This is a genomic window from Pseudomonas sp. LF-5, from assembly GCF_037626295.1.
Taxonomy (GTDB): Bacteria; Pseudomonadota; Gammaproteobacteria; order Pseudomonadales; family Pseudomonadaceae; genus Aquipseudomonas; species Aquipseudomonas monsensis.
On record NZ_JARKMT010000001.1, the window covers coordinates 1194610 to 1251156 of the forward strand.

Below are 56547 nucleotides of genomic sequence, written 5' to 3' on the forward strand. Positions count from 1 at the left end.
TCAAACGCGCAGATTCTCAACGAATTGATCGGGCACTATTCAGAAGACGGTTTTCCGGCCCCGCGACCGAACCGCTGAAACACTTTTCTTTCCAGTTTCGCTGCACAAAAGCCCAACGCGGCTTTGATTTCCTTCTCGACCATGCGCGTGGAAATGCCAAAACGCTGGGAAATCTCCAGGTGCGGCGCCTCTTCCAGCCGCGCAGCGATGAAAATTCTGCGACGGCGTGCGGGCAGCTCGTAAAGGGCACTGAGCAGGGACTGGATTTCCTTTTGCCCGCCCACCACCCGCGCCGGATCGAGGGCTTCGTCACCGATTTGCAGCAGTTCCTCGACTTCCTCGCCAGTGAGCAGGCGTGCATCGGCCTGGCGGCGGTCGGCAGCGATGTTCAGGGCCATGCGATAGAGGTAGGCGTTGGGTCGCAAGACGTTCGGCGGCGTCTCCATGCGGTCGACCCGCAGGTAGGTTTCGTGCAGCACGTCGTTGGCCAGGTCTTCCGAACCGAGACGCCTGCGCAGGCGCACCCGAAAGTCCTCGTAGGACGTCAGGAACAGTTGGACCATCGAACCTTGTCCGGTGTCTTTCATCCCCCGGAAACTCCTTCCCATGTGGTGCATTCCATGCGTTTCCCTGACGACTCCGGTAACAACAGCAACGTGACCGGCTGACGCAAGGCGCTGGGCGTCGGCCGGTCGATCCTGAGATTGCGAAAGCTCTCTACCAGCGCATTGTCGCGCCGTACATCGCCGGTCGAGGTGACCAACCGGTTGTGCTGCACCACGCCGTCACGCCCGACCCACACCTGCAACACCGCGCGATAACTGCCCGGGCGGGTCAGCGGCGAACGGCACAGGTTGCGCTCGATGGCCGCTTGCACGGCCGTGGCGTAACTGCGATTGACGGCAACGCTTTCGGGCGTCTGTTTTTGTGGCGGCGCCGGCACGTCTTCGACCTGCGCCACTTGCAACGTAAACGCATCGTCCCGGGCATAACGCGCCATCAAACCACTGCCGCCGAGCAATCGACGCAAGGCATCGGCGGCGGTGTACTCACCGTCCACTGCCAGCGAGCGACGACCGCGACTCAACTGACTGTCGACCAGCACCGCTACGCCGGTGGCGTGGCTGTACTGGTCCAGCGCGTGCGCCAGATCCTGTGCCGGAATGTGCAGCGTCATGCGCAAGTCCGCCGGCACCGCGTCGGCCATGGCGTGGCCCGCCGCACAGCCAAGCAGCCACCCCAGACACATCCGGCGCACAAGTCTCGTTGAACGCTGAAAACCGTCCCTGGAACTGCCTCGCTGCACGGCTGACGAATCCTTGGAAATCGTCATCCTGAGGGCTGTTTATGAATCTGGTGTGACGGACGGTGCAAAAAAACCATCACGGGATTTGCGCAAGGCTTGCACTAGACTCAAGCCATAGCGCGGCCCCTCCGGGCCGGCCAGGAGGCGAGCATGAACACACTGTGGCGATTCAGCCTTGGCGGGCTGTTGTTGACGGCGCTGTCGAGCGCTTTTGCCGAAGAACCCTTGGGCTGTGTCGAGGTGACGGTCGGCGGGTACAAGGCGCCGAACTACGATTGCCTGAGCCAGCAGATGGGCAACAACCCGCAAGGCGCAGCGGCTGCGGAGAAAAATCAGCAAGCGCTGAATGTGCCCGTCAACAAGCGGCCACCGAATCAGGTGGGCCTCGCGACCCCGGCCGCGACCAGTACGCGAATGGGCAATACCTTCGGCACCTCGGTAAAACCGCAACGCCCACCAGCCAATGCCGGCACCTCTCCACTCATCAATAAATGACACATCCACCTGGGGGCAAGGAACTCACACGTCTGTAAGGAGCGAACTCACACACCTGCAGGGAGGCTCACTAACCTGTAGGGCGGTTCTCCAACCAACCTGTAGGGAGGCTCCCAAACCTGTAGGGAGGCTCCCAACCTGTGGCGAGGGGATTTATCCCCGTTCGGCTGCGCAGCAGTCGTAAACCCGCTGCGCAGGGTGAGCCTGATGTACCCAGTTGTAAGGTTCGGGAGCTGCTTAGCAACCCAACGGGGATAAATCCCCTCACCACAGGTGAATGTGTACGTCAGTCACTGGGGGTTTGGCGGAAGCTGACGGCCAGGCGATTCCAACTGTTGATCGTGGTCACGGCGATTGTCAGGTCCACCAGTTCCGCTTCGCTCATCTGCGCCTTGGCCTGCTGGTACACCTCATCGGGCACATGACTTTCAGCCAACAACGTCACCGCTTCGGTCCAGGCCAGCGCCGCACGCTCACGCGGGTTGAAGAAGCCGCTGTCACGCCACACCGCGATCGCATACAAACGCCGATCACTCTCCCCCGCGCGCCGCGCATCCACCGAGTGCATGTCAGTACAGAACGCGCAGCCATTGAGCTGCGAGGCGCGGATCCTGATCAGTTGCAGCAACGGCTGTTCGATGCTCAGGTGGCTGGTCAGCGCCTCCATCGCGATCATCGCTTTCATCGCCTTGGGCGACGCATTGTAGTAATCCAGGCGCGGGCTCATGGGCAGGTCTCGGCAGACGGAATAATGACTTCACCGTAAACGCCGACACCTGCGCGTTACAGCCCCAATTGCACGGAAAACCGCTACACCACTGACAGGAAAAATACGATTTCTTGCGGGCACTGCAAAACACTGTGGGAGCGGGCTTGCCCGCGATGACGTCGGCACATCCAAAGAATATTTCGCCTGATACAACGCTATCGCGAGCAGGCTCACTCCTACAGGGGATTGGGGCCAATTTCGGGTTTTTGTGGTGCGCAACTATTGCCGACCACGCAACAGCGGTAATCTGGCGGGCAAACCAATAGCCCCCCGGAGCCTCGTCGGTATGGAACTTCACGTGGTGATCAACGGCCGCAAGGATCTCGCCGGCCAGTTGTACCAACAGCTGCGCGGGGCCATCGAATCCGGGCGTCTCGCGGCGGGTACGCAGTTGCCGCCCAGCCGCCTGTTGGCCGAACAACTGGGCATCTCGCGCAAGACCATTTCCGACACCTACGCCCAGTTGACCTACGAAAACTTCCTCACCGGGGTGATCGGCAAAGGCACCTACGTCAATGCGCGCCCGGCGCAGATTCAGCGCAAGCAAAGCCACACTGAACTGGCCAGCGCCGAGGTGATCGAGCGCTGGCGCACCCTGCCGATGTTCCTGCAGCACCCGACGCTGCAAGGCTCGTTGCGCTACGACTTCATCGGCGGCGCCACCAGCAAAGGCCAGTTTCCCCATGACGACTGGCGCCGCTGCGTCTCGCACGCCATGCGCCAGATGGCCGCCTCCAAGGGTTTCTACAGCGTGCCCGAAGGCCTTCCGGCGCTGCGCCACGCGATTGCCGGGCACATCGCGTTCTCACGCGGGATCAACTGCCAGGACGAAGACATCGTGGTGTGCAACGGTGCACAACAGGCGCTGGACTTGATCTCCCGCGTGCTGATCAGCCCCGGCAGCCGGGTGGCAATGGAAGACCCGGGCTACCCGCCAGCGCGTCTGCTGTTCGGCACCCACGGTGCGCAAGTGGTCGGTGTGCCGGTGGATGCCGAAGGCATTGTGGCCGAGCAGATTCCCGAGGGCACGCGGCTGATTTACGTCACCCCGTCACACCAGTTCCCGCTGGGCATGTCGATGAGCCAGGCGCGCCGTGAAGCCTTGCTGGCCCGGGCCTATGAGCTGGGGGCGATCATCATCGAGGACGACTATGACAGCGAATTCCGCTACGAAGGTCGCCCCACTGACTCACTGCACGACCTCGATCAGCGCGGCATCGTCGCCTACGTCGGCACGTTCTCCAAAACCCTGCTGCCAGAGCTGCGCCTGGGCTACGCGATCCTGCCGCCGGCGATCCTCGAAGCGGTGATTCGCGCCAAAAAACTCACCGACCAGCATACCCCGACCCTGCCGCAATGGGCGCTGGCCAAGTTCATCGCCGAGGGTTGTCTGCTCAAGCACATCCGCCGCTGCCACGCGATTTACGCCCAGCGCCGTGAACGGATTCTGGCGCGCATGGCGACCGATCTGTCGCCCTGGCTCGACGCGGTGCCAGCCAGTGCGGGCTTTCATATGGCGGTGCTCTGCAAGGTGCCGATCGATCTGCCGCTGGTGATCGAACTGGCGAAAAGGGTCGAGGTCGGCCTGTACTCCATCGACATTTTCTATGACCAGCAACCGGCGAAAAACGGCTTGTACTTCGGTTTCGGCGCCATTGAAACGCTGGACATTGATATCGCTCTGGATCGCCTGCGCGACATCCTGCAACAAGTTGCGTGAATGATTGGACTGGGTGATTAACCGCCGATTGGTTATTGGTGATCCGGGGGTGCAGGCCTATTCTGCATCAGCGTTATCCCTCAATGAGCAGGACTCGTCCGGCCTGATTAAGGAGTGTGAGCAATGTCCAACGAAGTGATCAACACCGTTCAGGTGCAGGCCGCCGCCGGCCGCTCGGAGGAGCTGGGCAGGCAACTGCAGAGGATCGTCGACACCTTGCGCGAGACACCCGGCTGCGATTCCTACCTGGTCGACCGCTGCCCCGAGGACAGCCACCGCTGGACGGTCAGCGCCCATTGGCAGTCGGAGGCGGCGATGCAGGCGCATTTCAACCGGCCCGAGGCGCAGGGGTTTATTGACCTGATTGATAGCCGGCTGGCCAATAGCGTCGATTTCAACTCGTTTCCTATCGTTTGACCTTATTGACGCCATCGCTGGCAAGCCAGCTCCCACAGTTTTTTGTGTCGTACATTAATTTTCGAACGACGCTGAATCCTGTGGGAGCTGGCTTGCCAGCGATGGCTTATTTGCAAGCGCTGAGAATCCACAGATTGGTCACCCGATCTTCCCGAATATTGGCCGTTTGCATGCCCCGCCCTGCGGACTACCGTGATCAGCACCACTCCGATCACCACAGGTAACCCGCCATGAAAGCCCTGCCCCTCTTCGCTGCCGCCCTTTTCCTGAGCCTTTGCACCACGGCTGCCTTTGCTCACGAGCCGTCAGAAAAAGTCACCGTGCTGCAAGACCAGATGCTGAAAAACGCTCCCGGCAAAAAAGCCATGATGATCGAAGTGGACTACAAACCCGGCCAGTCCTCTATCGCCCACAGGCACGACGGCACGGCGATGGCTTACGTGCTGGAAGGTGAGGTAATTTCCCAGGTCAAGGGTGAATCACCGATCACTTACAAGAAGGGCCAGTTCTGGTACGAACCCGCCGGCTCCGAGCATCTGGTGTCGAAAAATGCCAGCCAGAGCAAACCGGCGAAGTTGCTGGTGTTCATGGTGCTGGCCCCGGATGAGCAAGTGTTGATCCCGCTGAAAAACTGATGGCTGTTTAACCAGCCATAAATAATCAGGCGCAAATCGCGGATTGGCGCCTTTTTATTTCCCGGCGTCATTAACCGCTGCGAGTTACAGCAAATGAAACTATTCAACGGCGGTTCGCTCAGCAAATTGTCAGGTTGGCGGGTTTAGTCTGAGTTAACGGTCGTGATTAACGACTTTTAAACTGTCCGACTGATGTTGTTTCACGGGAGAAACACCATGAAACTTGCTTTTGCCAGTACCTTGGCGATATCGGTTCTAGCCTTGTCCGCCTGTTCAGTGCCCACCGCGCCGAAAGCCGTCTCGTCCCTCGACACCCTCTTCACCCAACCGGTCGGCCGCAGCAGCGCGGCGCAGGTGAAAAGCGGCCCCGGCGTGTCGCTCGGCGTGGTCTACAGCCCAGGCACCCAGACCAACCGCGAATACCTGCGTGACTATCAAGCCAACGCCGGCACCGGTTTCGGCCAGAGTTTGCTGGTGCAACCGATCCATGACGCCTATGTTGCCAGCTCCAAACCGGACATGGCGGTGGACTGGGTCAAGGCATCGCTGCAACGCCAGTTCGGCTCGGTGACGGTGTATCCGGACCTGCACAGCCTGCGCGCAGCCAGACCGGATGTGGTGGCGATTGTCGACACCCACAGCCAGTTGATCACTTCGCGCAGTTCCGACATCAAGGCAGACGTGAGCGCGGACTTCTATGATGCGCAGTTGAATTACATCGGTACGGCGAAAGGCTCCGAGGCGAGAGAATTGACGCCCGTGTGGGCGGACTTCAAACGCTCGGAGGAGATTGTTGCGGATATTAATCAGCAGCAGGATGTGCAAGTTCGGGCGCTGCAGAAGTTTGACCAGTCGCTCAACAATTTAGTCGCTAGACCTGCGGACAAAGTGTCGATGCTTGATAGCAAACAGTCATCTAAGTTGTATTGATGACAAGGGCCCCTTCGCGAGCAAGCTCGCTCCCACAGGGGGAATGCATTTCAAATGTGGGAGCGAGCTTGCTCGCGAAGGGGCCAGACTAGACAACACAAAATCCTCAGGCATAAAAAAGCCCCTGCATCTCACAATGCAGGGGCTTTTTCATTCAACCACTACTTACGCCAGTTCAAGCTCGGCATTCGCAGCAGCCGGGGCCACCACGGCTTGCCCGCTCAAGGCGAGGTCCAGCAGTTCACGGTTGGCCACCGCATACATGGCGTAGTCCGTGCCGCTCGCTGCACGGATTTCCACCAGCATGGCGCGCCAGCGCGAGATCATGCTTTCGTGCTGCTCCATCCACAGCGCCAGGCGTGCTTCCACGTCCTGAGTGCCGTCGCCCTGTTGCAGGACGGAGATGGTGATCGCACGTTGCTGCCAGTCGACATCGTCACGGAACGCTTCACGGGCCAGGGCCTGCCAGTTGTTTTCAACCGGCAGTGCGCTGATCTGTTGCAGGTACCAGGTGATGTCCAGCGCACTGCCCACGGCGAAGTACGCCTTGGCCACTTCGGCCGGGTTCTGGCCAGTCACGTCGGACGCTTCGATGATCGGCAGCAGCGTGTACAGGTGCGAGGTGCCCGCGACCATACGCGCCAGCAACTCCGGCACACCGGCTTCGACGTAAGCCTGATAACGCGCCTGCCAGTTTTCGCGGATTTCGCCGCTCAGCAGTTCGTCGAGCTTCAGACCCAGTTCTTTCAGGTGCGGACCGAAGTGCGCGACGTCACGGGCAGCGTTCTGCTCGTTGCGACGGGCACGCAGGAACCAGCGGGTAGCGCGGCGGCCCAGACGCATCAGCTCGTCCATCAGCTCCAGCTGCACGTCAGCGGAAACCTGATAGTCCAGCGCCTCGATCTGACGGAACCAGTGCGGGAGGTGGAAGATGTCACGCACGATCACGTAAGCACCGGCCACGTTCGCCGGGCTCATGCCGGTCGACTCTTTGAGTCGTTGAACGAAGGTGATGCCCATGTGGTTGACCAGGTCGTTGGCGATCTGGGTGCTGACGATCTCGCGCTTCAGACGGTGACGACGCATGGCCTCGGAGAACTTGCTGACCAGGGTCGGCGGGAACGCCGTTTCCATGTCGCGGGTCAGGTAATCGTCATCCGGCACCAGCGAGTTCAGCAGCTGTTCCTTGAGGTCGATCTTGCTGTACGAGATCAGTACCGACAGCTCAGGACGGGTCAGGCCATGGCCTGCCGCAACGCGCTCATTAATCTGCTCTTCGGTCGGCAGGAACTCGATGGCACGGTCCAGCTTGCCACGGCCTTCCAGATCGCTCATCAGACGCTTGTACTCGGCAATGCGCTCGTAGGCACGACGCGCCGCCAGGGACAGGGCCTGGGTCTGCTTGTAGTTGTTGCCCAGCACCAGACCACCGACTTCGTCGGTCATGCTCGCCAGCAACTGGTTACGTTGCTTGTCGGTCATGTCGCCAGCCTGAACCACTTCGTTCAGCAGGATCTTGATGTTCACTTCGTGGTCGGAGCAGTCCACGCCACCGGCGTTGTCGATGAAGTCGGTGTTGGAACCGCCGCCATTGAGGCCGAACTCCACACGACCCAGTTGGGTCATGCCGAGGTTACCGCCCTCGCCCACTACTTTGCAGCGCAGTTCGTTGCCGTTCACGCGCAGAGCATCGTTGGCCTTGTCGCCGACATCGGCGTGGCTTTCGGTGCTGGCTTTGACGTAAGTACCGATACCGCCGTTCCACAGCAGATCCACTGGCGCCTTGAGCAAGGCGTTCAGCAGTTCGGTCGGGGTCAGCTTGTCCGCCTTGATGTCGAAGCGTTCCTGCATCTGCGGGGAGATCGCGATGCTCTTCGCGCTGCGCGAGAAGATACCGCCACCTTCGGACATGATGCTGGTGTCGTAGTCGGTCCAGGCCGAACGCGGCAGGTCGAACATGCGCTGACGCTCGGCGAAGCTGGTCGCCGGGTTCGGGTTCGGGTCGATGAAGATGTGCATGTGGTTGAAAGCCGCGACCAATTGCAGCTTGTCGGACATCAACAGGCCGTTACCGAACACGTCACCGGCCATGTCACCCACGCCGACCACGGTGATGCTGTCTTCCTGAACATTGATGCCGCGCTCGCGGAAGTGACGTTGTACGCCAACCCACGCGCCCTTGGCGGTGATGCCCATTTTCTTGTGGTCGTAACCGGCCGAACCACCGGAGGCAAACGCGTCGCCCAGCCAGAAGCCGTAGTCGATGGCGATGCCGTTGGCGATGTCGGAGAAGGTTGCAGTGCCCTTGTCCGCGGCTACTACCAGGTACGGGTCATCGTCGTCATGCCGCACGACGTTGGCCGGCGGTACCAGCGCGCCGTCTTTCAGGTTGTCGGTGATGTCCAGCAGACCCGAAATAAAGATGCGGTAGCAGGCAATGCCCTCGGCCGCGATCTCGTCACGGCTGCCGCCCAGTGGCAGGCGACGCGGCAGGAAGCCGCCCTTCGCACCCACCGGCACGATGACCGAGTTCTTCACTTGCTGGGCTTTTACCAGGCCGAGGACTTCAGTACGGAAGTCTTCTTCACGGTCGGACCAGCGCAGACCACCGCGAGCAACGTTGCCGAAGCGCAGGTGCACGCCTTCGACGCGTGGCGAGTAAACGAAGATTTCGAACTTCGGTACCGGCTTCGGCAGTTCAGGGATCGCGTGCGGGTTGAACTTGAAGCTGAAGTACGACTTGTTCTGGCCGTGGGCGTCGGTCTGGTAGAAGTTGGTGCGCAGGGTGGCTTTGATCAGGTCGAGGTAACGACGCAGGATGCGGTCTTCGTTGAGCACCTGGACATCGTCCAGTGCGGTCAGAATCGCCTGTTCCAGACGCTGCTGCTTGTCTTCCAGATCTTCATCGCTGAGTTTGCGCGCCAGATAGAAGCGCGTCTTGAACAACCGGGTCAGCTCGCGAGCGATGTCGGTGTGGTTGTTCAGGGTGCTGGCGATGTAACCCAGGTCGAAGCCCAGACGAATCTGCTTCAGGTAACGGGCGTAGGCTCGCAGCAGCGCCACGTCACGCCACGGCAGGCCGGCGGTCAGCACCAGACGGTTGAACGCATCGTTCTCGGCATCGCCACGGACGATGTGCACGAACGCGTCCTGCAGGGTGTCGTTGAGTTGCTGGATGTCGAGGTCCAGGCCTTCGGCAGCGGTGAACGCGAAGTCGTGAATCCAGAACTCGCGGCCGTTGGTGTGACGCAGGCGGTACGGGAATTCACCCAGCACGCGCAGGCCGAGGTTTTCCAGAATCGGCAGTACGTCGGACAACGCCAGCGGCGTGTCGGCGTGATACAGCTTGCAATGCAGCTCGCGCTGGCCGGACACCTGGCCCAGCGGCTGATAGAAGCTCATCACCAGCGGACTTTTTTCGTTGAGGCTCAGCAGGTGCTGCATGTCGACCACGGCCGAATGCGCAGCGAAACGCTCGCGGTAGCCGGCCGGGAAGCCTTTCGGGAAGTCGGCCAGCACGTTGGTGCCGTGGGCTTCGCCGAAGCTTTCGACGGTCAGGGCGGCGTAGTCGTCCTGCCAGCTGCGGCAGGCTTGTACGACTTCTTTTTCCAGCAGCACCGGGTCGATGTCGATGCGGTTCTTCGGATCGACACGCAGGATCAGCTGCACGCGGGCCAGCACGGACTCGGAGAAGAACGTCCAGAATTCGCAGTCGGAGGCCTTCAGGCGCTCCATCAGCACTTGCTGGATCTTCTGGCGCACTTCGGTGGAATAGATGTCGCGCGGCACGTAGGCCAGGCAGTAGCAGAAACGACCGTACGGGTCTTTGCGCAGGAACACGCGGATCTTGTTGCGTTCCTGGATCTGCACGATCGACATCACGGTGGTGAACAGTTCGTCGACCGGAGTCTGGAACAGGTCGTCACGCGGCAGCACTTCGAGGACCTGCGCCAGTTCCTTGCCCAGGTGAGCCTTGGACTGGAAGCCGGAACGGCGTTCGATTTCTTCGACCTTGCGGCGGATGAACGGGATGACCCGCACGCTCTCGCCATACACCGACGAGGTGTACAGGCCCATGAAACGGTGTTCCTTGATGACGTTGCCGTCCGCGTCGATTTCACGGATCGACACGTAATCCGGGTACGCCGGACGGTGCACGCGGCTCGGGTGCGCGGCCTTGGCGAACGACAGCAGGGTCGGTTCGCGCAGGTATTTCACTGCGTAGTCTTCGATGCGCAGGTCTTCGTAGGTCAGGCCGGTGCGCAGCAGTTTGGTCAGGCCGAGGAAGGAATTCTGGTCGTATTCGATGTGGCCGCCATCGGCCTGATCGGTAACCACGAACTCTTCGTAGCCGAGGAAGGTGAAGTGGTTGCCCACCAGCCATTCCAGGAAGCTCTTGATTTCGTTCTTTTCGTCGGCATCGACGGCGAAGGCGCTGTGATCGAGCTTGGTGAGGATTTCCTGCACCTTGGCCTTCATCGGCTCGAAATCGGCGACCGCGACGCGGACTTCACCGAGCACCTGTTCCAGCTCTTTGCTCAGCACACTCAGTTCGGCCGCGTTGGCGCAGCGGTCGATTTCCAGGTACATCAGCGACTCGTGCAGCACGCCTTCACCGGTGCTGCCTTTTGGCAGGATTTCCAGCAGCTCGCCCTTGCTGCCACGGCGTACGCTGAGCACGGTGGTTTGCAGGGTGTGAATGCTGTAGCCGCGGCGGTTCAGTTCGGTGCGGACCGAGTCGACCAGGAATGGCAGGTCGTGGTGCAGCACTTCGACCGCGGTGTGGGTCGACTGCCAGCCGTGGCGTTCGTAATCGGGGTTGTAGACGCGCACTTGCGGTTGCGCGTGATCGAAGCGCTCAAGCAGGCGCCACGCGGAAAGAGTACAGCCAGCGAGGTCGGAGAGGCGACGTTGAGTCAGCTCGTCCAGGGAAATGATGCCGAAGAATTGTTCAGCGAACAGCGCCACTTGTGGCAGTGCCTGTTCACTGATGTGCTGCGCCAGTGCCGCTTGCAGTTGGTGCTGGAAGTCGGCTTTGCTGGCTGCGGTGAAGAACGCCATCTGTGGTACTCCGCTTAAGCTTGTTATTGATGGAAAGCGTCGCGTGCAACACCCCTTTCGGGGCCTGTGTCGCCCTGTTCCTGATTCTCGGGCAGAGGAAACAGGGTGACAGGTGGGTGAAGCTGGACGAGACACTCAGGTCACATTCACCTTCCATTGAATGGGCATCTGCAAAAACGACTGTCCGCACTGCCGACAATGCCTTTACAGGTGCTCATCCGTTGCGCAGCTTAATGGGTGCGACAATGTGTCTGCTTGCGGTGCTGCGACATATTCGGTCATTGGCACGTAAACAAAGGATTTGGCACCGATAAACACTAGCAGTCATGGCGGAAAACGGCGGCCTGAATGCCCGCTTTTACGGTACAGGCGTGCCAGAAGTGACCATTGACCTGTGCCGTGCTCGCGACACATCCTCTGACACTCTCACATGCAGAAATTCCCGAGGGCTGGCAGAATCGCGCCCTATTGCGACCGACACGCCCCTCAAGGCAGGAATTGACCATGCAAATGAACACCGCCCTACTGATCGTCAACCCGTGCGACGACGAAGAAGACAACATGGCCATGATTGGCTGCCACACCGACAAGGGCGAGATGTTCGTAATGAGCCGCTATCCGGACGAGGATGAGCTGGAGATCACCCTGGATGGCGAGCCGTCGACGCTGGACGGGGTGAAAGTCACCCTGAGCAAGACGCGGCTGAAGATCGAGATCGCGGCGGCGGATGCCGATGCGTTGAACGGGGATGATGTGCTGGAAATCACCTTCAACCCGGATATGGTTGATCTGGATGAGGTTGTCGAGACTTTGAAGAATATCCTTGATGGGACGGGTACCTTCATCAGCGAGATTTGATGGCGTCTGAACTGGCCCCATCGCTGGCAAGCCAGCTCCCACAGGTATCAGCGATGCGCATGCAATTTGTGCAACACATCGGTCACTGTGGGAGCTGGCTTGCCAGCGATGGGGCCGGAACTGCCACCGCAACACTCTCCCACTACAAAAATCCAACAATTGCCCCAGTCATTTCCCGCACTTTGCGCAAAATGCCGTTAGTCGCCACCCCCCTCGATGGATTAAAGTAACGCCCCCAGCCCCGGCGTTATCCGAACGCCTGTGGCCACCCCTTTCCAGGAACAGTCACCGATGGAACATCGTGAAGCGCTGCTGGCGCTGCGAACCTTTCTTTCAACGCAGATTCTCGGCCAGGAAAAACTCATCGAGCGCTTGCTCATCGCCCTGCTCGCCGACGGTCACATGCTGGTCGAGGGCGCGCCGGGTCTGGCCAAGACCAAAGCGATCAAAGAACTCGCCGAGGGCATCGAAGCCCAGTTCCATCGCATTCAGTTCACCCCGGACCTTTTGCCCGCCGACATCACCGGTACCGAGATCTATCGCCCGGAAACCGGCAGCTTCGTGTTCCAGCAAGGGCCGATCTTCCACAACCTGGTGCTGGCGGACGAAATCAACCGCGCCCCGGCCAAGGTGCAATCGGCGCTGCTCGAAGCCATGGCCGAACGTCAGGTCAGTGTCGGGCGCAGCACCTATGAGCTGTCGCCGCTGTTTCTGGTGATGGCCACGCAGAACCCGATCGAGCAGGAAGGCACCTATCCGCTGCCGGAAGCGCAGCTCGACCGCTTCCTCATGCACGTGAAAATCGGTTTCCCGGATGCCGCCGTCGAACGCCGCATCCTGCAGCAGGCCCGTGGCGAAGCGCTGAACGGCGAAACCAAACCGGAACGCCGCGTCAGCCAGCAGGCGATTTTCGCTGCGCGCAAGGAAATCCTCGGTCTGTACATGGCCGACGCCGTGGAGGAATACCTGGTGCAACTGGTCATGGCCACGCGCAACCCGGCCAAGTTCGACCCGGAAATGGCCGAGTGGATCGCCTACGGTGCGAGCCCGCGTGGCTCGATCGCCCTCGACCGTTGTGCACGCGCCCACGCCTGGCTGGCCGGTCGCGACTTCGTCAGCCCCGAAGACATTCAGGCGGTGCTGTTCGATGTGTTGCGTCATCGCATCATTCTGTCGTTTGAAGCCGAAGCCGCCGGCATTGATCAGGATCGGGTGGTGCAGCGGATTCTCGACGTCGTAGCCGTCGCTTGACCCCCATGAACGCCCCCCTGCCATCCGAACCGGGCATCCGCGTCAGCCTCGCCGAGCTGATCGAGATGCGCCACCGTGTGCGCGAGGTGCAGCTGTTTTCCACGCCGAGTCAGCGCAGCCCGCTGATCGGCCTGCACCACTCGAAATTCCGTGGTCGCGGCGTCGACTTCGATCAGGTGCGGGTCTACCAGGCTGGCGACGACGTGCGCACCATCGACTGGCGCGTGACGGCGCGCACGCAGGAGCCGCACACCAAGCTGTTCCATGAAGAACGCGAACGGCCGATTTTCATCATGGTCGAGCAAAGCACGCGGCTGTTTTTCGGTTCCGGGCTGATGTTCAAGTCGGTGCTCGCGGCGCAAGCGGCGGCGCTGATCGGCTGGGCCGCGCTGGGCCACAACGACCGCGTTGGCGGGCTGGTGTTCGGCGACAACGAGCACTACGAAATCAAACCGCGCCGCAGCAAGCAGAGCCTGCTGCAATTGCTCAACCGCCTGGTGAAGGTCAATCAGTCGCTGCATTCGGAGCGTGAGGCGGATCGTGATGCACTCGGCGTGGCCCTGCGGCGGGCACGGGAAGTGTTGCGTCCGGGCAGTCTGGTGATCGTGATCTGCGACGAGCGCGCGTTGTCCGACAGTGCCGAACAGCAACTGAGCCTGCTGTCGCGCCATTGCGACCTGCTGATGCTGCCGCTGTCCGATCCGCTGGATCACGCCCTGCCCGCTGCCGGCCTGTTACGCTTCGCCGAGCGCGGTGCCCAGCTGGAACTCGACACCCTCAATTTCGACCTGCGCCAGACCTACCGCGCCCAGGCCGAAGCACGCATTGCCCGCTGGGAATTGCTCGCGCAGAAACTGCGGGTGCTGCTGATGCCGCTGAGCACGCAAAGTGAAATGGTCGAGCAGATGCGCGAGTTCCTTAATCCGCAGCGGCCGGGGACCGGGCGATGAACGGCCTCGAACAACTGCAACCGCTGATTTCCCCGCCACCGATTGCCTTCTGGCCGCCGGCGCCGGGCTGGTGGCTGCTGCTGTTGCTGCTGCCATTGCTCGGCTACGGCGCGTGGCGTTTGCGCCGCTTCATCCCGCTCAAGAAGCGCCCGATCGTGCGCGCCGAACAGCCGCTGGACCCGGTGCGCATCGCCGCCCTCGCCGAACTCGCCCAAATGCCCAAGCCCTATGACGGCGCACCGGCGGGGGCCTGGCTGCAACAGCTCAACGGCCTGCTCAAGCGCTTGTGCCGCAACCATTACCCTTACAGCCAGAGCCACACACTCAACGGCCGCAAATGGCTGGCGTTCCTCGATAACCGTTGCCCGGCGGCCGGCCTGACGCGCTGGATGGTCCTGGTCGAAGGCGCCTACAAACCGGAATGCAAACTCGACGACAAAGCCATCGCCGGCCTGACCCAGGCCGTCGACACCTGGATTCGCAAGCATGTTTGAGTTCGCCTGGCCGTGGATCTTTGCCCTGTTGCCGCTGCCGTGGCTGATGCGCCTTGTGCTGCCGGTGGCCGACAGTGGCGAGCCGGCGTTGAAAGTCAGCTTTCTCTCGGACCTTGAAGGCCTCGCCCGCCGTCGCGCCCGGGCCAATCTGCCGGCGTGGCGTCAGCAGGCGCCATTCATGTTGCTGTGGTTATTGCTGTTGACCGCAGCTGCGCGCCCGCAATGGCTCGGCGAGCCGCTGCCGATTGCCGCCAGTGGCCGTGATCTGCTGGTGGCGGTGGACGTATCCGGTTCGATGGACTTCCCCGACATGCAGTGGCAGGACGAAGACGTCAGTCGCTTGTCGCTGGTGCAGCACCTGCTCGGCGACTTTCTGGAAAGCCGCGATGGCGACCGCGTTGGCTTGATCCTGTTCGGCAGTAAGGCCTATTTGCAGGCGCCGCTGACCTTCGACCGTCACACCGTGCGGGTCTGGCTCGACGAAGCGCGGATCGGCATCGCCGGCAAGAACACTGCCATCGGCGACGCCATCGGTCTGGCCCTGAAACGCCTGCGCCTGCGTCCGGCACAAAGCCGTGTGCTGATTCTGGTCACTGACGGCGCCAATAATGGTGGCGAGATTGATCCGCTGACGGCGGCGAAACTGGCGGCCAGCGAAGGCGTGAAAATTTACCCGATCGGCATTGGCGCCAATCCCGAGGACAGCGGCTCGACCGGCCTGCTCGGAGTCAATCCGAGCCTGGACCTCGACGAGCCAGCACTCAGAGCCATCGCCGAGGCCACCGGCGGCCAGTATTTCCGCGCCCATGACGGCAAGGAACTGCAAGCGATCAAGGACACCCTCGATCAGCTCGAGCCGGTGACCCAGCAACCGACCGAGGCGCGCCCGGCGCAAGCCCTGTATCAGTGGCCGCTGGCCCTCGCCCTGTGGCTGAGCCTGTTGCTGGTCGCTCGCGAGTTGTGGCCGGACAATCCGCTGCAACGCCTGTTCACCAAGGAGCTGTATCTGCAAAGTCCGTTGCCTGACTGGCGCGAGCGCCTCAAGCGTCTGCGTCTGCGGAGGCGCCGATGATCGCGCTCTGGCCGCACTGGTTCCGTCCGTGGTGGTTGCTGCTGTTGCCGCTGCTCGGCTGGCTGCTCTGGCAACTCTGGCACCGGCAGAAACGTGCCGGGCGCTGGCAGATGATTCTGCCGCCGGCGTTTCATGCCACCCTGCTCAGCGGCGGTAACGGCCGCGACAGCAAGTTGCCGTGGGTCGCCCTCGGTGCGGCGTGGTTGCTGACCGTTCTGGCGTTGCTCGGGCCGAGTTGGGAGCGGGTCGAACAGACCAGCCAGAAACCCGCCGACCCGCTGGTGGTGATCCTCGAACTGACCCCGGAGATGCTCGCCACCGACTCACCACCGACTCGCCTGGAACAGGCGCGGCGCAAGCTGTTCGACCTGTTGCAGGCGCGCAGCGATGCGCAGACCGCCATCGTCGTCTACGCCGGCAGCGCGCACACGCTGGTGCCGCTGTCGGATGACCTGGCGACCAGTCGCAATCTGCTCGACGCACTCAAGCCGTCGTTGATGCCGGAAAGCGGCCATCGCGCTGATCTGGCCGTGAGTAAAGCGCTGGCCCTGCTGAAACAGGGCGCGCTTGGTCAGGGGCGGATTCTGTTGATCGGCTCGTCGCTGGATGAAGAAGAACGCCAAGGCATTCGCCGGGCACTGAGCGGGCAATCGCCACAATTGCTGATGCTCGGCATCGGCACCGCCGAAGGTGCGCCGATCGCCCAGGAGGACGGCAGTTTCCTTAAGGACGAACAAGGCGCGATCCGCGTCCCGCAACTCGACAGCCCGGGGCTTGCAGCCTTCCTCAACAGCGTTGGCGGCGAATACCACGCCGCGCGTCTGGACGAAAGCGACCTGGGCAGCCTCGGCCTGCTCAACGGCCCGCGCAGCTTGCGTGACGATGGCCAGACCGTGCGTCTCGACACGTGGGCCGATCAGGGTTACTGGCTGCTGTTGCCGCTGTTGTTGCTTGCCGCATGCGCCGGGCGCCGTGGGTGGTTGTTCTGCCTGCCGCTGCTGTTTTGCTTGCCGCAGCCCAGCTACGCTTTTGAATTCGAAGACTTGTGGCTGCGCCCCGACCAACAAGGCCTGCACTTGCTCAAACAGAAGCGCCCGGCCGAAGCCGCACAACATTTCGCAGATCACCAGTGGCAAGGGGTAGCGTTGTACGAGGCCGGCGACTACAGTGGCGCCGCCCAGCGCTTTGCCGAAGGCAGCGATGCCCGCGCCCACTACAATCGTGGCAACGCCCTGGCGAAAAGCGGTGAGCTGGAAGCGGCCATCGACGCCTATGAACAGGCGCTGGAACTGCAACCGGATCTGCGTCCGGCGCAGACCAACAAGGCGCTGGTGGAAAACCTGCTGAAGCAGAAGCGCACCCCGCCGCCGCCCGAGCCGGAAAAATCCCCGGCGCAGCAGAATCTGCCCGGCGACGAACCACCGCCGGCAACCGCGCCGCCCCCGGGGGTGAACAGCGAGACCCAGAGCGAGGCGCATCCCGCCGAGTCGGCCAGCGAACCGCCCGCGACCACACCGCCGCAGCCAGGCCCCAACGAAGTGCCGGGCAGCGATGAGGAAGAACAAACGGACACCGTGCCGACGCTGCGCCCGAGCGAGAACAACCTCGAAGGCGAGCAACGTCAGGCCCTGGAACAATGGCTGGGCAAGATCCCGGACGATCCGGGAGAATTGCTGCGACGCAAATTCTGGTACGAACAGCAACAACATCAGGATCAGGAAAACACTCGATGACCCGCTTCACCGCTCTCTTGCTGCCCCTGCTGATCTGCACGGCCACCGCCCAGGCGGCCGAGCTGACGGCCAGCGTGGATCGCAGTCGCCTGAACTCCGGCGAGACGGTCGAGCTCACCCTCGAAACCAACGATGTCACCCAGTTCGGCAAACCTGACCTGACGCCGCTGGAAGCGCTGTTCGAAGTGCGTGGCACGCGCCAGGTCAACCAGTTGAACACGCTCAATGGCGACAACCGCGCGACCACCCGCTGGATCATTACCCTGCTGCCGAAAGAGAACGGCAGCGTGGTGATTCCGCCGCTGCAACTGGGTGACGTGCAGAGCCAGCCGATCACCGTGCAAGTGGTCGAGAGCGACACCCGCGAAGAGAAAAACAACCTCGACCCGGTGTTCATCGAGGCCAGCCTCGATCAGTCCAGCGTCTATGTGCAGGCCCAGGCGATCCTGACCCTGCGCATCTACCATTCGGTGTCGCTGTACGACGACAGCAGCCTGACACCGCTGCAAATCGCCGATGCGCGAATCGAGCAGCTCGGCGACACCCGCACCTATGAGAAAGACATCAACGGCGTGCGCCATGGCGTGATCGAAATGCGCTATGCGATCTACCCGCAGCACAGCGGCTTGCTGACCATCGCGCCGCAGATTTTCAGCGCCACGCTGGTCGACACGCAGCCCGCGCAGGACACGACCGCACAAGGCCCGAAACCGGGCAAGCTGATGCGCGTCAGCTCTTCTCAAATCCCGCTGACAGTCAAACCCAAACCCCTGACCTACCCGGTCGACGCACCATGGTTACCGGCGCGCAGCCTGAGCCTGAGCGAGAGCTGGAACCCGGAGCCGGAACACACGCAAGTCGGCGATTCCCTGACCCGCAGCCTGACGCTGCGGGTCGAGGGGCTGGCCAGTTCGCAACTGCCGACCCTGCCCGGCACCGAGGTCAACGGCCTGCGCCGCTACCCCGATCAACCGGTATTGAGCAACCAGAGCACTGACCGCGGCCTGGTCGGTAGCCGCGAAGAACGCGAAGCCTTGGTGCCGAGCCGCAACGGTTCGATCGAATTGCCGACCGTGGACGTGGTGTGGTGGAACACCTTCGAAGACCATCTGGAACACAGCAGCCTGCCCGCGCGCACCCTGCAAGTGGCGAATAATCCGAGCCTGCAGGTCGATACGCCGACCGGCAACCTGCAACCGGGCGTCGTCGATAACGATGTGTTGTGGTGGTGGAAACTCAGCACGCTGATTCTGGCCTGCACTACCCTGCTCGGCTTCGGCCTGTGGTGGCGCGCACGCTGGCAACCGGCGGTGCATCGTGCCGCGCAAACCGGGCCGAGCCCGCGCACCTTGATGGACGACATCAAACGGGCGTGCCAGGCCAATGATCCGCAAGCGACGCGGCAGGCGCTGGATGCGTGGGCGCGGCAGCAACCGGAGACGCTTGCCGATATGGCGGCGCGCTTTGTGCCGCTGTCGGATGCACTCGACGGTCTCAACGGAGCGCTGTACAGCGAAACCGGACAGCATTGGCAGGGTGAGGATCTGTGGCGGGCAATCCGCACCATTCCAGCGGCGGAGCGGGTGCAGGATCCGGTCGGTGATAGTGGGTTGCCGCCGCTGTACCCGAAGTAAAATCGGACGTTCTTTTGATTTTAATATTCAACAAATACTTCGAATGCGAACATAGACAGTCCACTTTTTTTAAAACTTTTCATCCATGGCTTGCTCCCTCCTCTTGAAGGCACACGTCACCGCCATGACCTGTTCCGACCTCAACCAGAAAATCTCTTTTTGATAAAAACCGCCCCGGCAATGCCAGGGCATATTACGCAACAGCTTTTGTTACTACTGACACCACCCAAGTCGACGCCTTGACTCAGCGCCCATCCATGCATCTTTTGACGTAATCGTAATTCCTGTAAATCCAGCGAACCGACAAAAATATTGTCAGTGGCATGCCAATCCATTTGAAAACGACAGCAAAATCAGGTTCGGAAAACAAGTACAAAGCGAACATCAACAAAGACACCATCACTAACGAAATAAGGCCGCACACCGAAAGAACCAACACAACGAGGCCAAATAAAATGGTCATTCGAGAAACTACATTATTTCTCATCTTTTACTTCCTTATAAAAATCAAAAGTCTTGTAACCCACACCGCCCATATAAATCCCCAAGGCCGTACCGTAAGGAAAGCTGATACTTGTGAGAGGGACAAATTTATTATTATCAAAGCCCCGCACAGTGACGCCAAACAGAAGGTAAAACGGGGACAGAATACGTTTTTGGAACACTTTCTAAACGTGGTCTGTCCCATTATCCTCCGTCCGAGCGCAGTCTATCTGTACCTGTCAGGTAAACGACAAGAGGCGGCAAGTGCCGCCTGCTGCAATCCCGGGATGCCAGAATGTGGCATCTCGAATCAATACTGGAATTTCGTTTTCACTTGCTCCCCTTCGCGATAAGACATGACAAATGACTTCCATGGTTCTCCACGCTTGTCTGCGTTGGCCTGTAATTCGCCTACAAGACGCAGAATTTTCGCGTCGTTCATATCGGTCTCGACGTTCCAGTCCTCCACTCCGTCCTTCTCAACACCCAGCTCCGTCTCAATGTATCCCTCACCCAACTCGACACCGTAGCTGAATGCATCGTAGCCATGGACGATGCCTGCTTCGACCAATTGGAAAATTTCCTCGACGATCTTTATATCTTCAGTGATCACTCTTAAACCTCGGGGCTGGGCAAAGGCGGAGTTTCATCAGAGCCATTCATATTCCCTCTTTAACCAAATTATTCACGTTACTTGCCGCTGGCAGCCTGTTCACATCTGATCAATCGCTCTAGAACAGCCTGTTGAGCGGGTAACGAAGCGGCAATTTCTTCACTCACCTCTTCGATGCCGTCAGACCACCTGTAGACCTTGAACTGCCCCAGAAAAACTGACACCAAGCGCAGCAACAAACAATGGTCCAGCGCACTCCCGCCCTCGTCCAACTCAATAATCATGAGCGTTTTTTCTGCCAAATCGACAGGCCAAAGAGAGCCGTCTCTATGTAGAAAGTCATCGAGCGCAGCCCCTTTAAGCTTTTCAATTCTTATCCAGGGTTCGCTGTTCTGCTTAGCGCTCCATTCCCTGTTGAGTTCCCATTTATTGACTTTTAAATCGAGAAAACTGCAGTCGTTAAACGCCTCTTGATCCCGGATGTAGGAGACGGGAACGTCGCCCCATGCCCGACTGACCAGAATCTCTCTATCAGGCAAGTCAGATCCTGATTCCACAACAACTACGTATTTATTGGTCAACACAAGCTTCCTTTTTCTTGCGAGTGTGGCAGGCCTTTCTCAGCGTTTTTTGATCAGTTGATTTCTTGCTGACTGACACGAAAGCTGGACAAAAATCGGGAGCAGAACCGCGGACAGACCACGTTTATTTAAACGTGGACTGTCCCCTTTACCCGTTTCCCCATTTACCCGTTTCGTAGAACTCGTCTTTAGAAGGCCGGCGTTTTGGTAGCGTACTGCCAATTTCATCTAATACTTCCACTGCCCCAGCACCTCCCTCCACGCCAGATTCACACCGCCTAAGGCTCTTCGGAAATGATGTCCAACTCGTCCCACAGCATTGAAAGCCCCAGGCTTTTCATGTAAGTACCAAAATCCATAAAAGGTTCAACGCCAACTTTCTCAATTGCAAACCAGATGGCGTCACACTCTGGACATATAAATAGCTCAGTCCCGGTAGCCCTGATACTGGCACCGACAATGTGGTCCTGCTCGCACCTCGGGCAAAGTATCTTCACTGTCCGTATTCTCCGGGCGGAAAGCCTGCCAACCCACTATCAATCATTTCTTCACCTGATAAAACGTAATCACCGGGCCGTAATTTTCATCGGAGTTCAACACCTCGACACTGAATAACTTGTCCGGGAATTTTTCCTTCAGCACCATGCGCCAGGCAAACCCAATGACCTCGCACAGCTGCAGAAATATGCTGACTGATACGCCATCTCCGTATTGACCAAAAACATCTTAGAGCTTCACATAATTCAACAGCCGTTCAGCCTCTGCCATGTCGTGAGAGGCTAGGCTCAAGCAGCGCGCCAACGTTTCTACTGAAAAATTTCGCTCTAGAAAAACGCCCCCTTGAGACACGACGAACGTCGGGAAGAACAACGTCGAAAACACCAGCATCTGTTCCGGGTGGCATTGATCATTGATATACGAATGCATATCCAACCCCTCCTGATTCGACCACTGTTTCTTCCAGGCATCATATTTTTCAGTGTCGGTAACCGGGGGAATAGAGTTGATCAGTTGCACTGCGCTTGCTCCATGCGGTCGAGGCAATATCAATATGATGGCCAGATACTAGATAGCTGCCGTTTGGGCGTCAATGAAGGGATTCGTCGAAATGCCCGGCTACGTCCCGTCCGGACAAGCCCTCCCGCCGCAATAATCTGTAAACTCTCCCCTCTTTCGCCGCCCTTCATTTCCTCGCGGCCATCACCTCTTTAAATGTTGCGGAGTCCACCTTGCGTCTGTTCCACACTTCCGACTGGCACCTTGGGCAAAACCTGCACGGCCAGGAGCGCGATTTCGAACATGCGTGCTTCCTCGAATGGCTGCTGCGTCAATTGCAACTGGCGCAGCCGGACGTGCTGCTGATCGCCGGTGACATCTTCGACACGGTCAACCCGCCGGTCAAAGCCCAGGAACGCCTCTACGATTTCATCGTCAGCGCCCACGAACAGCAGCCGTTGCTGACCATCGTGATGATTGCCGGCAACCACGATTCCGGCTCGCGGATCGAACTGCCCGCGCCGTTGATGCGCCGTTTGCGCACGCATGCGCTGGGTCGGGTGTTGTGGCTGGATGACGGGCAACTGGATGCCGATCGTTTGTTGCTGCCATTGCCGGATAAAACCGGAGAAGTCGCCGCGTGGTGCCTGGCGCTGCCGTTCCTGCGTCCGGCGGAGGTGACTGGCGCGCATCTGGGCGACAACTATTTGCGTGGCATCGGTCAGGTACATGAGTGGCTGATCGAGGCGGCCAACGCCAAACGCCAACCCGGTCAGGCGCTGGTCGCCATCAGCCATGCGCACATGGCCGGCGGTTCGGTGTCGGAAGACTCCGAGCGCAGCCTGATCATCGGCAATGCCGAAGCCCTGCCCGCCAGCCTGTTCGGGCCGAGCATCAGTTATGTCGCCCTCGGCCATTTGCACAAGCCGCAGAAGGTCAACGGTGAAGAACGCATTCGCTACAGCGGCTCGCCGATCCCGTTGTCGTTTTCGGAGATTGGCTATCAACACCAGATCCTCGACGTCATCCTCGACGGCGAAACCCTGGTCAGCGTCGAGCCGAAACTGATTCCGCGCTCGGTCAACCTGCAACGCATTGGCCCGGCACCGCAGGCCGAAATCCTGCTGCAACTGGCGGACCTGCCGAACATCGATCTGCTCGCCGAAACCCAGCGGCAACCATGGCTGGAAGTGCGCGTAACCCTCGACGAGCCGCAGCCGGATCTGCGCCATCAAGTCGAAAGCGCCCTGCAAGGCAAAGCCGTACGCCTGGTGCGCATCGCCGCTGAGTACGCCGGTAACCGTGGCGCGAACGGTGAGGAGGATGGCACCGCGCTGATCGAACTCGACCAACTCACCCCGCAGGAATTGTTCAGCCGCGCCTGGCTCGACAACTACGGCAACGAGGTCGATGAGCAGACGCTGAAGGACTTCGCCGAACTGCTGCAAGACGTACAACTGGAGGGCGAGCAGCCATGAAGATTCTCGCCATTCGCTTGAAAAACCTCGCCTCGCTGGCCGGGCCGTTCGAGATTGATTTCACCGCTGAGCCATTGGCCAGCGCCGGTTTGTTCGCGATCACCGGCCCGACCGGCGCGGGTAAAAGCACCCTGCTCGACGCCCTGTGCCTGGCGCTGTTCGGTGCCGTGCCGCGCCTGAACAACACCGGCCGTGACGCCAAAGTCCCGGATGCCGACGGCGAAATCGCCACTGGCGACCCGCGCACCTTGCTGCGACGTGGCACCGGTGAAGGTTATGCAGAAGTGGATTTCGTCGGTGTCGATGGCCGTCGTTACCGTGCGCGCTGGGAAGCCAACCGTGCCCGCGAGAAGGCCGGCGGCAAGTTGCAGGCCAGCCGGCAGAGCCTGCGCGACATCGACCAGGATCAACTGCTCGCCAGCCAGAAAGGCGAATACAAAACTCAACTGGAAGCTGCCCTCGGCCTGAACTTCGAACAGTTCACCCGCGCCGTGCTGCTGGCGCAGAGCGAGTTCAGCGCGTTCCTCAAGGCTGACGACAACGATCGCAGCGAGCTGCTGGAAAAACTCACCGACACCGCGCTGTACACCCGCCTCGGCCGCCGCGCCTTCGACAAGACCAAAGAGGCCCGCGAAGCGCACAAGCTATTGCAGGATCAGGCCACCGGCGTGACCCCGTTGGCGCCCGAAGCCCGGGCTGAACTGGATCAGCGTTTCAACGCCGCGCAACAGCAATTGAAACGGCAACAGGCGCAGCTCAAGCAACTTGAGCAGCAGCACAGCTGGCTCAAGGACTTGCGGGTGCTGCAAGACGCGCAGCAAGCTGCATCCGAGCAACTGCACAGTGCCCAACAACATTCGGAAAGTCTGGCTGGCGAGCGGGTGAAGCTGACGCGCCTGGAGCAGCTCGGCCCACAACGACACCAGTTCGCGCGCAAAACCGAACTCGATGCCCTACTGACGCCACTGGCCGCGCAAATCGCCGCGCACACCCGGCAACACGCCGAACTGACTGAGCGCCAGACGCAGCTGGAGCACAACCTCGAAGCGGCGAAAATCGCCCTGAGCGAAGCACAACAACGACAAAGCGAAAACGCGCCGCTGTTGCGTCAGGCCTTTGAAGAGCAAAGCACCCTCGCCCGTCTGGCCAAGGAAGTCGCCCAAAGCGCCGAAGCCAGGCTCAATGCGCAGCAGGCCTGCACTGAGGGACACAACGCCATTCAAGGCTTGCTGGAAAACCAGCGCCAGGTCGCCGAACGCCTGCAACGCATCGCCGCCGAGCTTGAGCAAAGCGCTCATCTGGCGCCGCTGAGCGACGCCTGGAATGCCTACCGCGATCGCCTGCAACAGTTGATGTTGATCGGCAATCGTTTGAACAAAGGTCAGACGGAACTGGCGAGCCTCGAAGAAAACGCCACGCGCAGCGCCGCAGAGCTGACCACGCAGAAACAGCAACTTGAAGTGCTGTTCAAAGAGGCCGGCGCCGAACCCGATGCCGTCGCCGAACAGATCGGCATTCTCGGCACGCTGCTGCAGGACAACCGCAAGCAACTGCGTGCGATTGAGGACCTGTCGCGGTTGTGGGTCAGCCAGCAGGAGCTGGACAAGCGCAGCGCCGAGCTGCAACAACGCCAGCTCAGCGCCCAGCAGGAACGCGAACGCCTGACCCAGGACGGGGTAAAAACCAAAGCCGAGCTGACGGTCGCCGAACAAACCCTGAACGTCACCCGCGAACTGCTCGAACGCCAGCGTCTGGCGCGCAGTGCCAGTGTCGAAGAGTTACGTGCACAGTTGCAGGACGACCAGCCGTGCCCGGTCTGTGGCAGCAACGAGCACCCCTATCATCAGCCCGAAGCCTTGCTGCAAAGCCTCGGCCGCCATGATGAAAGCGAACAGGCCAACGCTCAGCAGGTGGTCGATCAGCTCAAGGAAAAACTCATCGAGCTGCGCGCTGAAGTCGGTGGCGTGATCGCTCAGCAAAAGGAACTGCTGCAACAGCAGGAACAACTGGCCGCGCAGCAACAGGCGCTTGCGCCGAGCCTCGAGGCGCATCCGCTGGCTGCTCAGTTACTGAACCAGGACGCCGACAAACGCGACGCCTGGCTGGCCCGGCAAAACGAGCAGTTGAACCAGAGCATCAGCCAGGACGAACAGCGCCAGAGCGTCCTGCTCACCCTGCAACAGGACGCGGCGCGTCTGACTCAGCAATTGCGCCAGGCCGAAACCGCGCACCAGCAAGCGGCGCAGCACCTGAGTAATCAGCAGCGCGAGTTGAGCAGCGATCGTCAGCGTCTCGACGAAGAACTCGCGGCGTTCGGCAACTTGCTTGCAGCGGACACGCTTGAGGCCTTGCGCCTCGAGCCGGCGGCGACGTTCATGCAGCTGGACCAGCAGATTGCCGAGCGTCTGGCGCAGGTCGAGCAGCAAAAGGAAGAACTGGCCGAACAGCAGCAACGTCAACAGACGCTGGAGAAGGAACAGGACCGCCAACTGAGCCGCGTCCAGCAGCAGCAAAACGCCGAGCAGCAGTTCAGCACATTGGCCGCGCAGCAACAGGCCTGCCAGACCCAACTCGCGCAACTGCTCGGCGAACACAGCAGCGCCGAGCACTGGCAGCAACAACTGGAACAGGCCGTGGAGCAGGCGCGCAACGCCGAGACCAGCACGACTCAGGAACTCCAGGATGTGCGCACGCAACGCGTGCAGACCGGCGCCGAACTCAAGGCTCAGCAAGAACGCTTGCAAGCACTGCAAAGCGAAGACAGTGAGCTGACGCAAAAGATTGCCGACTGGCGCGCCCGGCATCCGGAACTCGATGACGGTGGCCTCGAAGATCTGCTGCGGGTCGATGACGGTCAAGTCGCCGAACTGCGCCAGCGCTTGCAGCACACTGAAAAAGCCATCGAGCAGGCCAGGGTCTTGCTGCAAGAGCGCGACCAGCGCCTGCTCGATCATCAGGCGCAGCACAAGGGCGATCTCGATGCCGAGCAACTGGCCAGCGCCCTCGCCGACCTGCAAAACCAGTTCAACATCAGTGAGCAGCAATGCGCCGAACTGCGCGCCGAACAGGCAGAAGATCAGCGCCGGCAAAACGCCAATCAGGCGCTGGCGCAGCAGATCGCCGAGGCCTACGCCGAATATCAGCGTTGGGCACGGCTCAGCGCACTGATCGGGTCCGCCACCGGTGACACATTCCGCAAAATCGCCCAGGCCTACAACCTCGACCTGCTGGTGCATCACGCCAACGTGCAGTTGCGCCAACTGGTCAAACGCTATCGCCTCAAGCGCGGCGGCAGCATGCTCGGCCTGCTGGTGATGGACACGGAAATGGGCGATGAACTGCGCTCGGTGCATTCGTTGTCCGGCGGCGAGACGTTCCTGGTGTCGCTGGCCCTCGCGTTGGGGCTGGCGTCGATGGCGTCGAGCACACTGAAAATCGAATCGCTGTTTATCGACGAAGGCTTTGGCAGCCTCGATCCGGAGTCGCTGCAACTGGCGATGGATGCGCTCGACGGGTTGCAGGCCCAGGGCCGCAAGGTGGCGGTGATTTCCCACGTACAGGAAATGCACGAGCGGATTCCGGTGCAGATTCAGGTGCAGCGTCAGGGCAATGGTTTGAGCACCCTGGAGGTGAAATGAATACGCTGTATTCATTCCGCCGCTGCCCCTATGCGATGCGTGCGCGGATGGCCCTGCGTTATTGCGCAGTGCCGGTGGAGATCGTCGAAGTCAGCCTCAAGGCCAAGCCCGCCGAGATGCTGGCGATCTCGCCCAAGGGCACGGTGCCGGTGCTGGATGCCGGTGGGCAGGTGATTGACGAGAGTCTGGAGATCATGCGCTGGGCCTTGGCACAGCATGATCCGCAGGGCTGGTTACTGGAGGGGGATCCACGGATTGCCGAGTTGATCGAGGCTAATGATCAGGTGTTCAAGGTGCATCTGAATCGCTACAAGTACGCCGAACGCTATCCCGAGCAGCCGATGGAAGTTTATCGGGCTGAGGGCGCGTTGTTTTTGCAGCGTCTGGATGAGCTGCTGACCGATCGTGAGTACTTGCTGGCCGATCACTTGAGTCTGGCGGATGTGGCGTTGCTGCCGTTTGTGCGGCAGTTTGCGCATGTGGATCGCGAGTGGTTTGCGCAGACGCCTTATGTGCGGTTGCAGGCGTGGTTGCAGCGTTTGCTCGAATCCGAGCTGTTTACGGCGATCATGAAGAAGTAACCCCGAATTCCTGCTGCCGAACACCTTGTGGCGAGGGGATTCATCCCCGATGAGCGGCGAAGCTGCCCTGAAATCAGAAACCTCGGTGTATCAGAACAATCCGGTTTGCCGGGTCTGGGGCCGCTTCGCGGCCCATCGGGGATGAATCCCCTCGCCACAGTGGTTCGCGTTGTCTAGGCGAGTGCGTTGCACATGCCGAGTGCCATGCAATCCACTTCAAAGGGGCCGAGAAAATCGGCAGAGACTTTCATCGGTGGATTGCCGGCCATCAGCCCCAGGGTATTTGCCCGTTCGATGTTGTGCGCGATGGTGTGATTGGCCTCTATGGCCCGTGCCAGTGCGCCGACCGAACCCTGACCGAAGCCAAGTAACGCTGCGCCATTGGTCATCAGTGCCAGGCCGGCGATGACCCAAAGTCTGTAGCCTTTCATGCTCCGCCTACCCCTGCGAGTTCCGCCCGATCGACCAGCACGCTGTCTGCGCGGTGTTCGAACTGAATGCCGGGGTGTGCGACCTGGATCGGCGCGTCGAAGTTGTGTTGAGTCTGCGCAGCGACGCTGACGAACAACACCAGGACCAGGTAAAGACCAATGGCCATATAGGCGCCGCGCCTGGCTGAGGTGATGATTGCACTGGCCATGATGTTTCTCCGTGGGCATGTTTCAGTGCCGTCAGGATCAATCAAAAAAACCGTGCCAACCACTCAGGGTTTGCCATAGTAAACATCAACCTGGTTGATTATTTAGCCGGTCTATCTCTGCGATGGAGAAAACCTGTCGAGCGAAGATTTTTCGATCACGCAAACGTGCAGGCGCTGCCGAAGGCTGCGATCTTTTGACATTCAAGATGCAAAGATCGCAGCCTTCGGCAGCGCCTGCTGGGCGTTGTTCGAAGCGGGCATTTCAGTGTTGGGCTTTGTGATCCAGGGCGGCGTAGAAGTTGGCGCTCTGTTGCAGGTATTTCTGGGTGTAGCTCTGGGTGTGGTTTTTTTTGCTGGCGATTTCAACGTTGGCGCTGGCTGGCAGGGCCACGGTGGCAGAGATGGCGGAAGCGGCGATGACGGAGAAGAGATTGAAGTTCATGGCGGTAACCCTCGTATTCGTTTGGCTGGCTTGCCCGGTTGGGCCGTGAAGCAAACTTAACGCTCGAGGGTTGATCGCCTGAAATGCTTTGTAGCATTACCGGATATCAGCGCGATTAATACAAAGAGACAGGCCCCGTAATCCGGGGCCTGTGGCTTATTGTCGCAGCAAAAACTTCAGGTCACTCGGGGCGTCCATCGGCAGTTTTTGCACGGTTTTGCCGAGCAGGCCGGTCTTGGCATCACGCTCGACAACAACAATGTCGTTGCTCTTCTGGTTGGCGATCAGCAGAAACTTGCCGCTTGGATCGAGGCTGAACTCCCGTGGGTGATCGCCCTCCACCGAACTTTTTTGCAGCTCTTTGAGCTGGCCGTTCGCCGGATCAATGCTGAACACCAGCAGTTGATTGGCCGTGCCACGGTTGCTGACGTAAAGAAACTTGCCATCGGCCGATGCATGCAGCGCGGCAGCGGCTTTGTCAGAGGTTGGCTGCCCAGCGGCCAGATCGACCAGTTGCGTCTGGGTCAGTACACCGTCGTTGTAATCGAACACCGCGACTTGCGCGCTCATTTCCATGGTCAGCCAGGCATGTTTGCCGTCAGCGCTGAACAGCAAATGACGTGGGCCGCTGCCGGCAGGCAACGCCACAGAAGCGGTTTTCGCCGGGGTCAGCGGCAGCTCCGGATTGGCCTTCGGGTCGAATTGATAAATGAAGACTTTGTCCGCGCCCAGATCATTGGAGAACACGTAGCGGCCGTCCGGCGAAGAAACCGTCGAGTGCACGTGGTTCGAGGCCTGGCGCTCAGGATTGACCCGGCTCGCCGGGTGCGCACTCATCTGCACCACCGGTTTGAGTTTGCCATCCGCACCGACCGGCAATACCGCCAGCGTTCCACCCGGATCTTCCACCACCGAATAGTTGCTGACGAACAGATGGCCGGCATCGCCGCTGAGGCTGGAATGAGTCGGCTCGTTGCCCAGGCTCTGCACTTGATTGATCAGGCTCAAGGCGTGAGTCTTGGGGTCGATCGAATAGCTGCTGACACGGCCAACCGGGTCTTTCTGGCCCGGGCCGTTTTCGTTGACCACGAACAGACGTTTCTGGTCTTTGGACAGGGTCAGCCACGACGGGTTTTCGCTCTTCACCACTTGCAGCGGCTTGGCGTCGATCTGGCCGGTGGTGCTGTCGAACTTCATGCGATAGATGCCCTGGCTGCTGCCGGCAGTGTAGGAGCCGACCAGCAACTGGAAGGTCTCGGCGCTGGCCGTGGACAGGCCCATCGCGCCAACGCTGCCGGCCATCAACAACGGCCATAATTTACGCATGTTCATTAATTGTCATCCTCGTCATCACTGCTGCTGACTACATCGCCAAGGCAGACCAGGCGGTGTTCGCCCGTGGTTTTGGTGTCGCTGGCATAGCCAACGATCAGCCAGCTCTGCAGGTCTTCGTCAAACGTCGCCGCTGCAACCTGCGCCGGCGTGAACTCCCAATGCTTGGCCGCTCGGCCGTCGATGCATTCGATGTGCAGGTTGTCGTCTTCGTCGAGGGCGAATTCGAAGGCATGCAGGCCGTCGATTTCCACCATACCGCAGTGTTCGAGGGCGTTGAGAAGGGTTTGGGCAGTCATGGCAATCAAGTCTTTCAGGGGGAAAACCGGCAATGATAGCTCATTGTGGGCGCAGAACCCTGTGGGAGCTGGCTTGCCAGCGATAGCAATGTGTCAGACACATCAATGTTGAAGGTGCCGTCCTCATCGCTGGCAAGCCAGCTCACACAGGGATATCCGCTTTCAGTTACAACGCATCGCGCGAAGGCTTGCCATCCACCAAGCGCTGAATGCGCAGCGGGTTAGCGTTTTTCAGTGGCTCCGGCAGCAAGCTGTCGGGGTAGTTCTGGAAACACACCGGGCGCAGGAAACGGTCGATCGCCAGCGTGCCGACTGAGGTGCCGCGGGCATCGGACGTCGCCGGGTATGGGCCGCCATGCACCATCGCATCGCACACCTCGACACCGGTCGGATAACCATTGAGCAGGATCCGCCCGACCTTTTGCTCGAGCAACGGCGTCAGTTCCGGGAAGCGTTCGAAATCCGCCTGCTCGCCGATAATCGTCGCCGTCAGTTGCCCGTGCAAGCCGTTCAACGCGGCACTGAGTTGCGCTTTGTCCGCAACCTCGACGATCACCGTGGTCGGGCCGAACACTTCTTCCTGCAGCACTTCGTCGCCGTCGATCAACAGGCTGACATCAGCCTTGAACAACTGCGGTTGCGCCTGATTGCCCTGCTGCGGATTACCCGCCAGATGCTCGATGCCGGGATGCGCGGCCAGCTTCTGCAAGCCTTTGCCGTAGCTGCCGAGGGTGCCGGCGTTGAGCATGGTTTGCGCCGGTTGATCGCCGATCAAGGCGCCGACCTGCTGCACGAAAGCCGTGAACTGCGGCGAACGAATACCAATGACCAGACCGGGATTGGTACAGAACTGACCGCAGCCCTGCACCACCGAAGCGGTCAGGTCACGGGCAACGGTTTCCGAGCGTTCGGCCAGTGCCTGCGGCAGGACGATCACCGGGTTGATGCTCGACATCTCGGCGAACACCGGAATCGGTTGCGCACGCGCAGCGGCCATGTCGCACAGCGCACGTCCGCCCTTGAGCGAACCGGTGAAGCCTACCGCCTGAATCGCCGGGTGCTTGACCAGCCACTCACCCACGCCGCCACCGTAGATCATGTTGAATACGCCGGCCGGCATCGCGGTTTTTTCCGCGGCACGGATCAACGCATCGGCCACCCGCTCAGCCGTGGCCATGTGGCCGCTGTGGGCCTTGAATACCACCGGGCAACCGGCGGCCAGTGCCGCCGCGGTGTCGCCGCCGGCGGTGGAAAACGCCAGAGGGAAGTTGCTTGCGCCAAACACCGCTACCGGGCCGAGACCAATACGGTATTGGCGCAGATCCGGACGCGGCAATGGCTGGCGATCCGGCAACGGCAGGTCAATGCGCGCACCGTAAAAATCACCCCGGCGCAGGACTTTGGCGAACAGACGCATCTGCCCGCTGGTGCGTCCGCGCTCGCCTTGAATGCGTCCGGCGGGCAATGCGGTTTCCCGGCAGACCAGCGCGACGAAATCATCACCGAGCGCATCCAGTTCATCGGCGATCGCGTCGAGAAACTGTGCACGCCGTTCAGCACTAAGGCTGCGGTACGCCGGGTACGCCGCCGCAGCGGCCTGGGCGGCGGCAGCGACTTCCTGCTCGGTGGCCTGGATGAATGCGTAGGGCAGGTTTTCACCGGTCGTGGCGTCAACGCTGTGCAGTTTGATGTCGCCAGCCGCGCTGCGCTGACCGCCGATGTAGTTGTGACCGAGAATCTGCGTCATGGGATCTCCTTAAAGGGTGCCGATGCTGTTCGGTTGAAATGCCGCTGCAACCGCTGCGATACCGTTGACCAGCGGAGCGCCGAAGTCGGCCTGGCTGATTTCAAATACATCGCCCGGCCGGCTGCGAATGCCATCGGCGAACGACAGGGTCGCGGTGCCGAAGAAATGAATGTGCACGTCGCCCGGACGCAGGAACTGGCTGTATTTGAAGTGGTGGTACTCGAGGTTGGCGAGGCTGTGGCACATATTGGCCTCGCCACTGAGAAATTCGCTCTGCCACAGCACTTCGCCGTCGCGCAGGATGCGACTGGTGCCTGCCAGATGTTGAGGCAATTCACCCGTGCGAAGTTCCGGGCCGTAGCTGCAGCTGCGCAATTTCGAATGCGCGAGGTACAGGTAGTTCTTGCGTTCCATGACGTGGTCGGAGAATTCGTTGCCGACCGCGAAACCCACGCGATAAGGCTTGCCATCGTGGCCGATGACGTAGAGGCCAGCCATCTCCGGTTCTTCGCCGGCGTCCTCGGCAAATGGCGGCAGCGGGAATGGCTGGCCCGGACGCACGACGATGCTGCCATCGCCTTTATAGAACCATTCCGGCTGCACGCCGGCCTGCCCTGTTTGCGGTTTACCGCCCTCCACGCCCCATTTGAAGATGCGCATGGTGTCGGTCATCGCCGCTTCGTCGCCGGCCTGCTGGTGCATCTTGTCCCGCGCCGAGGCGCTGCCCAGGTGCGTCAGGCCGGTGCCGCTGACCAGCAGGTGCGCCGGGTCCGGGTGATCGAGCGGAGGCAGGATGCGCAGTTCCTTGAGTAACTGCGCATAGTCATGGCTGCCACCGAGGCCGAGCGTGTGCACATGCTGCTCAAGGGTAGCGCCGGCTTCGATCGCGGCCAGCGCCAGATCGCGCACGCTGCGGGCGTCCCGCACTTCGCGGATCAGATCGTTGTCGACCACGCCGACGCGGCGTTCGCCGTGGGTTAATTCGAATTGAACCAGATGCATGATTTTCTCCTATTCCCTCTAAAAAACACCGCAGATCCCCTGTGGGAGCGAGCTTGCTCGCGAAAGCGGTGTCTCAGTCACTCACAATGTTGAATGTGATGGCCTCTTCGCGAGCAAGCTCGCTCCCACAAGGGATTTGCGTCGCTTCCAGCATTCAGGTTCGGGTGGCGCCGCGTGCACTGGCGGCAAATTGGTCGGCTGGCAGCACATGCTTGCGTTCAAGCACGCGATAAACCACACCGGTCAACATCAAGCCGAACACCATCACCCCGCTGAGGAAATACAACCCCGAACCCAGATTGCCTGTGTACTCCTTCAACGCCCCGATCACGAACGGCCCGATATAGCCGCCGAGGTTGCCGACCGAATTGATCAACGCGATCCCTGCCGCCGCACTGGCGCCAGCGAAGAACCGCCCCGGCAAGGTCCAGAACACCGCCGTGCAGGAAAACAGCGCAAATGCCACCAGGCACAGCGCCGCCAGTTGCGCCAATGGCACCGACAGCCAGGCACTGAGGAACAGGCCGATCGCACCCAACACATAGAGCACCGCCAAGTGGCCGTAGCGATCGTTCATCCGATCAGAACTGCGCGGCACGATCAGCAGGCCGACGATGCCGAAGATGTACGGCACCGACGAGACGAAACCGGTCACCAGGTCGCTGCCGCCAAACTGTTTGATCAGCGTCGGCAACCACAGACCGAGGCCATAAATGCTCAGGGTCACCGGCAGATAAAACAGCGCCAGCAGCAACACGCGTTTGTCTTTCAAGGCATGCAGCGGGTTGCCGTGACGGGTCTGGCCGTATGCCTGCAAATCCTTTTTCAGCTCGCCGGTCAGCCAGTCTTTCTCGCTTTGATCCATCCATTGCACCTGCTGCGGGCCGTCCGGCAGCCAGCGCAGCACCGGCCAGGTCAGCAGGATCGCCGGCGTACCGATGACGATGAATAGCCACTGCCAGCCGTGCAGCCCGAGGATGCCATCCATGCCCAGCAAGCCGCCGGACACCGGGCCGGTGATCATCATCGCGATCGGTTGGGAGAGGATGAACAGGCCGAGGATCTTGCCGCGATGGCGCACCGGGAACCATTGGGTGATGTAGTAGAGAACACCGGGAAAGAAGCCCGCCTCCGCCGCGCCGAGCAGAAAACGCATGACGTAGAAACTGTGCGGGCCCTGAACGAAGGCCATGCCGATGGTGATCGCACCCCAGGTGATCATGATCCGCGCAAACCAGCGCCGTGCGCCGAAGCGTTCAAGCATCAGGTTACTGGGGATTTCCAGCAGGAAGTAACCAATGAAAAACAGCCCGGCACCCAGGCCATAGGCCGCATCGCCAATGCCGATATCGGCGCCCATGTGCAGCTTGGCGAAGCCGACGGCGGAGCGATCCACGTAGGCAATCAGGTACAGCAGGATCAGGAAGGGAATCAGTTTCAGCGTGATGCGGCGAATAAGCCGCAATTCCTGGCTCATGGGGTCGGTCTCCGATTGTTGTTTTTATAGAACCTCAGGGGACGCCTCTCACTGAAAACCGCCAGGGCCATCCCTCTGTCGAAAACGACTATATAGTATTACTAATTACCCAACAACACTTCCAAATGGCCGATTTTGCGCTTATGTTAAGCCGAAGCTGGAACACTATAGTCATACAATAAGAGAATCGATCATGTCTGATAAGAAACCCACCCTGCGCTCGGCCCAATGGTTTGGCACTGCCGACAAGAACGGCTTCATGTACCGCAGCTGGATGAAGAATCAGGGCATCGCCGACCACCAGTTCCACGGCAAGCCGATCATCGGCATCTGCAACACCTGGTCGGAACTGACCCCGTGCAACGCGCATTTCCGCCAGATCGCGGAGCACGTCAAACGCGGGGTGATCGAGGCCGGCGGGTTCCCGGTGGAATTCCCGGTGTTCTCCAATGGCGAATCGAACCTGCGCCCCACCGCCATGCTCACTCGTAACCTGGCGAGCATGGACGTTGAAGAAGCAATTCGCGGTAACCCGATTGACGGGGTGGTGTTGCTGACCGGTTGCGACAAAACCACCCCGGCGCTGCTGATGGGCGCGGCCAGCTGCGACGTGCCGGCCATCGTCGTCACTGGCGGGCCGATGCTCAACGGCAAGCACAAGGGCAAGGACATCGGTTCCGGCACGGTGGTCTGGCAACTGAGCGAACAGGTCAAGGCCGGCACCATCACCATCGACGATTTCCTTGCGGCCGAGGGCGGCATGTCACGCTCGGCGGGCACCTGCAACACCATGGGCACGGCATCGACCATGGCTTGCATGGCCGAAGCACTCGGCACGTCCTTGCCGCACAACGCGGCGATTCCGGCGGTGGATGCGCGGCGTTATGTGTTGGCGCACATGTCCGGCATGCGCGCGGTGGAGATGGTTCGTGAGGATTTGAAACTGTCGAAGATCCTCACCAAGGAAGCCTTCGAAAACGCCATTCGGGTCAACGCGGCGATCGGCGGCTCGACCAACGCGGTGATCCACTTGAAAGCCATCGCCGGCCGCATCGGCGTCGAACTGGATCTGGATGACTGGACGCGTATCGGGCGCGGTACGCCGACTATCGTCGACCTGCAACCGTCCGGGCGTTTCCTGATGGAGGAGTTTTATTACGCCGGTGGTTTGCCGGCGGTGCTGCGCCGTCTCGGCGAAGCCAATCTGATTCCCAATCCGAACGCGCTGACCGTCAATGGCAAGACACTGGGCGAAAACACCAAGGACGCGCCGATTTACGGTGAAGACGAAGTGATCCGTCTTCTTGACAACCCGATCCGCGCCGACGGCGGCATCTGCGTGTTGCGCGGCAACCTGGCGCCTCTCGGTGCCGTGCTCAAGCCGTCCGCCGCCACCCCGGAACTGATGCAGCATCGCGGCCGCGCCGTGGTGTTCGAGAACTTCGACATGTATAAGGCGCGGATCAACGATCCAGAGCTGGACGTGGATGCCAACTCGATTCTGGTGATGAAGAACTGCGGGCCGAAGGGTTATCCGGGCATGGCCGAAGTCGGCAACATGGGCTTGCCGGCCAAGCTGCTGGCGCAGGGCGTGACCGACATGGTGCGCATTTCCGATGCACGCATGAGTGGCACGGCGTACGGCACGGTGGTTTTGCACGTGGCCCCGGAAGCGGCGGCCGGCGGGCCTCTGGCGGCGGTGCAGGAAGGCGACTGGATCGAACTCGATTGCGCCACCGGGCGTTTGCATCTGGACATTCCGGATGCCGAACTGGCGGCGCGCATGGCCGATCTGCAGCCACCGCAGCAACTGCTGGTGGGCGGCTACCGTCAGCTGTACATCGACCATGTGCTGCAGGCGGATCAGGGCTGCGACTTTGATTTCCTGGTCGGTTGCCGAGGTGCGGAAGTGCCACGCCATTCTCACTGATCACACAAATCCCTGTGGGAGCGAGCTTGCTCGCGAAGACGGCGGTACATTCAACTGTAATGTTGTTTGATCCATCGCTTTCGCGAGCAAGCTCGCTCCCACAGTTGTTCTTTACCCGCCTCAAGATTGTGCCGTGCCTGCTATGATGCGCGGCATCTCCATCGCTCAGGATCGCGCCGCTCCCCATGGATTACCGCAAACCTTCCGACCGCAAAAGCATGCACTCGCGCATCGTCCAGGAACTGGGCATGCAGATCGTCTCCGGACGCTTTTTGCCCGACGACAAACTGCCCGCCGAAGCGTTGCTCTGCGAGGAATACGCGGTCAGCCGGCCGGTGTTGCGCGAAGCCACACGGGTGCTGGTGGCCAAGGGGTTGGTGTATTCCAAACCACGGGTCGGAACCGTCGTCAAAGCGCGCCGCGAATGGCACATGCTCGACCCGGACGTGCTGCACTGGCTGATGCAGAGCAGCCCGCAGAACGAATTCTTCAATGTGCTGACCAGCGTGCGCAGCATCATCGAACCGGCCGCTGCCGCCCTCGCCGCCCAGCATGCGACCGAGGCCGACATTGCGGCGATTGGTGAGGCTTACCAGCGCATGGAAGCGGCGCCGACACCGGAAGCCTTGCTGCAACCGGACCTCGACTTCCACAGCCGGATTGCCGATGCGACGCACAATGATCTGTTGGCGAACCTGTGCAACATGTTGTCGGTGGCGATTGCCGAGGCGTTGAAGCACTCGAATCAGCGGCCGAATCTGCATGAGTTGGCGTTGCCTCGGCACAAGGCGATTTTGACGGCGATTGAGAATCGTGATGCCCTTGGTGCTCGGCATGCGACGTTGGTGCAACTGGATGATGCCCGCAGCGCATTGAGTGCTGTGCTTGGCGCTGAACTTACCTAAGACTTGAGATCTTCTGCCCTCACCCTAGCCCTCTCCCAGAGGTAGAGGGGACCGACCGCGATGTCTTGCGTGGTACATCGACCTGAAAAACCGAGTCGATTATGGATTCACAGCTGGACGCTCAAGTCGGTGTAAATCTCCAATATCCCCCAATCAGTCCCCTCTCCCTCCGGGAGAGGGCTAGGGTGAGGGGCTGTTGATCTTGAGCCACAAAAAAAGCCGCAACCCTAAGGTTGCGGCTTTGTCGTTTCAGCCCTTCAGATCAATGCGCAAACAGCGAATTGCCCTTCTGCCCCGCCAGTTTCTCCGGCTTGATCAGGAACTTCGCCAGGGCCGGCAGCAGCCACAGCGCGCCGAACATGTTCCAGAGCAGCATGAAGGTCAGCATCAGCCCCATGTCGGCCTGGAACTTGATCGCCGAGAAGATCCAGGTGCACACGCCGATGGCCAGGCACAAACCGGTGAACAGCACGGCTTTACCGGTGGATTTCAGGGTCTGGTAATAGGCTTCCTGCAACGGCAACCCCGCGCGCAGGAAACTTTCCAGGCGGCTGTAGATGTAGATGCCGTAGTCCACGCCAATCCCCACACCCAGCGCCACCACCGGCAAGGTCGCGACCTTCACGCCAATGCCCATGAACGCCATCAGCGCGTTGCCGAGTACCGAGGTGAGCACCAGCGGCAGGACGATGCACAGGGTCGCCGCCCACGAACGGAAGGTGATCATGCACATTACCGCCACGCAGATGTACACCAGGATCAGGATGGTCAGCTCGGCCTGCTTGATGACTTCGTTGGTGGCCGCTTCGATCCCGGCGTTACCGGCCGCGAGAATGAACTCCAGACCGTCCTTGTTGTTGGCCTTGGCGAATTCCTGCACCGCATGCACCGCGCGATCCAGGGTTTCAGCCTTGTGATCGTTGAGGAACACCAGCACTGGCGCCAGCGAGCAACTGTTGTTGTACAGGCCATCGGCGCGGGCAATCGAGTTGTTCAGTACGTCCGGGTTGCGTGACAGGGTTTCCCATTTCAGGTTGCCCTCGTTCATGCCCTTGATCATCTGCTTGGACACCGTCACCAGCGAGATCGCCGACTGCACGCCCTCGGTGTTCTGCATCTTCCACATCAGCTCATCAATCGGCGCCATGGCCTCAAAGCGCGAGCAACCTTCAGCCTTGGTCTTGACCATCACCACCAGCACGTCGGAACTGGTCGAGTAGTTATTGATGATGAAGTTGTTGTCCTTGTTGTAGCGCGAGTCCGGCCGCAGTTCCGGCGCGCCTTGGTCGAGGTCGCCGATTTTCAGGTTCTGGCTGTACCAGAGGCCGCCGCCGAAGGCGATCAGTGCCAGCACCACCGAGATGCGTGCGACTTTCGGGTTGGCGAAGTTCGACAGCAGGCGCCAGAACGGGTGTTCGCGGTTCGCATCTTTCTTGCTCTTGGCGATGGCGCGTTTGCTGATGCCGACATAGGAAATGGCGACCGGCAGCAGGATCAGGTTGGTGAACACGATCACCGCCACGCCGATTGACGCGCCGATGGCCAGTTCGCGAATCACGCCGATGTCGATGATCAGCAGCGTGATGAAGCCCACCGCGTCAGCGAGAATCGCGATCATCCCCGGCAGGAACAGTTGCCGGAAGGTGCGCCGCGCGGCGGTCAGGGCGTTGTCGGCCTCACTCGATTGCAGGGCGATACCGTTGATCTTCTGCACGCCGTGGGAAATGCCGATGGCGAAAATCAGGAACGGCACCAGCATCGAATACGGGTCGAGTCCGAAGCCGAAGAAGTGCATCAAGCCAAGCTGCCAGACCACCGCGACCAGCGTCGTACTCAACACCGCAATGGTGCTGCGCAGGCAGTTGGTGAACCACAGCAGCAGGATCAGGGTGATGACGAAGGCGATGCCGAAGAACAGCACCACCATCACCAGACCGTCGATCAGGTCGCCGACCTTCTTGGCGAAACCGACGATGTGGATCTTGACGTTGGGGTTCTGCGCTTCGAACTTGTTGCGGATCTTGTCTTCGAGCTCATGGGAGAACTTGCGATAGTCCAGGGCCAGCAACTTGCCCTGGTCTTCCGGGTCCGGGTAGGACTCCAGCAGCGGGATATCGACGATGCTCGACTTGAAGTCGTTGGCCACCAGGCGCCCGACTTGCCCGGACTTGAGCACGTTGTTGCGCAGCAGGTCGAGGCTGTCCTGAGAGCCGTTATAGCTCTGCGGGATCACTTCGCCACCGGCAAAACCTTCTTCGGTCACTTCGGTCCAGCGTACGCTCGGGCTCCACAGCGACTTGAGGCCAGAACGGTCGACGCCGGAGATGTAGAACACCTCGTCGTTGATCTGCCGCAGGGTCTCCATGTACTCCTTGGAGAAGATGTCGCCGTCCTTGGCCTCCACCGAAATGCGCACGGTGTTGCCCAGGTTCGCCAGATCGTTGCGGTGCTCCATCATCTTCTCTATGAACGGATGCTTGAGCGGGATCATTTTTTCGAAACTGGTGGACGGCCGGATCAGCGTGGCCTGCCAGAACAGGAAAATACTCACCACCAGGCAGATCAGAATCACCGCCGGGCGGTTGTTGAAAATCAAGCGCTCGAGAAACGTCGCCTTGTCCTGCTGAGGAGTGATCAAGGAAGTCATAGCCCCGCCTTCTTATTATTGATCTCGGCACCGTTCGGCAGCGTGGTGTGGACACCGCCCTGCCCGGTCAGAATCAGGTTGCCGTCACCGGCAGCGGTGACCGATGACAGCGAAATACGATCCGGGCGGTTGAACACGCTGAAGGTTTCGCCGTTGTCGCTGCTGCTGATCACCGAACCGCCGTTACCGACGATCACGATCGAGCCGTCTTCGAGCAGGGTCGCGCCGGACAGGCCGAATTCCAGCGCACCGCGTGCGGCTTTCAGCTCGACCTGCTCCCAGGTGCTGCCGAAGTCGGTGGAGCGATAGAGGTTGCCGCGTAAGCCATAAGCCAGCAGGGTCTGCGGTTGCGCCGTGCCGATCGCGCCGAACAGCGAACCTTCGTACGGGCCTTCGAGTTTTTCCCAGGTCTGGCCCCAGTCGGCGGACCGAAACATGCTGCCCGACTCGCCGACGATGAACAGCCCGGCATCCTTCACCGCCGCAATGGCGTTGAGGTGGAACTGGTCTTCGTTGTCGAGGCGGTCACTGACGTCTTCCCAGTGCTTGCCGCCGTCGGTGGTTTCCAGCAGCGCGCCGTAAGCGCCCACGGCCATGCCGCTGTTGACGTCCTTGAACCAGACGTCGAGCAGCGGCGATTCACGTTTGAGGTCTTCGAATTGTTTGCTCCAGGTCAGACCGCCGTCTTCGCTGGCAAGGATCTGCGCGTCATGGCCGACGGCCCAGCCGTGTTTGTCATCGACAAAGTACACCGCCGTCAGCAGTTGTCGGGTCGGCACCTTGGCCTGGGTCCAGGTCTTGCCCTGATCGTCGGAATAGAGAATGTGCCCGCGATCACCCACCGCCACCAACCGGGTGCCGGCGTGGACGACGTCGAGTATCAGGCTTTTCGCGGCTTTGGCTGATGCGGTGGCGTAAACCACGTCGGCCGGCGCTTCGGCAGCGCTCACAGGTGCCGACAAGGTGGCAAAGCCCAGCAGCGAGAGTGCTGTGGCCAGCAACGCGGTGTTGCGTAACGCCGGCGGGCGGCAACGACTCATAAACCTTCCCCTATTTATTATTGTTAGGCCATTTGGCCTTCAAGGGCGCCGCAAGTGTGCTCCGCTGACGGCTGGTCAGAAGCATAGTCCTGAAACCCGCAATCCAGAGCCACTTCGGAAGCTGGCTCATCCTATCGGGCTTTCGAAACGTCTGACAATCGGCGCCACGTTATCTTTTGTTAACCGAAAGCGGCCCTCTGTAACGAATGAATTTCCCTGTGGGAGCGAGCTTGCTCGCGAAAGCGGTGGATCAGCCAATAAAGAGGGTGACCGTTACGCCGCCTTCGCGAGCAAGCTCGCTCCCACAGGGGTTGGTGGTGGTTGTGGGATTTGAATACATGACCATTCGCCGGGGTGATGTGGCAAAAGTCACCGAGGGGACTTGCACGATCGGTATTATGGTATACCATCAGACGCACAGACACTCTCAATCCCCCACGGAGCAGCTCATGAGTTTCGAAATTCGCAAGATCGTCAGCTATGTCGAAGAAACCTTTATCGAAGGCGGCAAGGCGGCTGACAAGCCAGTGACCATGGTCGGCCTGGCGGTGGTGATGAAGAACCCTTGGGTGGGCAACGGTTTCGTTGAAGACCTCAAGCCGCAGATCCGCGCCAACTGCTCCGACCTCGGCGCACTGATGGTCGAGCGTCTGGTCGGCATCATTGGCGGTGCGGAAAAAATCGAGGCCTACGGCAAAGCGGCTGTGGTCGGTGCCGACGGCGAGATCGAACACGCCTCCGCGGTGATCCACACCCTGCGCTTCGGCAACCACTACCGCGAAGCGGTCAAGGCCAAGAGCTACCTGAGCTTCACCAACAAGCGCGGCGGTCCGGGCACCTCGATTCAGATCCCGATGATGCACAAGGACGACGAAGGCCAGCGTTCGCACTACATCACCCTGGAAATGCAGATCGAAGACGCGCCGCGTGCCGACGAAATCGTCGTCGTGCTCGGTTGCGCCGACGGTGGTCGCCTGCACCCGCGCATCGGCAACCGCTACATCGACCTGGAAGAACTGGCTGGCGAAAAAGCCCAGTAATCACAATAAAAAGGCATTGCAGGAGCGCTCCATGATTCGGCTCACCGCTGAACTCACCCCGGCGGGCACCAGTTACCTGGCGACCGGCCAAGGCCAGCCCGTGGTTTTGATCCACGGCGTGGGCCTGAACAAAGAAATGTGGGGCGGCCAGATTGTCGGCCTGTCCAGCCAATACCGGGTGATCGCCTACGACATGCTCGGCCATGGCGCCAGCCCGCGTCCGGCCAGCGGCACCGCGCTGCTGGGTTACGCCGATCAGTTGCTGGAGCTGCTCGATCACTTGAATCTGCCCCAGGCAGCGGTGATCGGTTTCTCCATGGGCGGTCTGGTCGCGCGGGCCTTTGCCCTGCATTACCCGGAGCGCCTGCAAAGCCTGGTGGTGTTGAACAGCGTGTTCAACCGCAGCGAAGAACAGCGTGCCGGCGTTATCGCCCGCACCGCGCAAGCGGCCGAACATGGTCCCGACGCCAACGCCGAAGCGGCGCTGTCGCGTTGGTTCAGCCGCGAATATCAAGCGGCCAACCCGGCGCAGATCGCAGCGATCCGCCAGACCCTGGCCGGCAATGATCCGCAAGGCTACCTGACCACCTACGAACTGTTCGCCACCCAAGACATGTACCGCGCCGACGACCTGGGCAGCATTCAGGCGCCGACGCTGATCGCCACTGGCGAGCTCGATCCGGGTTCGACCCCGGAAATGGCTGAGCAACTGGCCCGACGCATCCCCGGTGCGAAGGTTGCGGTGCTGGCCGAGCAACGGCATATGATGCCGGTAGAGTCGCCGCGCCTGGTCAACCAGACGCTGCTGGAATTTCTCGAATACGCACACGCCCGACAAAACCATATAAAGGGGATCGTTGCATGACACTCGCACGCTTCCAGATGTGCATCGGCGGAGAATGGGTCGACGCCCTCTCCGGCAAGACTTTCGAAAGCCTTAACCCTGCTTGCGCGCAAGCCTGGGCCGAACTGCCCGACGCAGATGAAGCGGACGTCGAACGCGCCGTGCAAGCAGCGCAGACGGCCTTCGACAGCCCGGCCTGGCGCGGCCTCACCGCCACCGCACGCGGCAAGCTGCTACGGCGTCTCGGTGATTTGATCGCCGAGAACAAGGAACAACTGGCGCAGCTGGAAAGCCGCGACAACGGCAAGCTGATCCGCGAAACCCGTGGCCAGGTCGGCTACCTGCCAGAGTTCTTCCACTACACCGCCGGTCTGGCCGACAAGCTCGAAGGCGGCACCCTGCCGCTGGATAAGCCGGATCTGTTCGCCTACACCGTGCACGAAGCCATGGGCGTGGTCGCGGCGATCATTCCGTGGAACAGCCCGCTGTACCTGACCGCAATCAAACTGGCCCCGGCCCTCGCCGCCGGCAACACCATCGTGATCAAGCCGTCCGAACATGCTTCGGCGACCATCCTCGAGCTGGCACGCCTGGCCCTCGAAGCCGGAATTCCGCCGGGCGTGGTCAACGTCGTCACCGGTTACGGCCCGAGCACCGGCGCCGCCCTCACCCGCCATCCGCTGATCCGCAAAATCGCCTTCACCGGCGGCGCGGCGACAGCGCGGCATGTGGTGCGCAGCAGCGCCGAAAACTTTGCCAAGCTGTCGCTGGAACTGGGCGGCAAGTCGCCGAACATCATCTTCGCCGACGCCGATCTGGACAGCGCGATCAACGGCGCGATTGCCGGGATCTACGCGGCGTCCGGGCAGAGTTGTGTGTCCGGTTCGCGCCTGTTGGTGCAGGACGAAATCTATGACGAGTTCGTCAACCGACTGGTCGAACGCGCCCAGCGCATTCGCATCGGCAACCCGCAAGAGGACCACAGCGAGATGGGCCCGATGGCCACCGCGCAGCAACTGGCGGTGGTCGAAGGTCTGGTCGCCGATGCCATCGCCGAGGGCGCGCGGTTGCGTACCGGCGGCAAGCGTCCGAGCGATCTCGGCGAGGGCTGGTTCTACGAGCCGACGCTGTTCGAGTGCGACCGCAACTCAATGAAGATCATGCAGGAAGAAGTCTTCGGCCCTGTGGCTTCGGTGATTCGCTTCAAAGATGAAGCTGAAGCGCTGGCGATCGCCAACGACTCGCAGTTTGGCCTTGCCGCCGGCATCTGGACCCGCGACCTGGGCCGCGCCCATCGCCTGGCCCGCGACGTGCGCTCGGGGATCATCTGGGTCAACACCTACCGCGCGGTGTCGGCGATGGCGCCGATCGGCGGCTTCAAGAACAGTGGCTATGGACGCGAAAGCGGCATCGACTCGGTGCTGGCCTACACCGAACTGAAAACGGTGTGGATCAACCTCTCTCAGGCGCCGATGCCTGATCCGTTTGTGATGCGCTAGGAGTACCGCGACATGATCGAACCCGGCATTTACAAAGACGTGATGAGCTCGTTCCCGTCCGGGGTCACGGTGGTCACCACCCTCGACCCGGACGGCGGCATCGTCGGCATCACCGCCAGCGCCTTCAGTGCGCTGTCGATTGATCCGGCACTGGTGCTGTTCTGCCCCAACTACGCCTCCGACACCTACCCGGTGCTGCGCGACAGCAAGAAGTTCGCGATCCACTTGCTGTCCGCCGACCAGACCGCCGAGGCCTACGCCTTCGCCGGAAAAGGCAAGGACAAGGCCAAGAACATAGAGTGGCACCTGAGCGAACTCGGTAACCCGATCCTCGCCAAGGCCACCGCGATCATCGAGTGCGAATTGTGGCGCGAGTACGACGGTGGTGACCACGCGATCATCGTTGGCGCGGTGAAACACCTGATCCTGCCCGAACAACCGGTAACGCCGATGATTTATCACAAGGGCAAGCTCGGTCCCCTGCCGACCCTGGCCTGAGACAACAATGCAAAACCCTGTGGGAGCTGGCTTGCCAGCGATGAGGGCTTAACATTCAACATTGATGTTGGCTGATAGTCCGCCATCGCTGGCAAGCCAGCTCCCACAGGGATTGAGGCGAGGCAAAGAATATGAGTAACGACAAATACGAAAAAGGCCTGAAAATCCGCACTGAGGTGCTCGGCGAAGCTTATGTACAGCGTTCAATAGAGAACGCCGACGACTTCACCCGCCCACTGCAGGAAATGGTCACTGAATACTGCTGGGGCCATGTCTGGGGTCGCGAGGGCTTGTCGCTCAAGGAGCGCAGCATGATCAACCTGGCGATGATCTCGGCGCTGAACCGTCCGCATGAACTCAAGCTGCATGTGCGCGGCGCCTTGCGTAACGGCCTGAGTCGTGAGCAAATACGCGAAATTCTGCTTCAGGTCGGTATTTATTGCGGCGTCCCGGCAGCCGTGGACAGTTTCCGGCTCGCCCGTGAAGCCTTCGCCGAAGCCGACGCCGAGGCCTCCAGTTAACCCCTCGGCTGTTTAGATGCCCGTCTGGCATGGACAGCCAACTTAAAGAGCGGACCCCATGAAACGCCAGCCACTCGACGACAGCTTCAAGGTCAATCGCAACCCCGTTACCCTGCGCGAAATCGTGCTGGATAAACTGCGTAGCGCGATCATGAATTTCCAGCTCATGCCAGGGGATCGTCTGGTGGAGCGCGATCTGTGCGACCGCCTCGGTGTCAGCCGCACGTCGGTGCGTGAAGCCTTGCGTCACCTCGAATCCGAAGGCCTGGTGGAATTCGCCGATGCCAAGGGCCCACGGGTGGCGATCATCACTCTGGCCGATGCGGTCGACATCTATGAGCTGCGCTGTGTGCTTGAAGGCCTGATCGTCCAGCTGTTCACCCTGCGCGCCAAGGCCAAGGACATCAAGGCCCTGGAAAAAGCCCTCGACGACAACCGCAAGGCGCTCAAGGACGGCGAACTGCAACAGGTGATCGACTCGGTGCAGGGCTTCTACGACGTGCTGCTCGAAGGCTCGGGCAACCATGTTGCAGCCACGCAGCTGCGCCAGTTGCAGGCGCGCATCAGCTACCTGCGCGCGACGTCGGTGTCCCAGGAAAACCGGCGCGGCGCGAGTAACCACGAAATGGAAAAAATGGTCGAGGCGATCAAGAGCGGCGATCCGCTGGCAGCGCACCAGGCCTGTGTCGATCACGTACGTGCCGCCGCAACCGTGGCCCTCGACTACCTCAAGCGCAAACAGGAAGAAACCGGCGCCACGCCGAACATCACCCTGCCGATCGCGCTGAAAGAACCGCGTATAGGTCACTGATATGTTCAGCCCGAGCTTTTGCCCGAAATGCGGTGGCCCTGACCTCGGTCAGCAGGTGCCGCCGGGCGATACGCACGAGCGCCTGATGTGCCGCGCCTGCGGCTACATCCACTACGTCAATCCGAAGATCATCGCCGGCTGCATCATCGAGCAGGACGGCAAATACCTCTTGTGCCAACGGGCGATCCCGCCGCGCCCGGGCACCTGGACGCTGCCCGCAGGTTTCATGGAAAGCGGCGAAACCACCGAGCAGGCGGCGCTGCGCGAAGTCTGGGAAGAAAGCGGCGTGCGTGCGGAAATCATCTCGCCGTACTCGATTTTCAGCGTGCCGACGATCAGCGAGGTGTACATCATCTTCCGCGCCATCGCGCTGGAGATCACCGGGCAGTACGGGCCGGAAACCCTTGACTACAAATTCTTCGCCCCCGAAGACATCCCGTGGGAGCAGATCTACTACCCGGCGATCCGGCAGATCCTCGAGCGTTATATCGAGGAGCGTCAGGCCGGGGTGTATGGGATTTACATGGGCAATGATGACAGTGGGAAGATCCACTTTATCCGCTGAATCCCCCTGACATTGCCTGCCTGATCGTTCCCACCCTCCGCGTGGGAACGAGAGCGTAGGAACGATCACTGCTGTGAGCTTCAGGGTGGGGTGATGCCTTCGACGATGATGATTTCCGCCCTCGCCCATTCCTCGCGATAACGTTTCGCCTCCTGATACGCCGCCGAGTGGTAGCACGCCAGCGCCTGCTCGTAGCTCTCGAACTCGATCACCACGCTACGCTGAGGGGTAGGCCTGCCCTCCAGCGCTTCGCTGCGCCCGCCCCGGGCTAAAAACTTTGCACCGAACTCGGCGAACGCCTGCGGCGCACGCTGGGTGTATTGGCTGTAGTGCTCGGCATCGGCGACATCCACGTGGGCAATCCAGTACGCCTTCATAGTGACCTCTTTGTTGATTTTGTATTATGGTATACCAATATATTTCCAACGAACCCTGAGAGTCCAGCATGGCCTTCAACAGCATCGAAGAAATCATCGAAGATTATCGTCTCGGCAAAATGGTCTTGCTGGTCGATGACGAAGATCGGGAAAACGAAGGCGACCTGCTGCTGGCCGCCGACTGCTGCACGCCCGAAGCGATCAGCTTCATGGCCCGCGAAGCGCGCGGGCTGATCTGCCTGACGCTGACCGACGAGCATTGCCAACGCCTGGGCCTGGAGCAAATGGTGCCTGCCAACGGCAGCGTGTTCAGCACTGCGTTCACCGTGTCGATTGAAGCGGCGGTTGGCGTCACCACCGGCATCTCCGCCGCTGATCGCGCGCGTACGGTCGCGGCCGCCGTGGCCAAAGACGCCCGTGCCGAAGACCTGGTGCAACCCGGCCACATCTTCCCGCTGCGCGCCAAGGAAGGTGGCGTGCTGACCCGCGCCGGCCACACCGAAGCCGGTTGCGACCTGGCGCGCCTCGCCGGTTTCACCCCGGCCTCGGTGATCGTCGAAGTGATGAACGACGACGGCACCATGGCCCGCCGCCCGGACCTGGAAATATTCGCGCGCAAGCACGGGATCAAGATCGGCACCATCGCCGACCTGATCCACTACCGCCTGAGCACCGAGCACACCATCGAACGCATTGGGGAACGTGAGTTGCCCACCGTGCATGGCACCTTCCGCCTGATCACCTTTGAGGATCGCATTGAGGGTGGCGTGCACATGGCGATGGTCATGGGCGATCTGCGCCGTGAAGAGCCGACGCTGGTGCGCGTGCATGTGATCGACCCACTGCGCGATCTGGTCGGCGCCGAATACAGCGGGCCGAGCAACTGGACGCTGTGGGCGGCACTGCAACGGGTCGCGGCTGAAGGTCATGGGGTTGTCGTGGTGCTGGCCAATCACGAATCGTCGCAGGCGTTGCTCGAGCGCGTGCCACAACTGACTCAGCCGCCGCGACAGTTCAGTCGTTCGCAATCGCGGATCTATTCGGAGGTGGGCACCGGGGCGCAGATTCTGCAGAACCTTGGGGTTGGCAAGCTGCGGCATCTTGGGCCGCCGCTGAAGTATGCGGGGTTGACGGGGTATGACCTGGAAGTGGTCGAGAGTATTCCGTTTATCGAGTGAAGCTGCCCTCACCCCAGCCCTCTCCCCGAGGGAGAGGGAGCCGACCGAGTTGTTGGCCCGTTATCCATCGACCTGAAATATCGAGTCGAACTCAGGTTTTGAACAACACAAAGATCGGCCCCCTTTCCCCCTCTCCCATTGGGAGAGGGCTGGGGTGAGGGGCTGGATCTGCAGTGCACCCTTCATCTCATGCCGAGCACATCCAAAAATCCATAATCAACAGATAACCGGTAAGGCAAAGTGCTTGCACAAAGTTTGGAATACCATAATATGATATTCCATAGACCGGACGACCTGAAAAACCGCCCGTCTACTGCTCCCGACAGGCGGGCAACAACGCAAGCCCGCTCAAAAACACAACAATGAGGGCGTAAAAATGGTGTTGAACAAAGCTGCAACCGCAATCCTTTTTGCGGGACTGCTGAGCGTGACCGGCCAGGCCGCGATGGCCGCCGAGAGTGTGAACTTTGTCAGCTGGGGCGGTAGCACCCAGGATGCGCAGAAACAGGCGTGGGCCGATCCGTTCAGCAAGGCCAGCGGCATCACCGTGGTGCAGGACGGTCCGACCGACTACGGCAAACTCAAGGCCATGGTCGAAAGCGGCAACGTGCAGTGGGATGTGGTCGATGTCGAAGCCGACTTCGCCCTGCGCGCAGCGGCTGAAGGCCTGCTCGAACCCCTCGATTTCAAAGTCATCCAGCGCGACAAGATCGACCCGCGCTTCGTCAGCGACTACGGCGTCGGCTCGTTCTTCTTCTCCTTCGTCCTCGGCTACAACGAGGGCAAACTCGGCGCCAACAAGCCGCAGGACTGGAGCGCCCTGTTCGACACCAAGACCTACCCCGGCAAACGCGCCCTGTACAAATGGCCAAGCCCCGGCGTGCTCGAACTGGCGCTGCTGGCCGACGGGGTGCCGGCTGACAAGCTCTACCCGCTGGATCTGGATCGCGCCTTCAAGAAACTCGACACCATCAAGAAAGACATCGTCTGGTGGGGCGGCGGCGCGCAGTCGCAGCAACTGCTGGCCTCCGGTGAAGCGAGCATGGGCCAGTTCTGGAACGGTCGGATCCACGCCCTGCAGGAAGACGGCGCGCCAGTCGGCGTGAGCTGGAAGCAGAACCTGGTCATGGCCGACATTCTGGTGATCCCAAAAGGTTCGAAAAACAAGGACGCGGCGATGAAGTTTCTGGCCAACGCCAGCAGTGCCAAAGGCCAGGCCGACTTCTCCAACCTGACCGCCTACGCCCCGGTCAACGTCGACAGCGTGGCGCGCCTGGACTCGGTGCTGGCCCCGAACCTGCCGACTGCCTACGCTAAGGATCAGATCACTCTTGATTTCGCGTACTGGGCCAAGAACGGTCAAGCCATCGCGACACGGTGGAACGAATGGCTGGTCAAATGAAAATGGCGGCCACTGCGTCCCGTCCCTCCACTGCCACCGGGAGCGCCGCGAGCGCTGCCGGTCCGGCCACAGGCAAGGCGAGTGCAATGGCGCAAGCCCCGTCCCTCAAACAACGCTGGCGCGGCGCCGGCAACCTCGTACCGGCACTGCTGTTCCTCGGCCTGTTCTTTCTCGCGCCGTTGATTGGCCTGCTGTTGCGCGGCGTGCTCGAACCGACCCCGGGCCTTGGCAACTATGAACAACTGTTCGCCAACTCGGCGTACGCCAGGGTGCTGCTCAACACCTTCTCGGTGGCCGGACTGGTGACGATTTTCAGCCTGTTGCTCGGCTTTCCGCTGGCCTGGGCGATCACTTTGGTGCCACGCGGTTGGGGGCGCTGGATCCTCAACATCGTGCTGCTGTCGATGTGGACCAGCCTGCTCGCCCGCACCTATTCGTGGCTGGTGCTGCTGCAAGCCTCGGGGGTGATCAACAAGGCCTTGATGGCGCTGGGCATCATCGATCAGCCGTTGGAAATGGTGCACAACCTGACCGGCGTGGTGATCGGCATGAGCTACATCATGATCCCGTTCATCGTCCTGCCGTTGCAGGCAACCATGCAGGCCATCGACCCGATGATCCTGCAGGCCGGCTCGATCTGCGGCGCCAGCCCGTGGACCAACTTCTTCCGGGTGTTCCTGCCGCTGTGCCGGCCGGGCCTGGCGTCTGGCGGGTTGATGGTGTTCGTGATGTCGCTCGGTTACTACGTCACCCCGGCGCTGCTCGGCGGGGCGCAGAACATGATGCTGCCGGAGTTCATCATTCAGCAGGTGCAATCGTTCCTCAACTGGGGCCTGGCCAGTGCCGGCGCCGCATTGCTGATCGCGATCACTCTGGTGCTGTTCTACTTCTACCTGAAGCTTCAGCCGGAGTCCCCGGTTGGCGCCAGCAACGCGAGGTAAGCCGAGATGCTCCTGACTCCCAATGCCATGAGCCGGCGGATGCGTTTCGGCTTGTATGCAACCACCGGACTGATCGGTCTGTTCCTGCTGTTGCCGATCGTGTTCATTGTCCTGCTGTCGTTTGGTTCCTCGCAGTGGCTGGTGTTCCCGCCGCCGGGCTGGACGCTGAAATGGTACGGCCAGTTCTTCTCCAACGCCGACTGGATGAACGCCGCGGCGGCCAGCCTCAAGGTGGCCGTGCTGACCACGATCTGCGCGGTGGCCCTCGGTTTGCCGACCGCGTTTGCGCTGGTACGCGGGCGTTTTCCTGGCCGGGAAATGCTCTACGGCCTGTTCACCCTGCCGATGATCGTGCCGCTGGTGATCATCGCCGTGGCGGTATACGCGCTGTTTCTCAAGCTCGGTTACACAGGGACGATGTTCGCTTTCGTCGTCAGCCATGTGATCGTCGCGCTGCCATTTACCATCATCTCGATCATCAACTCACTGAAGCTGTTCGATCAGTCGATTGAAGACGCCGCAGTGATCTGCGGTGCCTCGCGCCTGCAAGCAGTGTTCAAGGTGACGTTCCCGGCGATCCGTCCGGGTATGGTCGCCGGCGCCCTCTTCGCCTTCCTCGTTTCGTGGGACGAAGTGGTGCTCAGCGTGATGATGGCCAGCCCCACCCTGCAAACCCTTCCCGTGAAAATGTGGACCACTTTGCGCCAGGACCTGACCCCGGTGATCGCCGTCGCTTCGACGCTGCTGATCGGCCTGTCGGTGTTGGTCATGGTGATCGCCGCCGCCCTGCGCCGGCGCAACGAAATCAGCGCCTGAGCGCCCAGGAGTACGACATGAGTGCCGTGATCAAAGACGCATCCCAGCAGAACGACAAACCCCTGGTCAGCCTGCGTAACCTGAACAAGCACTACGGTGACTTTGCCGCCGTGGACAACATCTCGCTGGACATCAAGGACGGCGAGTTCCTGACCTTTCTCGGCTCCAGCGGCTCGGGCAAAAGCACCACGCTGTCGATGCTCGCCGGCTTCGAAACACCGAGCAGCGGCGAGATCCTGGTCAACGGTCAGTCGCTGGTCAACGTGCCGCCGCACAAGCGCGACATCGGCATGGTGTTCCAGCGCTATTCACTGTTCCCGCATCTGTCGGTGCGCGACAACATCGCCTTCCCGCTGGCGATCCGCAAACTCGCCGCCGCCGAACGTGACAAGCGTGTCGACGCGATGCTGAAACTGGTGCAACTGGAACAGTTCGCCCATCGCCGCCCTTCGCAACTGTCTGGCGGCCAGCAGCAAAGGGTCGCGATTGCCAGGGCGCTGGTTTACGAGCCACGCATCCTGTTGATGGACGAACCGCTCGGTGCACTGGACAAAAAGCTGCGTGAGGATTTGCAGGATGAACTGCGTCAGCTGCATCGGCGCCTGGGCATCACCATCGTCTACGTGACCCACGACCAGGAAGAAGCCATGCGTTTGTCGCAACGCATCGCGATTTTCAGTCACGGCAAGATTGTCGGGCTGGGCAGCGGTTATGACCTGTATCAGAACCCGCCGAATGCGTTTGTCGCGTCGTTTCTCGGTAATTCGAACTTCCTCAAGCTCAAGGCGCAAGGCAATGCAGCAGCGAGTTTTGAGGGGCAATCGTTGTCGATTCGACTGACAACCGGGTTGCACATTGATCAGGATGTGTTGCTGATGGTGCGGCCGGAGAAAGCCTTGGCGCTGAGCGTTTCGCAAGCGATCAGTGAACCGCTGCCGGCGGGCTGGAACGAAGTGTCAGCGAAGGTCGTGGAAGTGCTGTTCCTCGGGGAGAGTCAGACCTGCAGCGTGGTCACTTCGGGCGGGACGTCGATGACGGTGAAAGCGCTATCGGCGGCGGGCATGCCGCTCAAGGCTGGCGACCCGGTGCGGGTGCGCTGGGCCACCGCTGATGCCTGCGTCTACACCGAATGGACCGAAAGTGACCTGAACAAAGCGGCCGGCGCCCACTGATAGCGTGTTGTCTGTGGGATTTACCCCCTCACCCCAGCCCTCTCCCCCAGGGGGGCGAGGGGGAAAGGGAGCCGATCTCCGTGCTGCCCAAAATCCGGGTTCGACTCGGTATCCCAAGTCGGCGTCCCTCGAAAGAACACCTCAATCAGTCCCTCTCCCTCAGGGAGAGGGAGCCAATCTTCATGCTGTTCAAACCTGAGTTCGACGCAGCACTCTCAGGTCGGCGTAACTCGTCCAAACAACCCGGTCAGTCCCCTCTCCCTCCGGGAGAGGGCCAGGGTGAGGGAAACAGTCGACGCGGTATCAGACGATGGCGCGGTAGCCTTCAATCTCATCCGGCCACGCCGTGAGGATTTCAAACCCCGTCTCCGTCACCGCCACCATGTGCTCCCACTGCGCCGATAACGAGCCATCCTTGGTCAGCACGGTCCAGCCATCCGCCATGTTCTTCACATGGCGCTTGCCGGCATTGAGCATCGGTTCAACAGTGAAAATCATCCCTGCCTTGAGCTTCATGCCCTGATTGGGAAAACCGTAATGCAGAATCTGCGGCTCATCGTGATAGACCTTGCCGATCCCGTGCCCGCAGTACTCGCGCACCACGCTGAAGCCTTCCCTCTCCGCCAGACTCTGAATCGCATGGCCGATATCGCCCAATGTGGCGCCCGGCTTGACCACCCGAATACCCGCGCACATGGCCTCATAGGTGGTGTTGATCAGGTGCTGCGCCTCAGGCGTCGCCTCGCCGACCACGTACATGCGGCTGGTATCACCGAACCAGCCGTCCTTGATCACCGCGATGTCGAGGTTGACGATGTCGCCATTCTGCAACGGCGTACCCGAGGGAATGCCGTGGCACACCACGTCGTTGACCGAAGCGCAGACGGTTTTCGGGAAACCGTGATAACCGACGTTGGCCGGAACCGCTTTCTGCACATTGACGATGTAGTCGTTGCACAGCCGATCCAGTTCGTCGGTGGTCACACCGGCCTTTACATGCGGCACCAGCATCGCCAGTACTTCAGCGGCGAGTTGGCCGGCGGCGCGTGATTGCGCGATCTCGGCGGGCGTGTTGATCTTGATCTGGTTTCTCATGCGCTGACGGCTTCCTGAGTCAGTTGTTGCAGATCCAGCCCGCCGTTCTGTTCGGCGCGAATCAGCAAGCGGCAAATGGCGCTGTGGTCGAGGTTGGGGTGCAGCTCGGCGAGCATGCCGATGCGCATCCAGTGCTCGGCCTGCGCGTTGATCGAGCGGCTGAGTGCATTGCTGGAGATGCGCAGGTTCTCGTGCATGTCCTCAGAAATCTTTACGATGCCCATATATGAATCCGATACGCTATGTATATGGATCGTATATTAGCCAAGCCTTACGCCAAATTGCAAACGCACACAAACTGCAGGACGTAGCGCGGCAAATCGCAGGCAAAAAAAAGCTGCCAAAAGAGGCAGCAAAAACTTTAAGAACACGCGATGTATTGGGCTCAGCATAGACGCCGGATAATGACAGTGTCATGACAGGCGCACATTCATCGAACCGCCCCGCTGCCGTCATCAGGATGTCATCAACTTCACGGCAGAATCCTCGCAAACCGTCTTGAGCCTTGAGACGGACGTTTTGCAAGGACTCCCATGAAAGAAGACGCCTCGCTGTTTGCCGCCATCGACTTGGGTTCGAATGCATTTCGCATGATGATCGGCCAGTCGGTCCGCAGCCGCAAAGGCTTCATGATTCAGGAGGTGAAAACCTTGCGCGAACCGGTGCGCCTGGCCGAGGGGTTTGACGGTGGCGCGCTGGACACCCTGGCGCTGGATCGCGGCTGGCAGGCGTTGGCGCGGTTCGGCAAAAAGCTGCGGGGGTTCGAAGCGGGTCGGGTGCGTGCGGTGGCCACCAGCGCCGTGCGCGAAGCCGACAATGCACAACTGTTTCTCGCCAGCGCCGAGCGGCATCTGGGCTTTGACATCGACGTCATTTCCGGACATGAAGAGGCTCGGCTGGTGTATGCCGGCGTGGCGCATGCACTGCCGACTGCCGACGACATGCGTCTGGTGGTCGATATCGGTGGCGGTTCCACCGAACTGATCCTCGGCCAAGGCTCGCAACCGTTGCTGACTGAAAGCATTGCCATCGGCAGCGGCACGCTGGGCGCGCGCTATTTTCCCGATGGGCGCATTACCCCCGGTGCCCTGCAAGAAGCCGAGCGCGTCGCCATCCTGCAATTTGAAAAAGTCGCCCGCCGCTATCGCGCGCAAGGCTGGCAGCAAACCATTGGCTCCTCCGGCACCGCGCGCATGCTCGCCAAGGTGCTCAAGGCCAATCGCCTGAACGACTTCGGCCACGACGGCATTACCTACGGTGGGCTGTTGCGCCTGTCGTTACTGCTGCTGAAAGTGAAGAACGTCCAGCAACTGAAACTCGCCGGCCTGCAAGCGCACCGCCAGAGCATTCTGCCCGGTGGCCTAGTGTTGATGCTGGCGGCGTTCAAGGTGTTCGGCATTTCGCAGATGGTGCCGTCCGAACCCGGCCTGCGCCTGGGCGTACTGCACGGTTTGATGAGCAAGCATTAATCCCCCTCCGGCAGATTCGTCTCCCCTAAAGCGGCTCGATCGACTACCATGCCGCCGCCGGTTTCCATACGGAATTAATAGGGAATCCGAGGTGCGTCAGCGCATCGTTCGGAACTGCCCCCGCAACTGTAGGTGCTGAGCCTGCTCCACGACTGCCACTGGGTGAACCCGGGAAGGCCGGAGCACGGGCGATGACGCATCAGTCAGGAGACCTGCCGGCACAGTGACTACTAACCGGCGGGGTGTCCGGGAAGGACATCGTGCCGTGCGCGTCTTCGTTTGATCAGCAGCCTTGCGCTGTTGCCATGACTGCGTTCGCTGGTGTGTTTCCAGACCGTACTCTCCCCGCCTTGCGTACGGTTCCCCTGGAGACTGCCCATGCTGCTGCCCCGCGTTGCCATCCTGCTCACCGGCCTGAGTCTTTGCGCGCTCGCCCATGCAGCGCCGACGACCTATCCACTGACCGTCGAGAACTGCGGCAGCACCCTGACCTTCCAGCATGCTCCCACGCGCACCGTCACCATCGGCCAGGCTGGCACCGAAATGCTTTACGCCCTGGGCCTGGGCGACAAGGTGGTCGGCACCTCGCTGTGGTTCAACGACGTGCTGGCCACGTACAAGGCGCAGAACGACAAGATCGAACGCCTGGCCGATAACGAGCCGAGTTTCGAAGCGGTGATCGGCAAGCGCCCGGAACTGGTCGCCGTGGAGCTGGAATGGATGGTTGGCCCACAAGGTGCGGTGGGCACGCGCGAGCAGTTTCACGAGCTGAAGATTCCGACGTACCTGCTGCCCTCCGATTGCGAAGCCAAGGACAACCTCGTCGGCGCCGACGGTACCCGGCTGGCGCCGTTTCGCATCGACACGATTTACAAGAGCGTGAGCCAACTGGCGCAAATCTTCGATGTGCAGGACCGCGGCCAGCAGCTCAATGAACAACTCAAGGCCAGCCTCGCCCGATCAGTCGCCACGGCTCAGGGCAAACAATTGAAAGACGCAAGTGCCGTGGTCTGGTTCTCCAGTGCGCAGATGGACATCGAGCCCTTCGTAGCCGGACACAAAGGCATTCCCGACTTCATGCTGAGTACCCTCGGCGTACGCAACGTAGTGCAATCCGATGAAGAGTGGCCGACGGTCGGCTGGGAAACCATCGCCAAGGCCAA

52 protein-coding genes and 1 riboswitch (2 of these 53 cut by a window edge) are annotated in these 56547 nt (G+C 60.7%); of the genes, 31 read left to right on the forward strand and 21 right to left on the reverse strand.

Annotation, left to right across the window (positions count from 1 at the left end; genetic code table 11):
* The 3 genes in view from PseuLF5_RS05310 to PseuLF5_RS05320 are tightly spaced (at most 31 nt apart) and all read right to left on the reverse strand, a layout consistent with a single transcriptional unit that may run on beyond the window.
* Positions 1-4 carry the 5' portion of a FecR family protein gene (locus PseuLF5_RS05310; protein ID WP_340133100.1) on the reverse strand. 935 nt of this gene lie to the left of the window's left edge, so only the first 4 of its 939 coding nucleotides appear in the window; it begins with the start codon at positions 2-4; its stop codon lies off the left edge, out of view.
* Between the two features lie 31 nt (positions 5-35).
* Complete coding sequence (locus PseuLF5_RS05315) at positions 36-587, reverse strand: RNA polymerase sigma factor (protein ID WP_064119825.1); 552 nt, start codon at positions 585-587, stop codon at positions 36-38.
* Positions 584-1249, reverse strand: coding sequence for a secretin and TonB N-terminal domain-containing protein (locus PseuLF5_RS05320; RefSeq protein WP_186748482.1), 666 nt, complete (start codon positions 1247-1249; stop codon positions 584-586). The genes PseuLF5_RS05315 and PseuLF5_RS05320 overlap by 4 nt, the downstream gene beginning before the upstream one ends.
* 207 nt (positions 1250-1456) lie before the next feature.
* Between PseuLF5_RS05320 and PseuLF5_RS05325 the strand changes: the two genes are divergently transcribed.
* Complete coding sequence (locus tag PseuLF5_RS05325; RefSeq protein ID WP_123468045.1) at positions 1457-1801, forward strand: hypothetical protein; 345 nt, start codon at positions 1457-1459, stop codon at positions 1799-1801.
* Positions 1802-2087: 286 nt separating this feature from the next.
* Here PseuLF5_RS05325 and PseuLF5_RS05330 read toward each other — a convergent pair whose 3' ends face one another.
* Positions 2088-2528 (reverse strand): carboxymuconolactone decarboxylase family protein, encoded by a 441-nt coding sequence (locus tag PseuLF5_RS05330; protein WP_186748461.1) that lies wholly within the window; start codon positions 2526-2528, stop codon positions 2088-2090.
* Between the two features lie 328 nt (positions 2529-2856).
* Between PseuLF5_RS05330 and pdxR the strand changes: the two genes are divergently transcribed.
* The 4 genes from pdxR to PseuLF5_RS05350 all read left to right on the forward strand — a co-directional run bounded on the left by pdxR (position 2857) and on the right by PseuLF5_RS05350 (position 6272).
* Complete coding sequence (gene pdxR, locus PseuLF5_RS05335; RefSeq protein WP_340133101.1) at positions 2857-4290, forward strand: MocR-like pyridoxine biosynthesis transcription factor PdxR; 1434 nt, start codon at positions 2857-2859, stop codon at positions 4288-4290.
* A gap of 123 nt (positions 4291-4413) precedes the next feature.
* Positions 4414-4707, forward strand: coding sequence for a putative quinol monooxygenase (locus PseuLF5_RS05340; RefSeq protein ID WP_123468040.1), 294 nt, complete (start codon positions 4414-4416; stop codon positions 4705-4707).
* A gap of 230 nt (positions 4708-4937) precedes the next feature.
* Entirely contained in the window at positions 4938-5342 is a 405-nt protein-coding gene (locus tag PseuLF5_RS05345; RefSeq protein WP_340133102.1) for a cupin domain-containing protein, read from the forward strand.
* A 216-nt stretch (positions 5343-5558) separates the two neighbouring features.
* A complete protein-coding gene (locus tag PseuLF5_RS05350; RefSeq protein WP_340133103.1) occupies positions 5559-6272 on the forward strand; it encodes an ATPase in 714 nt (237 codons plus the stop codon).
* Positions 6273-6437: 165 nt separating this feature from the next.
* Here the strand turns inward: PseuLF5_RS05350 and PseuLF5_RS05355 are convergent, their stop codons facing one another.
* On the reverse strand, positions 6438-11333 hold the full coding sequence (locus tag PseuLF5_RS05355) for an NAD-glutamate dehydrogenase (RefSeq protein ID WP_340133104.1): 4896 nt from the start codon (positions 11331-11333) through the stop codon (positions 6438-6440).
* Between the two features lie 504 nt (positions 11334-11837).
* Between PseuLF5_RS05355 and PseuLF5_RS05360 the strand changes: the two genes are divergently transcribed.
* The 7 genes from PseuLF5_RS05360 to PseuLF5_RS05390 all read left to right on the forward strand — a co-directional run bounded on the left by PseuLF5_RS05360 (position 11838) and on the right by PseuLF5_RS05390 (position 19325).
* Positions 11838-12191, forward strand: a complete 354-nt coding sequence (locus PseuLF5_RS05360; RefSeq protein ID WP_340133105.1) for a hypothetical protein — start codon at positions 11838-11840, stop codon at positions 12189-12191.
* Between the two features lie 291 nt (positions 12192-12482).
* Positions 12483-13442: an AAA family ATPase gene (locus tag PseuLF5_RS05365; protein ID WP_007913915.1), complete on the forward strand. Its 960-nt coding sequence runs from the start codon at positions 12483-12485 to the stop codon at positions 13440-13442.
* Positions 13443-13447: 5 nt separating this feature from the next.
* On the forward strand, positions 13448-14392 hold the full coding sequence (locus PseuLF5_RS05370; protein ID WP_222833083.1) for a DUF58 domain-containing protein: 945 nt from the start codon (positions 13448-13450) through the stop codon (positions 14390-14392).
* A complete protein-coding gene (locus PseuLF5_RS05375; RefSeq protein WP_123468028.1) occupies positions 14389-14886 on the forward strand; it encodes a DUF4381 domain-containing protein in 498 nt (165 codons plus the stop codon). Before PseuLF5_RS05370 ends, PseuLF5_RS05375 begins: the two co-directional genes overlap by 4 nt.
* Positions 14879-15958, forward strand: a complete 1080-nt coding sequence (locus PseuLF5_RS05380) for a vWA domain-containing protein (protein ID WP_123468026.1) — start codon at positions 14879-14881, stop codon at positions 15956-15958. Before PseuLF5_RS05375 ends, PseuLF5_RS05380 begins: the two co-directional genes overlap by 8 nt.
* Positions 15955-17691, forward strand: a complete 1737-nt coding sequence (locus PseuLF5_RS05385; protein ID WP_340133106.1) for a vWA domain-containing protein — start codon at positions 15955-15957, stop codon at positions 17689-17691. Before PseuLF5_RS05380 ends, PseuLF5_RS05385 begins: the two co-directional genes overlap by 4 nt.
* On the forward strand, positions 17688-19325 hold the full coding sequence (locus PseuLF5_RS05390; RefSeq protein WP_340133107.1) for a BatD family protein: 1638 nt from the start codon (positions 17688-17690) through the stop codon (positions 19323-19325). The genes PseuLF5_RS05385 and PseuLF5_RS05390 overlap by 4 nt, the downstream gene beginning before the upstream one ends.
* Before the next feature lie 793 nt (positions 19326-20118).
* On the opposite strand, the gene PseuLF5_RS05395 is transcribed toward PseuLF5_RS05390, so the two are convergent.
* The 3 genes from PseuLF5_RS05395 to PseuLF5_RS05405 all read right to left on the reverse strand — a co-directional run bounded on the left by PseuLF5_RS05395 (position 20119) and on the right by PseuLF5_RS05405 (position 22019).
* On the reverse strand, positions 20119-20421 hold the full coding sequence (locus PseuLF5_RS05395; protein WP_340133108.1) for a hypothetical protein: 303 nt from the start codon (positions 20419-20421) through the stop codon (positions 20119-20121).
* Between the two features lie 77 nt (positions 20422-20498).
* Complete coding sequence (locus PseuLF5_RS05400; protein ID WP_340133109.1) at positions 20499-21002, reverse strand: hypothetical protein; 504 nt, start codon at positions 21000-21002, stop codon at positions 20499-20501.
* Between the two features lie 726 nt (positions 21003-21728).
* A complete protein-coding gene (locus tag PseuLF5_RS05405; RefSeq protein ID WP_340133110.1) occupies positions 21729-22019 on the reverse strand; it encodes a hypothetical protein in 291 nt (96 codons plus the stop codon).
* A gap of 212 nt (positions 22020-22231) precedes the next feature.
* On the opposite strand from PseuLF5_RS05405, the gene PseuLF5_RS05410 reads away from it, so the two are divergent.
* Genes PseuLF5_RS05410 through PseuLF5_RS05420 form a run of 3 tightly spaced genes read left to right on the forward strand, consistent with a single transcriptional unit; the run spans position 22232 to position 27695 of the window.
* Positions 22232-23476: an exonuclease SbcCD subunit D C-terminal domain-containing protein gene (locus PseuLF5_RS05410; protein ID WP_340133111.1), complete on the forward strand. Its 1245-nt coding sequence runs from the start codon at positions 22232-22234 to the stop codon at positions 23474-23476.
* Positions 23473-27114, forward strand: coding sequence for an AAA family ATPase (locus tag PseuLF5_RS05415; RefSeq protein WP_340133112.1), 3642 nt, complete (start codon positions 23473-23475; stop codon positions 27112-27114). The genes PseuLF5_RS05410 and PseuLF5_RS05415 overlap by 4 nt, the downstream gene beginning before the upstream one ends.
* Positions 27111-27695: a glutathione S-transferase gene (locus tag PseuLF5_RS05420; RefSeq protein WP_128613759.1), complete on the forward strand. Its 585-nt coding sequence runs from the start codon at positions 27111-27113 to the stop codon at positions 27693-27695. Before PseuLF5_RS05415 ends, PseuLF5_RS05420 begins: the two co-directional genes overlap by 4 nt.
* Before the next feature lie 173 nt (positions 27696-27868).
* Here PseuLF5_RS05420 and PseuLF5_RS05425 read toward each other — a convergent pair whose 3' ends face one another.
* The 8 genes from PseuLF5_RS05425 to PseuLF5_RS05460 all read right to left on the reverse strand — a co-directional run bounded on the left by PseuLF5_RS05425 (position 27869) and on the right by PseuLF5_RS05460 (position 34634).
* Positions 27869-28126 (reverse strand): hypothetical protein, encoded by a 258-nt coding sequence (locus PseuLF5_RS05425; RefSeq protein WP_123468014.1) that lies wholly within the window; start codon positions 28124-28126, stop codon positions 27869-27871.
* Positions 28123-28335, reverse strand: coding sequence for a hypothetical protein (locus PseuLF5_RS05430; RefSeq protein ID WP_123468012.1), 213 nt, complete (start codon positions 28333-28335; stop codon positions 28123-28125). The genes PseuLF5_RS05425 and PseuLF5_RS05430 overlap by 4 nt, the downstream gene beginning before the upstream one ends.
* 262 nt (positions 28336-28597) lie before the next feature.
* Entirely contained in the window at positions 28598-28777 is a 180-nt protein-coding gene (locus PseuLF5_RS05435) for a hypothetical protein (RefSeq protein WP_340133113.1), read from the reverse strand.
* Positions 28778-28933: 156 nt separating this feature from the next.
* Positions 28934-30109, reverse strand: a complete 1176-nt coding sequence (locus tag PseuLF5_RS05440) for a lactonase family protein (RefSeq protein ID WP_340133114.1) — start codon at positions 30107-30109, stop codon at positions 28934-28936.
* Positions 30109-30408 carry a DUF5629 family protein gene (locus PseuLF5_RS05445; protein ID WP_123469157.1) on the reverse strand — a complete coding sequence of 100 codons (300 nt, stop codon included), beginning with the start codon at positions 30406-30408 and terminating at the stop codon, positions 30109-30111. Before PseuLF5_RS05445 ends, PseuLF5_RS05440 begins: the two co-directional genes overlap by 1 nt.
* A 166-nt stretch (positions 30409-30574) precedes the next feature.
* Positions 30575-32155: an aldehyde dehydrogenase (NADP(+)) gene (locus PseuLF5_RS05450; protein WP_340133115.1), complete on the reverse strand. Its 1581-nt coding sequence runs from the start codon at positions 32153-32155 to the stop codon at positions 30575-30577.
* 9 nt (positions 32156-32164) lie between these two features.
* Positions 32165-33157: an AraD1 family protein gene (araD1, locus tag PseuLF5_RS05455; protein ID WP_340133116.1), complete on the reverse strand. Its 993-nt coding sequence runs from the start codon at positions 33155-33157 to the stop codon at positions 32165-32167.
* 154 nt (positions 33158-33311) lie between these two features.
* A complete protein-coding gene (locus PseuLF5_RS05460) occupies positions 33312-34634 on the reverse strand; it encodes an MFS transporter (protein WP_128613765.1) in 1323 nt (440 codons plus the stop codon).
* A gap of 193 nt (positions 34635-34827) precedes the next feature.
* On the opposite strand from PseuLF5_RS05460, the gene PseuLF5_RS05465 reads away from it, so the two are divergent.
* The gene (locus tag PseuLF5_RS05465) at positions 34828-36564 is read left to right on the forward strand and encodes an IlvD/Edd family dehydratase (RefSeq protein ID WP_123467999.1); all 1737 of its coding nucleotides are present in this window, start codon (positions 34828-34830) and stop codon (positions 36562-36564) included.
* 185 nt (positions 36565-36749) lie between these two features.
* Positions 36750-37469: a FadR/GntR family transcriptional regulator gene (locus tag PseuLF5_RS05470; protein WP_123467997.1), complete on the forward strand. Its 720-nt coding sequence runs from the start codon at positions 36750-36752 to the stop codon at positions 37467-37469.
* A 262-nt stretch (positions 37470-37731) separates the two neighbouring features.
* Here the strand turns inward: PseuLF5_RS05470 and PseuLF5_RS05475 are convergent, their stop codons facing one another.
* Complete coding sequence (locus tag PseuLF5_RS05475) at positions 37732-40116, reverse strand: efflux RND transporter permease subunit (RefSeq protein ID WP_123467995.1); 2385 nt, start codon at positions 40114-40116, stop codon at positions 37732-37734.
* Entirely contained in the window at positions 40113-41156 is a 1044-nt protein-coding gene (locus PseuLF5_RS05480) for a WD40/YVTN/BNR-like repeat-containing protein (protein ID WP_123467993.1), read from the reverse strand. The genes PseuLF5_RS05475 and PseuLF5_RS05480 overlap by 4 nt, the downstream gene beginning before the upstream one ends.
* A 449-nt stretch (positions 41157-41605) precedes the next feature.
* Between PseuLF5_RS05480 and PseuLF5_RS05485 the strand changes: the two genes are divergently transcribed.
* The 7 genes from PseuLF5_RS05485 to PseuLF5_RS05515 all read left to right on the forward strand — a co-directional run bounded on the left by PseuLF5_RS05485 (position 41606) and on the right by PseuLF5_RS05515 (position 46934).
* On the forward strand, positions 41606-42196 hold the full coding sequence (locus PseuLF5_RS05485; RefSeq protein ID WP_340133117.1) for an amino acid synthesis family protein: 591 nt from the start codon (positions 41606-41608) through the stop codon (positions 42194-42196).
* Positions 42197-42227: 31 nt separating this feature from the next.
* Positions 42228-43061 carry an alpha/beta fold hydrolase gene (locus PseuLF5_RS05490; RefSeq protein WP_123467987.1) on the forward strand — a complete coding sequence of 278 codons (834 nt, stop codon included), beginning with the start codon at positions 42228-42230 and terminating at the stop codon, positions 43059-43061.
* Positions 43058-44539 (forward strand): aldehyde dehydrogenase, encoded by a 1482-nt coding sequence (locus PseuLF5_RS05495; RefSeq protein ID WP_123467985.1) that lies wholly within the window; start codon positions 43058-43060, stop codon positions 44537-44539. The genes PseuLF5_RS05490 and PseuLF5_RS05495 overlap by 4 nt, the downstream gene beginning before the upstream one ends.
* 12 nt (positions 44540-44551) lie before the next feature.
* Positions 44552-45037, forward strand: coding sequence for a flavin reductase family protein (locus PseuLF5_RS05500; protein ID WP_123467983.1), 486 nt, complete (start codon positions 44552-44554; stop codon positions 45035-45037).
* Between the two features lie 131 nt (positions 45038-45168).
* Entirely contained in the window at positions 45169-45558 is a 390-nt protein-coding gene (locus PseuLF5_RS05505; RefSeq protein WP_340133118.1) for a carboxymuconolactone decarboxylase family protein, read from the forward strand.
* A 58-nt stretch (positions 45559-45616) separates the two neighbouring features.
* Positions 45617-46369 carry a GntR family transcriptional regulator gene (locus tag PseuLF5_RS05510; RefSeq protein ID WP_322374367.1) on the forward strand — a complete coding sequence of 251 codons (753 nt, stop codon included), beginning with the start codon at positions 45617-45619 and terminating at the stop codon, positions 46367-46369.
* A gap of 1 nt (position 46370) precedes the next feature.
* A complete protein-coding gene (locus PseuLF5_RS05515) occupies positions 46371-46934 on the forward strand; it encodes an NUDIX hydrolase (RefSeq protein ID WP_123467979.1) in 564 nt (187 codons plus the stop codon).
* 80 nt (positions 46935-47014) lie between these two features.
* On the opposite strand, the gene PseuLF5_RS05520 is transcribed toward PseuLF5_RS05515, so the two are convergent.
* Positions 47015-47311, reverse strand: coding sequence for a DUF1330 domain-containing protein (locus PseuLF5_RS05520; RefSeq protein WP_222833099.1), 297 nt, complete (start codon positions 47309-47311; stop codon positions 47015-47017).
* A 68-nt stretch (positions 47312-47379) separates the two neighbouring features.
* Here PseuLF5_RS05520 and ribBA point away from each other — a divergent pair, with 68 nt between their 5' ends.
* The 5 genes from ribBA to PseuLF5_RS05545 all read left to right on the forward strand — a co-directional run bounded on the left by ribBA (position 47380) and on the right by PseuLF5_RS05545 (position 52820).
* Positions 47380-48489 (forward strand): bifunctional 3,4-dihydroxy-2-butanone-4-phosphate synthase/GTP cyclohydrolase II, encoded by a 1110-nt coding sequence (gene ribBA / locus PseuLF5_RS05525; protein ID WP_340133119.1) that lies wholly within the window; start codon positions 47380-47382, stop codon positions 48487-48489.
* A 376-nt stretch (positions 48490-48865) separates the two neighbouring features.
* Positions 48866-49891: an ABC transporter substrate-binding protein gene (locus PseuLF5_RS05530; RefSeq protein ID WP_127652449.1), complete on the forward strand. Its 1026-nt coding sequence runs from the start codon at positions 48866-48868 to the stop codon at positions 49889-49891.
* Positions 49888-50832, forward strand: coding sequence for an ABC transporter permease (locus PseuLF5_RS05535; RefSeq protein ID WP_336348125.1), 945 nt, complete (start codon positions 49888-49890; stop codon positions 50830-50832). The genes PseuLF5_RS05530 and PseuLF5_RS05535 overlap by 4 nt, the downstream gene beginning before the upstream one ends.
* A gap of 6 nt (positions 50833-50838) precedes the next feature.
* Positions 50839-51648 carry an ABC transporter permease gene (locus PseuLF5_RS05540; protein WP_025111627.1) on the forward strand — a complete coding sequence of 270 codons (810 nt, stop codon included), beginning with the start codon at positions 50839-50841 and terminating at the stop codon, positions 51646-51648.
* 17 nt (positions 51649-51665) lie between these two features.
* Positions 51666-52820, forward strand: coding sequence for an ABC transporter ATP-binding protein (locus tag PseuLF5_RS05545; protein WP_340133120.1), 1155 nt, complete (start codon positions 51666-51668; stop codon positions 52818-52820).
* Between the two features lie 303 nt (positions 52821-53123).
* On the opposite strand, the gene map is transcribed toward PseuLF5_RS05545, so the two are convergent.
* Positions 53124-53915, reverse strand: coding sequence for a type I methionyl aminopeptidase (gene map, locus PseuLF5_RS05550; RefSeq protein ID WP_267795242.1), 792 nt, complete (start codon positions 53913-53915; stop codon positions 53124-53126).
* A complete protein-coding gene (locus tag PseuLF5_RS05555) occupies positions 53912-54139 on the reverse strand; it encodes a ParD-like family protein (protein ID WP_007918027.1) in 228 nt (75 codons plus the stop codon). The genes map and PseuLF5_RS05555 overlap by 4 nt, the downstream gene beginning before the upstream one ends.
* A 309-nt stretch (positions 54140-54448) precedes the next feature.
* Between PseuLF5_RS05555 and PseuLF5_RS05560 the strand changes: the two genes are divergently transcribed.
* Both PseuLF5_RS05560 and PseuLF5_RS05565 read left to right on the forward strand, forming a co-directional pair.
* The gene (locus PseuLF5_RS05560; protein WP_186748652.1) at positions 54449-55384 is read left to right on the forward strand and encodes a Ppx/GppA family phosphatase; all 936 of its coding nucleotides are present in this window, start codon (positions 54449-54451) and stop codon (positions 55382-55384) included.
* Between the two features lie 41 nt (positions 55385-55425).
* Positions 55426-55618, forward strand: a riboswitch (cobalamin riboswitch).
* A gap of 144 nt (positions 55619-55762) precedes the next feature.
* Positions 55763-56547 carry the 5' portion of an ABC transporter substrate-binding protein gene (locus PseuLF5_RS05565; RefSeq protein ID WP_186748653.1) on the forward strand. Its footprint extends 229 nt past the window's final position, so only the first 785 of its 1014 coding nucleotides appear in the window; the start codon lies at positions 55763-55765; its stop codon lies off the right edge, out of view.

Bases quoted from the DNA above. Each gene is read 5' to 3' on its own strand.
- PseuLF5_RS05500 (WP_123467983.1), top strand. From the start codon at position 44,552: ATGATCGAACCCGGCATTTACAAAGACGTGATGAGCTCGTTCCCGTCC.
- PseuLF5_RS05510 (WP_322374367.1), top strand. From the start codon at position 45,617: ATGAAACGCCAGCCACTCGACGACAGCTTCAAGGTCAATCGCAACCCC.
- PseuLF5_RS05435 (WP_340133113.1), bottom strand. From the start codon at position 28,777: ATGAACTTCAATCTCTTCTCCGTCATCGCCGCTTCCGCCATCTCTGCC.
- PseuLF5_RS05350 (WP_340133103.1), top strand. From the start codon at position 5,559: ATGAAACTTGCTTTTGCCAGTACCTTGGCGATATCGGTTCTAGCCTTG.
- PseuLF5_RS05380 (WP_123468026.1), top strand. From the start codon at position 14,879: ATGTTTGAGTTCGCCTGGCCGTGGATCTTTGCCCTGTTGCCGCTGCCG.
- PseuLF5_RS05440 (WP_340133114.1), bottom strand. From the start codon at position 30,109: ATGAACATGCGTAAATTATGGCCGTTGTTGATGGCCGGCAGCGTTGGC.
- map (WP_267795242.1), bottom strand. From the start codon at position 53,915: ATGAGAAACCAGATCAAGATCAACACGCCCGCCGAGATCGCGCAATCA.
- PseuLF5_RS05460 (WP_128613765.1), bottom strand. From the start codon at position 34,634: ATGAGCCAGGAATTGCGGCTTATTCGCCGCATCACGCTGAAACTGATT.
- PseuLF5_RS05560 (WP_186748652.1), top strand. From the start codon at position 54,449: ATGAAAGAAGACGCCTCGCTGTTTGCCGCCATCGACTTGGGTTCGAAT.
- PseuLF5_RS05540 (WP_025111627.1), top strand. From the start codon at position 50,839: ATGCTCCTGACTCCCAATGCCATGAGCCGGCGGATGCGTTTCGGCTTG.
- araD1 (WP_340133116.1), bottom strand. From the start codon at position 33,157: ATGCATCTGGTTCAATTCGAATTAACCCACGGCGAACGCCGCGTCGGC.
- PseuLF5_RS05530 (WP_127652449.1), top strand. From the start codon at position 48,866: ATGGTGTTGAACAAAGCTGCAACCGCAATCCTTTTTGCGGGACTGCTG.
- PseuLF5_RS05325 (WP_123468045.1), top strand. From the start codon at position 1,457: ATGAACACACTGTGGCGATTCAGCCTTGGCGGGCTGTTGTTGACGGCG.
- PseuLF5_RS05420 (WP_128613759.1), top strand. From the start codon at position 27,111: ATGAATACGCTGTATTCATTCCGCCGCTGCCCCTATGCGATGCGTGCG.
- pdxR (WP_340133101.1), top strand. From the start codon at position 2,857: ATGGAACTTCACGTGGTGATCAACGGCCGCAAGGATCTCGCCGGCCAG.
- PseuLF5_RS05555 (WP_007918027.1), bottom strand. From the start codon at position 54,139: ATGGGCATCGTAAAGATTTCTGAGGACATGCACGAGAACCTGCGCATC.
- PseuLF5_RS05340 (WP_123468040.1), top strand. From the start codon at position 4,414: ATGTCCAACGAAGTGATCAACACCGTTCAGGTGCAGGCCGCCGCCGGC.
- PseuLF5_RS05515 (WP_123467979.1), top strand. From the start codon at position 46,371: ATGTTCAGCCCGAGCTTTTGCCCGAAATGCGGTGGCCCTGACCTCGGT.
- PseuLF5_RS05495 (WP_123467985.1), top strand. From the start codon at position 43,058: ATGACACTCGCACGCTTCCAGATGTGCATCGGCGGAGAATGGGTCGAC.
- ribBA (WP_340133119.1), top strand. From the start codon at position 47,380: ATGGCCTTCAACAGCATCGAAGAAATCATCGAAGATTATCGTCTCGGC.
- PseuLF5_RS05330 (WP_186748461.1), bottom strand. From the start codon at position 2,528: ATGAGCCCGCGCCTGGATTACTACAATGCGTCGCCCAAGGCGATGAAA.
- PseuLF5_RS05475 (WP_123467995.1), bottom strand. From the start codon at position 40,116: ATGACTTCCTTGATCACTCCTCAGCAGGACAAGGCGACGTTTCTCGAG.
- PseuLF5_RS05520 (WP_222833099.1), bottom strand. From the start codon at position 47,311: ATGAAGGCGTACTGGATTGCCCACGTGGATGTCGCCGATGCCGAGCAC.
- PseuLF5_RS05450 (WP_340133115.1), bottom strand. From the start codon at position 32,155: ATGACGCAGATTCTCGGTCACAACTACATCGGCGGTCAGCGCAGCGCG.
- PseuLF5_RS05315 (WP_064119825.1), bottom strand. From the start codon at position 587: ATGAAAGACACCGGACAAGGTTCGATGGTCCAACTGTTCCTGACGTCC.
- PseuLF5_RS05370 (WP_222833083.1), top strand. From the start codon at position 13,448: ATGAACGCCCCCCTGCCATCCGAACCGGGCATCCGCGTCAGCCTCGCC.
- PseuLF5_RS05360 (WP_340133105.1), top strand. From the start codon at position 11,838: ATGCAAATGAACACCGCCCTACTGATCGTCAACCCGTGCGACGACGAA.
- PseuLF5_RS05470 (WP_123467997.1), top strand. From the start codon at position 36,750: ATGGATTACCGCAAACCTTCCGACCGCAAAAGCATGCACTCGCGCATC.
- PseuLF5_RS05355 (WP_340133104.1), bottom strand. From the start codon at position 11,333: ATGGCGTTCTTCACCGCAGCCAGCAAAGCCGACTTCCAGCACCAACTG.
- PseuLF5_RS05445 (WP_123469157.1), bottom strand. From the start codon at position 30,408: ATGACTGCCCAAACCCTTCTCAACGCCCTCGAACACTGCGGTATGGTG.
- PseuLF5_RS05490 (WP_123467987.1), top strand. From the start codon at position 42,228: ATGATTCGGCTCACCGCTGAACTCACCCCGGCGGGCACCAGTTACCTG.
- PseuLF5_RS05535 (WP_336348125.1), top strand. From the start codon at position 49,888: ATGAAAATGGCGGCCACTGCGTCCCGTCCCTCCACTGCCACCGGGAGC.
- PseuLF5_RS05485 (WP_340133117.1), top strand. From the start codon at position 41,606: ATGAGTTTCGAAATTCGCAAGATCGTCAGCTATGTCGAAGAAACCTTT.
- PseuLF5_RS05375 (WP_123468028.1), top strand. From the start codon at position 14,389: ATGAACGGCCTCGAACAACTGCAACCGCTGATTTCCCCGCCACCGATT.
- PseuLF5_RS05545 (WP_340133120.1), top strand. From the start codon at position 51,666: ATGAGTGCCGTGATCAAAGACGCATCCCAGCAGAACGACAAACCCCTG.
- PseuLF5_RS05480 (WP_123467993.1), bottom strand. From the start codon at position 41,156: ATGAGTCGTTGCCGCCCGCCGGCGTTACGCAACACCGCGTTGCTGGCC.
- PseuLF5_RS05425 (WP_123468014.1), bottom strand. From the start codon at position 28,126: ATGAAAGGCTACAGACTTTGGGTCATCGCCGGCCTGGCACTGATGACC.
- PseuLF5_RS05390 (WP_340133107.1), top strand. From the start codon at position 17,688: ATGACCCGCTTCACCGCTCTCTTGCTGCCCCTGCTGATCTGCACGGCC.
- PseuLF5_RS05320 (WP_186748482.1), bottom strand. From the start codon at position 1,249: ATGTGTCTGGGGTGGCTGCTTGGCTGTGCGGCGGGCCACGCCATGGCC.
- PseuLF5_RS05345 (WP_340133102.1), top strand. From the start codon at position 4,938: ATGAAAGCCCTGCCCCTCTTCGCTGCCGCCCTTTTCCTGAGCCTTTGC.
- PseuLF5_RS05365 (WP_007913915.1), top strand. From the start codon at position 12,483: ATGGAACATCGTGAAGCGCTGCTGGCGCTGCGAACCTTTCTTTCAACG.
- PseuLF5_RS05415 (WP_340133112.1), top strand. From the start codon at position 23,473: ATGAAGATTCTCGCCATTCGCTTGAAAAACCTCGCCTCGCTGGCCGGG.
- PseuLF5_RS05430 (WP_123468012.1), bottom strand. From the start codon at position 28,335: ATGGCCAGTGCAATCATCACCTCAGCCAGGCGCGGCGCCTATATGGCC.
- PseuLF5_RS05505 (WP_340133118.1), top strand. From the start codon at position 45,169: ATGAGTAACGACAAATACGAAAAAGGCCTGAAAATCCGCACTGAGGTG.
- PseuLF5_RS05465 (WP_123467999.1), top strand. From the start codon at position 34,828: ATGTCTGATAAGAAACCCACCCTGCGCTCGGCCCAATGGTTTGGCACT.
- PseuLF5_RS05385 (WP_340133106.1), top strand. From the start codon at position 15,955: ATGATCGCGCTCTGGCCGCACTGGTTCCGTCCGTGGTGGTTGCTGCTG.